This window comes from Bacillus sp. Bvel1 (genome assembly GCF_014872755.1).
Classification (GTDB): domain Bacteria; phylum Bacillota; class Bacilli; order Bacillales; family Bacillaceae; genus Bacillus; species Bacillus velezensis.
In genome coordinates this window covers 914,931-972,601 of the sequence record NZ_JAAOBZ010000006.1, presented here as the reverse complement: position 1 = coordinate 972,601, position 57,671 = coordinate 914,931, and the positions used below count along the sequence as shown (strand labels likewise).

Annotated in this window: 41 protein-coding genes and 2 pseudogenes (2 of these 43 cut by a window edge); 12 read left to right on the top strand and 31 right to left on the bottom strand. The window is 45.3% G+C overall.

Going from position 1 to position 57,671, the window contains the following annotated elements; genetic code table 11:
• The 4 genes and pseudogenes from HAP68_RS08565 to HAP68_RS08550 all read right to left on the bottom strand — a co-directional run.
• Positions 1-228: pseudogene (locus HAP68_RS08565) on the bottom strand (GNAT family N-acetyltransferase) (it extends 535 nt beyond the left edge of the window).
• A gap of 35 nt (positions 229-263) precedes the next feature.
• Positions 264-677, bottom strand: a complete 414-nt coding sequence (locus HAP68_RS08560; protein WP_024085343.1) for a UPF0715 family protein — start codon at positions 675-677, stop codon at positions 264-266.
• Between the two features lie 51 nt (positions 678-728).
• Complete coding sequence (locus HAP68_RS08555) at positions 729-1,367, bottom strand: HIRAN domain-containing protein (protein WP_015388191.1); 639 nt, start codon at positions 1,365-1,367, stop codon at positions 729-731.
• Positions 1,368-1,399: 32 nt separating this feature from the next.
• Complete coding sequence (locus HAP68_RS08550; protein ID WP_015388192.1) at positions 1,400-1,864, bottom strand: hypothetical protein; 465 nt, start codon at positions 1,862-1,864, stop codon at positions 1,400-1,402.
• Positions 1,865-2,466: 602 nt separating this feature from the next.
• Here HAP68_RS08550 and adhP point away from each other — a divergent pair.
• A complete protein-coding gene (gene adhP, locus HAP68_RS08545) occupies positions 2,467-3,483 on the top strand; it encodes an alcohol dehydrogenase AdhP (RefSeq protein WP_024085341.1) in 1,017 nt (338 codons plus the stop codon).
• A 244-nt stretch (positions 3,484-3,727) separates the two neighbouring features.
• Here adhP and HAP68_RS08540 read toward each other — a convergent pair whose 3' ends face one another.
• A complete protein-coding gene (locus tag HAP68_RS08540) occupies positions 3,728-3,913 on the bottom strand; it encodes a hypothetical protein (RefSeq protein ID WP_003154035.1) in 186 nt (61 codons plus the stop codon).
• A 358-nt stretch (positions 3,914-4,271) separates the two neighbouring features.
• On the opposite strand from HAP68_RS08540, the gene HAP68_RS08535 reads away from it, so the two are divergent.
• Together HAP68_RS08535 and HAP68_RS08530 are read left to right on the top strand one after the other, a co-directional pair.
• Positions 4,272-4,694 (top strand): hypothetical protein, encoded by a 423-nt coding sequence (locus HAP68_RS08535; protein WP_003154036.1) that lies wholly within the window; start codon positions 4,272-4,274, stop codon positions 4,692-4,694.
• A 502-nt stretch (positions 4,695-5,196) separates the two neighbouring features.
• Positions 5,197-5,295 carry a YjcZ family sporulation protein gene (locus HAP68_RS08530; RefSeq protein ID WP_003154037.1) on the top strand — a complete coding sequence of 33 codons (99 nt, stop codon included), beginning with the start codon at positions 5,197-5,199 and terminating at the stop codon, positions 5,293-5,295.
• 518 nt (positions 5,296-5,813) lie between these two features.
• On the opposite strand, the gene ppsA is transcribed toward HAP68_RS08530, so the two are convergent.
• From ppsA to xylA, 3 genes are all read right to left on the bottom strand, one after another.
• A complete protein-coding gene (gene ppsA, locus HAP68_RS08525; protein ID WP_024085339.1) occupies positions 5,814-8,411 on the bottom strand; it encodes a phosphoenolpyruvate synthase in 2,598 nt (865 codons plus the stop codon).
• Positions 8,412-9,003: 592 nt separating this feature from the next.
• On the bottom strand, positions 9,004-10,503 hold the full coding sequence (xylB, locus tag HAP68_RS08520; RefSeq protein WP_024085338.1) for a xylulokinase: 1,500 nt from the start codon (positions 10,501-10,503) through the stop codon (positions 9,004-9,006).
• 134 nt (positions 10,504-10,637) lie between these two features.
• Positions 10,638-11,975 (bottom strand): xylose isomerase, encoded by a 1,338-nt coding sequence (gene xylA / locus HAP68_RS08515; RefSeq protein WP_024085337.1) that lies wholly within the window; start codon positions 11,973-11,975, stop codon positions 10,638-10,640.
• A gap of 262 nt (positions 11,976-12,237) precedes the next feature.
• On the opposite strand from xylA, the gene xylR reads away from it, so the two are divergent.
• The gene (gene xylR / locus HAP68_RS08510) at positions 12,238-13,392 is read left to right on the top strand and encodes a transcriptional repressor XylR (protein WP_024085336.1); all 1,155 of its coding nucleotides are present in this window, start codon (positions 12,238-12,240) and stop codon (positions 13,390-13,392) included.
• A 162-nt stretch (positions 13,393-13,554) separates the two neighbouring features.
• Here the strand turns inward: xylR and xynB are convergent, their stop codons facing one another.
• Positions 13,555-15,156: a xylan 1,4-beta-xylosidase gene (xynB, locus tag HAP68_RS08505; protein WP_024085335.1), complete on the bottom strand. Its 1,602-nt coding sequence runs from the start codon at positions 15,154-15,156 to the stop codon at positions 13,555-13,557.
• 41 nt (positions 15,157-15,197) lie between these two features.
• The gene (locus tag HAP68_RS08500) at positions 15,198-16,589 is read right to left on the bottom strand and encodes an MFS transporter (RefSeq protein WP_003154046.1); all 1,392 of its coding nucleotides are present in this window, start codon (positions 16,587-16,589) and stop codon (positions 15,198-15,200) included.
• Between the two features lie 543 nt (positions 16,590-17,132).
• Between HAP68_RS08500 and HAP68_RS08495 the strand changes: the two genes are divergently transcribed.
• Positions 17,133-18,227, top strand: coding sequence for an L-dopachrome tautomerase-related protein (locus tag HAP68_RS08495; protein WP_024085334.1), 1,095 nt, complete (start codon positions 17,133-17,135; stop codon positions 18,225-18,227).
• A gap of 216 nt (positions 18,228-18,443) precedes the next feature.
• Here HAP68_RS08495 and glnA read toward each other — a convergent pair whose 3' ends face one another.
• The 5 genes from glnA to spoVK all read right to left on the bottom strand — a co-directional run bounded on the left by glnA (position 18,444) and on the right by spoVK (position 23,992).
• Entirely contained in the window at positions 18,444-19,778 is a 1,335-nt protein-coding gene (gene glnA / locus HAP68_RS08490) for a type I glutamate--ammonia ligase (protein WP_003154048.1), read from the bottom strand.
• A gap of 57 nt (positions 19,779-19,835) precedes the next feature.
• Entirely contained in the window at positions 19,836-20,240 is a 405-nt protein-coding gene (locus tag HAP68_RS08485; protein WP_007410366.1) for a MerR family transcriptional regulator, read from the bottom strand.
• A gap of 109 nt (positions 20,241-20,349) precedes the next feature.
• The gene (locus HAP68_RS08480) at positions 20,350-21,615 is read right to left on the bottom strand and encodes a methionine gamma-lyase family protein (RefSeq protein ID WP_024085333.1); all 1,266 of its coding nucleotides are present in this window, start codon (positions 21,613-21,615) and stop codon (positions 20,350-20,352) included.
• Positions 21,616-21,631: 16 nt separating this feature from the next.
• The gene (gene hflX, locus HAP68_RS08475; protein WP_003154051.1) at positions 21,632-22,894 is read right to left on the bottom strand and encodes a GTPase HflX; all 1,263 of its coding nucleotides are present in this window, start codon (positions 22,892-22,894) and stop codon (positions 21,632-21,634) included.
• A 129-nt stretch (positions 22,895-23,023) separates the two neighbouring features.
• Entirely contained in the window at positions 23,024-23,992 is a 969-nt protein-coding gene (gene spoVK, locus HAP68_RS08470) for a stage V sporulation protein K (protein ID WP_015417523.1), read from the bottom strand.
• Between the two features lie 306 nt (positions 23,993-24,298).
• On the opposite strand from spoVK, the gene HAP68_RS08465 reads away from it, so the two are divergent.
• The gene (locus tag HAP68_RS08465) at positions 24,299-25,057 is read left to right on the top strand and encodes an N-acetylmuramoyl-L-alanine amidase (protein WP_015388201.1); all 759 of its coding nucleotides are present in this window, start codon (positions 24,299-24,301) and stop codon (positions 25,055-25,057) included.
• A gap of 50 nt (positions 25,058-25,107) precedes the next feature.
• Here HAP68_RS08465 and HAP68_RS08460 read toward each other — a convergent pair.
• The 9 genes and pseudogenes from HAP68_RS08460 to HAP68_RS08420 all read right to left on the bottom strand — a co-directional run bounded on the left by HAP68_RS08460 (position 25,108) and on the right by HAP68_RS08420 (position 31,876).
• A pseudogene (locus HAP68_RS08460) lies at positions 25,108-25,728 on the bottom strand (hypothetical protein).
• 48 nt (positions 25,729-25,776) lie between these two features.
• Positions 25,777-26,766: a class 1b ribonucleoside-diphosphate reductase subunit beta gene (gene nrdF, locus HAP68_RS08455; RefSeq protein ID WP_024085331.1), complete on the bottom strand. Its 990-nt coding sequence runs from the start codon at positions 26,764-26,766 to the stop codon at positions 25,777-25,779.
• A 17-nt stretch (positions 26,767-26,783) separates the two neighbouring features.
• Positions 26,784-28,886, bottom strand: coding sequence for a class 1b ribonucleoside-diphosphate reductase subunit alpha (gene nrdE / locus HAP68_RS08450; protein WP_003154060.1), 2,103 nt, complete (start codon positions 28,884-28,886; stop codon positions 26,784-26,786).
• Positions 28,846-29,238 carry a class Ib ribonucleoside-diphosphate reductase assembly flavoprotein NrdI gene (gene nrdI, locus HAP68_RS08445; RefSeq protein ID WP_014305044.1) on the bottom strand — a complete coding sequence of 131 codons (393 nt, stop codon included), beginning with the start codon at positions 29,236-29,238 and terminating at the stop codon, positions 28,846-28,848. The genes nrdE and nrdI overlap by 41 nt, the downstream gene beginning before the upstream one ends.
• Positions 29,239-29,497: 259 nt before the next feature.
• The gene (locus HAP68_RS08440; RefSeq protein ID WP_003154062.1) at positions 29,498-29,713 is read right to left on the bottom strand and encodes a hypothetical protein; all 216 of its coding nucleotides are present in this window, start codon (positions 29,711-29,713) and stop codon (positions 29,498-29,500) included.
• Between the two features lie 82 nt (positions 29,714-29,795).
• Positions 29,796-30,071, bottom strand: a complete 276-nt coding sequence (locus HAP68_RS08435; protein WP_024085330.1) for a YmzC family protein — start codon at positions 30,069-30,071, stop codon at positions 29,796-29,798.
• A gap of 96 nt (positions 30,072-30,167) precedes the next feature.
• A complete protein-coding gene (gene hfq / locus HAP68_RS08430; protein ID WP_003154064.1) occupies positions 30,168-30,389 on the bottom strand; it encodes an RNA chaperone Hfq in 222 nt (73 codons plus the stop codon).
• 39 nt (positions 30,390-30,428) lie between these two features.
• Positions 30,429-31,373 carry a tRNA (adenosine(37)-N6)-dimethylallyltransferase MiaA gene (gene miaA / locus HAP68_RS08425; protein ID WP_024085329.1) on the bottom strand — a complete coding sequence of 315 codons (945 nt, stop codon included), beginning with the start codon at positions 31,371-31,373 and terminating at the stop codon, positions 30,429-30,431.
• Positions 31,374-31,471: 98 nt separating this feature from the next.
• Positions 31,472-31,876, bottom strand: a complete 405-nt coding sequence (locus HAP68_RS08420; RefSeq protein WP_003154067.1) for a YmaF family protein — start codon at positions 31,874-31,876, stop codon at positions 31,472-31,474.
• A 101-nt stretch (positions 31,877-31,977) separates the two neighbouring features.
• Between HAP68_RS08420 and HAP68_RS08415 the strand changes: the two genes are divergently transcribed.
• The 3 genes from HAP68_RS08415 (at position 31,978) to erbB (ending at position 33,094) form a co-directional block, all read left to right on the top strand.
• The gene (locus tag HAP68_RS08415; RefSeq protein WP_003154069.1) at positions 31,978-32,271 is read left to right on the top strand and encodes a hypothetical protein; all 294 of its coding nucleotides are present in this window, start codon (positions 31,978-31,980) and stop codon (positions 32,269-32,271) included.
• 138 nt (positions 32,272-32,409) lie between these two features.
• Entirely contained in the window at positions 32,410-32,724 is a 315-nt protein-coding gene (gene erbA / locus HAP68_RS08410; RefSeq protein ID WP_003154071.1) for an SMR family multidrug efflux transporter EbrA, read from the top strand.
• A gap of 16 nt (positions 32,725-32,740) precedes the next feature.
• Complete coding sequence (erbB, locus tag HAP68_RS08405) at positions 32,741-33,094, top strand: SMR family multidrug efflux transporter EbrB (protein ID WP_003154073.1); 354 nt, start codon at positions 32,741-32,743, stop codon at positions 33,092-33,094.
• Between the two features lie 13 nt (positions 33,095-33,107).
• Here erbB and HAP68_RS08400 read toward each other — a convergent pair whose 3' ends face one another.
• The 3 genes from HAP68_RS08400 to HAP68_RS08390 form a co-directional block, all read right to left on the bottom strand.
• Positions 33,108-33,560 (bottom strand): OsmC family protein, encoded by a 453-nt coding sequence (locus tag HAP68_RS08400; protein WP_014305039.1) that lies wholly within the window; start codon positions 33,558-33,560, stop codon positions 33,108-33,110.
• 60 nt (positions 33,561-33,620) lie between these two features.
• Positions 33,621-34,328: a poly-gamma-glutamate hydrolase family protein gene (locus HAP68_RS08395; protein WP_184123313.1), complete on the bottom strand. Its 708-nt coding sequence runs from the start codon at positions 34,326-34,328 to the stop codon at positions 33,621-33,623.
• 255 nt (positions 34,329-34,583) lie between these two features.
• Entirely contained in the window at positions 34,584-34,817 is a 234-nt protein-coding gene (locus HAP68_RS08390) for a hypothetical protein (RefSeq protein WP_024085328.1), read from the bottom strand.
• Positions 34,818-34,996: 179 nt separating this feature from the next.
• Here HAP68_RS08390 and HAP68_RS08385 point away from each other — a divergent pair, with 179 nt between their 5' ends.
• Both HAP68_RS08385 and ymzB read left to right on the top strand, forming a co-directional pair.
• Positions 34,997-36,325: a S8 family peptidase gene (locus HAP68_RS08385; protein WP_024085327.1), complete on the top strand. Its 1,329-nt coding sequence runs from the start codon at positions 34,997-34,999 to the stop codon at positions 36,323-36,325.
• 192 nt (positions 36,326-36,517) lie between these two features.
• Entirely contained in the window at positions 36,518-36,880 is a 363-nt protein-coding gene (gene ymzB / locus HAP68_RS08380) for a protein YmzB (RefSeq protein ID WP_024085326.1), read from the top strand.
• A gap of 33 nt (positions 36,881-36,913) precedes the next feature.
• Here the strand turns inward: ymzB and HAP68_RS08375 are convergent, their stop codons facing one another.
• Positions 36,914-37,669, bottom strand: coding sequence for a YoaK family protein (locus HAP68_RS08375; protein ID WP_003154084.1), 756 nt, complete (start codon positions 37,667-37,669; stop codon positions 36,914-36,916).
• Positions 37,670-37,728: 59 nt separating this feature from the next.
• Complete coding sequence (locus HAP68_RS08370; protein WP_003154085.1) at positions 37,729-38,163, bottom strand: NucA/NucB deoxyribonuclease domain-containing protein; 435 nt, start codon at positions 38,161-38,163, stop codon at positions 37,729-37,731.
• 288 nt (positions 38,164-38,451) lie between these two features.
• On the opposite strand from HAP68_RS08370, the gene HAP68_RS08365 reads away from it, so the two are divergent.
• Positions 38,452-39,663, top strand: a complete 1,212-nt coding sequence (locus tag HAP68_RS08365) for a cytochrome P450 family protein (RefSeq protein ID WP_024085325.1) — start codon at positions 38,452-38,454, stop codon at positions 39,661-39,663.
• 134 nt (positions 39,664-39,797) lie between these two features.
• Here HAP68_RS08365 and HAP68_RS08360 read toward each other — a convergent pair whose 3' ends face one another.
• Together HAP68_RS08360 and HAP68_RS08355 are read right to left on the bottom strand one after the other, a co-directional pair.
• A complete protein-coding gene (locus tag HAP68_RS08360; RefSeq protein ID WP_024085324.1) occupies positions 39,798-47,255 on the bottom strand; it encodes a beta-ketoacyl synthase N-terminal-like domain-containing protein in 7,458 nt (2,485 codons plus the stop codon).
• 13 nt (positions 47,256-47,268) lie between these two features.
• Positions 47,269-57,671 carry the 3' portion of a non-ribosomal peptide synthetase gene (locus tag HAP68_RS08355; protein ID WP_024085323.1) on the bottom strand. Its footprint extends 5,899 nt past the window's final position, so only the last 10,403 of its 16,302 coding nucleotides appear in the window; the start codon falls outside the window, past its right edge — the gene reads right to left on this strand; the stop codon is at positions 47,269-47,271.

Here is a 57,671-nt window from a genome sequence, read left to right as displayed (position 1 = left end):
AAACATAAAATGAGGTGCGCTTACCGGGACCCACGCTTCTTCTGCAGGTAAATATTCAATAAAAACTTTGGCCCGTTCGTTTAGGCGGTAGAACACCAAGCCATCACTCATCCGATCTTTGAGCCAGCTCTTCTTTTCATTTACCGCATCCTCATATTGTTTCGTACCTAACGCACAGCAAATATGATTGTCATCAATATTGTCCCTGGTCAACTCAATGTATTCCATTTTTCCTCACCCGCTTTCTTTTGGAAACATCAGCTTTACTTCCGATGAACATTGTAATTTCTCAGAAATATAGAGTCCCAGTACCAATATATGAACGCAGCAGCAATGCTCATTATGTAATAAATGAAACTTCTGAAAACCGTGAAATCAATTGACGGATTACCTATGTGCCAGAACAAGAACACAGCTAAAAAAGCGACTGCGGTATAAATGAAAAGATGAACCAAACTAAACTTTTTAGGCTTCTTTCTTAGCCATAGTTGCACAGGAACAGCAAACAAAAAGTAAGTAATGAATGCGTAAAAAGCAATGATAACTACAGTAACCAATGCAATTGGCACAAAACCCGAGTATACAAACATATATAGCCCGAAAATCAAACCATACGACAAACTTGAAAAAGCCAATGTGTAGGTATAGCTCTTTAATCTTGTTGAATTCAGCTTCAAGTCACCGCCCCGTTCATTTACTTCGCACTTACAATATCGTAGTTTTATTGTCTATTTGTCTGTTTTAATCACTATTTGACATTCAATTTTATAATCTGTTTCTCCTGTTTCAATCTTTGTATCATCGCGGTTAACTTTATATTTCCCTCCATACAAACTTGCTGATATCGGGTGCCTTATACCACTCTTTAACTGATCGTAAATGTATTTCTTGCCTTCTTGAAAATTCTTTCGAGGAACATGTCCTACTTTGCAATCATTTACATAGACAGCTATAGCTTCCGGATCGTACTTGTTGTTCTCTTCTAACCGCAATTCACAATTTGAGAAAAGGGAATTATGATAAATAAATATCGGCTCATCAAAAGTTGATTCTAGAATCTCTTTATTTGTCATACCATCATATTTTTCATCGAAGAAAAAGCTGTCTTCATCCTCAGTCTTGATGGCTTTCTTAATATCTTTTTGATAGTGTGATGTTCCTGCAACCTTAAAGTCTATATACTCGAAAAATGCAGACTTTTCTTCATATTTCCTTGAGAAGCCTGTCTCTTGAATCAAGATTGGGAAATTTTCTTTTTTCGATACCATCTCTGTTTCGTTATTAACGCCAACAGTGTTCATATTATTATTTTTATTCTCATTTTGTTCATTTTTAACTTTGTTCTTGAAAAAGTTGAGTATACCCAAATGTACCCCTCCATTTGAAATAAAAGATTGGTTTAATCAAAAAACTCATCATCAATAAAATCATTTTCTCTTGCAAGTTTATTCGAATCCTTTTTAAAAAACCTTTGCTTCAATTTTTCTTTAACTGTTAATTTTTTGTTTTTGTCCTGGCATATATGACATATATAATCTCCGTTGTTTGATAAATGAATAAGTAATTTATCGACACCTGACCTTTTGCAGATACACATCCTGTGCTGACCATCACTAAACGAAATATGACCGCAAGCATTTACGCTTGCATATATTCCTGAATGTTTTTTATGCATGTCCGGTTTTATGTAGTGCGCAGCCAATCTTCTGCATTTTAATGCATATTCATGCTCTTCGCCTTCTAAAGCATTAAATTCCTTATCAGTTAAATCTAAGGAGCACTTTCCTGTTCTAACTTTATAACAGTCATGTTTACTTAGCCTAAAATAAAAAGAATGTTTCGTAGGATTTATTAACTGATCCAACCTGATCCCCTTCTCTTTAAAAGAATGATTTTATGCAACTCCTTAAAATTTGTATTTCGTTACTTTTATTGTAACTTTAGTATACTATGATTACTTTTAATTATCAGTATACCCATAAAAAAGGTCAAGGAAATACCTTGACTGTGTATCGCTCACCAATCTGCATCCGGCTCATCGTGTTCAAATCCGTGAAATCCACACATCTCCGCAGCCGGCTCCTTTTGTGACCAATAAGTAATGATTTCTGTTTGCATCACCATTCACCTTATCAGCCGCGCTCAAGTTCAAATGATCACCCGTGAAATTCTTTTCACTAAGGGTAAAATCATATCCTGCCGGTGTAATTCTCTGCAGTGCAAGTCAAATATCTATAGAAAGATTATGACCACAAATTCAAAGCATTCTGTGCATTTGGAGATGACAAACCCCCATTTAAACACCCTTCGGATGACAAATCATCCAGAATCCTCCCTGCATAGCTCCCTCAATTTTTGTAGAGACACTTGTCCGCAAAAAATGTAAGGGTTTTCAAAAGAAGAGCCGTGTGCTAAATTGTAAGATAAGTAAAAATTTTCTGCGAATATTTGAAAGGGGTGTATGATTTGAAAGCTGTAGTAGCAACAAAAGACAAAAGTATAGCGATCGTACAAAAAGAATTACGTCCTTTGCGGCATGGTGAAGCCAAAGTTAAGATGGAATACTGCGGTGTATGTCATACTGACTTGCATGTTAAAAATGCTGATTTCGGGGATGTTACCGGCGTCACTTTAGGTCATGAGGGAATAGGCATTGTGACTGAGATTGGTGAAGGCGTAACAAGCCTGAAAAAGGGCGACCGCGTCTCTATTGCCTGGATGTTTGAAAGCTGCGGCCGCTGCGAATATTGCTTAACAGGCCGTGAAACCTTGTGCCGTGATGTAAAAAATGCCGGCTATACAGTTGACGGCGCAATGGCTGAAGAAGCAATCGTAGCGGTCGATTATGCAATAAAGGTGCCGGAAAATTTGGATCCTGCAGCAGCAAGCAGCATTACTTGTGCAGGTGTAACAACTTATAAAGCGGTTAAAGTCAGTGAAATTAAACCAGGTCAATGGATCGGTGTATTTGGAGTCGGCGGTTTAGGCAACTTGGCTGTTCAATATGCAAAAAACGTCTTTAACGCTAAAGTGATTGCTTTCGACATTAGCGATGAAAAATTGAATTTTGCTAAGAGCTTAGGCGCTGATGCGGTTGTAAACAGTTTAAACGAAGACCCCGTCGCTAAGGCAAAAGAAGTGACTAACGATTCAGGGCTTGATGCTGCGGTCATCACGGCTGTCTCTAAAACCCCTTTCAATCAAGCGATTGATGTTGTAAAAGCAGGAGCCCGTGTAGTCGCTGTCGGTTTACCGGTGGACAAAATGGATTTGGATATTCCCCGTCTCGTGTTAGATGGAATTCAGGTAGTAGGTTCATTAGTAGGTACCAGAGAAGACCTGAAGGAAGCTTTTCAATTTGCTGCGGACGGCAAAGTTGTACCTAAAGTGACAAAACGCCCGATCGAAGATGTGAATGATATTTTTGAAGAGTTGGAGCAAGGTAAAGTGACCGGCCGCATGGTTATCGATTTTACTTCCTAATCATTAAGGCTGCCGGGAATGATACGGCAGCCTTTGATCTCTATTCTTGCTCAGCGCCCCACCCAGACTGAATAAGACTTTGTCATTTAGTTCAGAAAAGAAACTTTACAGACCATTCGGCGGTTATTCATTTTGCAAGTACTCTCTGAACTAACCCTGATACCAATATAATGCAAGGTCATTCATTGCCGAAGCGTAGCTGTTATGAGGAAACCCCCCAGAGGTTCCTCATAACACTAAAAACCTACTCACTGCACTTTTTACAGCAGACCTTATCAGAGTGTTTGCTTAACACTTTGTCCATTCTCCCCACAGGCATCTTCTTCTCACTCGGAAGTGTAAGATAAGCTGTTATCTCATCCCCTGATTTTAATGTTTTTCCGCAGATAGAGCATTTTAACTCAGTATTAAAGAAATTTTTTAATCCCATTCAGAAGCCTCCTTATTTACCTTTATAAAGTAATACGTTAATGCTTTATAAAAGTTTCAGGTTAAAGAAATACTCCTTGCTTGGGAATTTACTTTCTTTCAGTTGTTACGTACCCGCACAGGGTTAACAATCGTCTTGTTCTTTAACTCACAGTGAGAAGATCGCCTTGTAAAACATTAGCGTAAAATCATCTTCATGCTTTGACCAGTTTACTGCAGTGCATGGATTGTTAATTTGTGACATTTATTTGTCCTCTTTAAATTTTTCTTCTTCTCTCAACTTGAAAAAGAAGGAATTATTTTATAAATATTGTAAATTTATAACTGTATCACATTCACTATTAAGAGGAGGAATACGAATGAAAAAGAAAATTATTGCCGGCGCTCTTGCTTTTGGGTTAATTCCGCTAATGGGGGCTGCAGATGTTTCTGCAAAATCTTTGCCGAATCAAGATAAAGTCATGAAACCTGCCGGTTGGTCATGTGACGCTCCGTATATTGCGTGTCAGCCTTTTTCTGGCGGTACCGGTAAGATTTCATTCAACTATCAAGGCAGCTCTCCAGGAAAAATCAGAGTTTTTGTAGCGAATGACGGCAGCAAATCTTTCAAATTCACCATTAATTATCCTAATGGAAATACACTCTTATCCTCTACGACATTAAATGCGGGGAAAACGTTCATTCAAGAATTCAGCGTTAACCAAAAAGGAGAATACATCCTGAAATATGATAGCGGCACCGGTGATAGTGTCGATGGTTTCTTTAGATCTGTTGAGATCTAAATTCCGTTAGGAAAGTCGGCAGTTTTGCCGACTTTCTTTTCCAAGCATTCTGCAGAAATAAAAGTAAAGTGTCGAATAAACATATGACCTTTTTGAAACGGAAACTTTATCTGCACCACAAACCCGCAAGCAGCCTCCTTGTATCGTACCTTCTGTCCCTTTGTGATTTGTTTTGATTTGTCGTATACTGCGCTTGCCCGGGAAATGATGAATATTTTCGTTAACTATAATTTCCCTGTACCTCTTCGTATGTGGCTCTGCATGATGAAGTAACTTCATGGCTCACCACTTTCATACACAGTTTTATTGCATGTTGAGCCATATCCCTCCTCTTTAAACAGCAACCCGTCCCATCCATTTCTCTCTTTCCATTATTTCATATTCTTAGAAGCTCTTCATTTTAGACTTAATATCCATTTTTTCTTATTTAGACTTAAATCTATGTCGAAATTTATCGTCCGGCATATTATGTACTATCCTAACAACAGGAGGTGGCAATAATATGGGGAACTACGGTGGAAATTACGGTGGAAGTTCTTTCGTATTGATCGTTGTGCTGTTCATTTTGTTAATCATTGTAGGTGCTGCATTCCTTTTCTAGCACATTGACGATTTATATTCGTCTCCCAAACATTGCATCCCTTAGTTCGGACAGACGCCATAAGAAGTTTTATGGCGTCTTTACTTTTTAAAAAAATCTATCTAAGATAAACATTTTTTATTTTCACTCTGGTAAGCGGGAGAGTTTTCTCCCCTGCCTGCGCCAATATTGCCGCTATGAAGAATAAGGCGAACAATTCAATTCAGAATAAAGACTTGTTCATGAACAAAACCCCTAAATAGTTGTTAAAAAACTAAGGCGTTTTTAATTCATCAGGATTACAGAGGTTGTGAACTTAAAAAGGATATTACTCACCTTTATAAAATTGTCATCGTTAGATTTAGCCACTGAATCTTTTTTGTAAGGGTTCGCCCACAAAATGCGGTGTTCTCACATTAAATCATTTTCACATAAAAAAACCGGATTCCTCTTCTAAAAGGTTCCGGCTTTTCTTTTTGTTCGGTATTTGTCAGTTAAAATGCGGGAAATATCTGGTGACGTGCTGCACACACCCGCTATTATAATATTTCAATAGAGCCTTCTGTTCCATGAACGCGGATTCGCTGCCCATCTTTTATCAATAGGGTTGCATTTTCAACTCCAACAACTGCAGGTAAGCCGTATTCACGCGCGATAACCGCTCCATGGGTCATCAGTCCGCCAACTTCAGTGACCAGGCCTTTTATGGACACAAACAATGGTGTCCAGCTGGGATCAGTATAGGGGGTAACTAATATATCCCCATCTTCCAAATCGGCATCTTCCATGTTTAAAATAACCCGTGCCCTGCCCTCTATGACTCCCGAGGAAACGGGCAGCCCGGCAATCGCTCCGGCCGGGAGATTTTCTCGTTTGTACTCGCCTGTAACGATTTCACCGTCAGACGTGATAACACGCGGCGGAGATAGTTTTTCATATACTTTGTACTCGCCTTTTCGTGTGCTGATGATTTGGTAATCCAATTCATTTGTGCGTACGACTTCCTGAAGTTCTTCAAAAGTGAGATAGTATATGTCTTCTTTTTCATGAATAACCCCCGCTTTTGCGAGTTGTTCGGCTTCTTTCAGTAAAGCCTGCTTATAAACGAAGTAGCGGCTGATCATGCCGTATTTTGGATATTCTCTGAATCCGCTGAAGTTCCGGATGATTTGGATCATTCGTTTAGTTTCTCTGGCTTTTTGTTCACCATCCGGTAATTGCTTCAATCGGTCTAATAACTCTTGTTCTTTCTTCAACGCCTCCTGCCGCCCTTGCTCAAATTTCCGCTGGCTGGCATTTGGCTCAAAGTTTTTGAGATTATTAAGAATCATAGGGACAAGTGCAATTGGTTTTTCGCTCCATCGAGTTCTTGTGATATCAATTTCTCCGGCACATCGCATTCCGTACTTGTTGAGATAAGCATAGATAGCGTCATGGGTTTCCCGCCCGCCTTCAAACTTCACCAGCCCATCCAAAAAGTGATCATCTTTTACATTCTCTAAATAGGCAATTACTTCTGGATAAGGACGGATCACATCGGCGACGTCCAATAGCGCAAGCCCCATTTCTGAAGTAATATTATGGGGTACAGATTGAGAAAGCGTATCTGCTGCGTTTTTTTCACCTAACCACTCGTTCATTTTTTCGTTAATCCATGATGAAGCATCCATTGCAGTTCGAATCAGCACCGAACTTTTTGGATTAAATAAAATATTCTTTAATTCCTGGATATCTTCCAAAATAAAACGAAATAAATCAGATCCTGATTTCGTCTGGATGTTTTGTTTTAACTCTTCTATCGATGCCTGACTGCTCTTAATCAAATCAGAAACAATTGCAGGATCGTTTTCAGCTTGATCCGGCATATCTGCATTGCCTTTGCCGGGAATCGGCGCCGTTTTATCAGGTATCGGCTTAATGAAATCATCTCGCTCTATTATGGTCATAAGTGCGTCTTTTAAGAGCGGATCGTGCTGCCCCATACCTTTTAAGAAAACTTCTCTGACATTAGGGGATGCCAGTTGATGTGTGACATCGACAAATAGCCTTCCGCCGGCTTTACGCATGGGTGCAGCAGTCGTCAACAGAAAAAAAGACAATCCAAGGGGTTTTATGGGATCCGTCATCATTTGCTGATGACCGACAGAGATATAGACGTGATTTTCTTGATCGTTCGCTTCAGGAACGGGGTATAACGTTGTGATCGGACGACTTTGGACAATATAAAAAGTATCGCGGTCCAAACACCATTCGATATCTTGCGGCTGGCCGAAATGAGCTTCGATCTGTCTCCCGATACGTGCCAGCTGTAAAATTTGTTCATCAGTCAGTGTTTGAATCTTTTGCTGATCAAGATCGATCTCCCGTGTTTCCGTTCCGCCTTCTCTTCGTTCATAGACAGCCTTTTTTTTGGTTTCTATTCTCTTATCGACGATTTTCCCGTCCTGTACTTTATAACAATCGGCAGATACTAAGCCGGAGACCAGTGCTTCACCAAGTCCAAAACCGGCATCGATGGACAGCAGCTTTCGGTTTCCGGTCATCGGATCAGCGGTAAATAAAATCCCCGAAGCCTGAGGGAACACCATCCTTTGGATGATAACAGATAAATAAACTTGGCTGTGATCAAACCCATTTTGCATACGGTAAATGACCGCGCGATCCGTAAATAGGGACGCCCAACATTTACTGATATGCTGCAAGATCGCATCGACGCCGGTAATATTTAAATAGGTGTCTTGTTGACCGGCAAAAGAGGCATGCGGTAAATCCTCAGCTGTCGCACTAGAACGTACGGCATAGGCATGTTCTTCGCCGAACCGGGAGAGATGGCAAGCGACTGCTTTGACTACATCTGAAGGAATTTCTGCTTCCATAATGGTTTGCCGGATTTTTTTGCTGACTTCACCAATTTGATCCCGATTCTCCGCTTTCAGCATGGTCAGTTGATCCAACAGCGCTTGTAACGTTTCGTTTTGTTCAATGGCTTTTTGATATCCGGCGGTTGTGACACAAAATCCTTCCGGTACTTGTATTCCTTGAATTTTTGATAATTCCCCTAAATGTAACCCTTTTCCTCCAACGAGCAAAGGCTGTGTTTTTTCAATTTCGTGAATGCCGAGAACCAAAGAACTCATTCTATATCTCCCCTTCAAAAAAATTTGACAAGAGCTTTTCAGCATGATATAATCATAATATAAGATGGATAACTATGACTTTTCACACAGAAAGCGCGCGTGTTCTGATTATATCACCGTGTCTGTTTTTGTGCAATATAAAAAGAACCTGGCCAATTTGGCGAGGTTCTTTCTTCATTTTCTAAGGAACTCCTGAAGTTGAGTGATACCTGTGAATCCATTGCAGAAAGGCTATCCCCACGGATTCAAGAAACAGGAAAATCTCAATAATAAAAAACATCCCCCACGCAATGTGAGGGGATGTGTTGTGTGTATACTTCTCATTTCATCGTCATATGAGTTTAGACTGATGCAGTCACAACTTACAAGAATGCTTATCTGTTTCCTTCAATAGTTAACACATTTGAAGTTATATTAGCGCTGCCGCTGCTTTGATATCCCTAAACTGTAATCGCTTAATGTTTTGCACGGGAGAAAGAATTGCATTCCATGATTTATTAATGCCGGCTTTCTCATTTGTTAACAGATTTATAAAACCAAGGCCATTGATAATGAGTGGCCGTTTATTGTTCTTCCTTTGACCTCCTGAAAATTAGGTTTGTCTAAAGCTCTTTAAAGCTGTATTGAGATCTTTTGTGTGAACGTAAATGTTTTTATACAACTCGAATAGTGTTTTATATTTTTGAACATTTTGTTCTTTTGGATAAAATGCAGCTGCTTCATGAATGAACTGCTCTGCACATTCTTCAAGAGAGTCAAACCACCCGCTTCCGAAGGCAGCTAACATCGCAGCCCCCATGGCGGGACCTTGTTCATTCTCTAACTTAACCACCCTCGTATTGAAAATATCAGCCTGCATTTGAAGCCACGTTTCATTTTTAGCTCCCCCGCCAATAGAGACAACCGTATCAACTGATTTTCCCGCTTCGTGGAATAGCTCAATTGATTCATATAAAGAGAATGTGATGCCTTCCATTATCGCCCTCAAAAAGTGCTCTCTTTTATGGGCTCCGTCTATTCCGATCAAGCTTCCCCGAATAGATGAATCAGCATGCGGCGTTCTTTCACCGACCAAGTAAGGAGTGTACAGCAGTCCATTTGCTCCTATCGGAACAGATTCCACCCCCCGCAATAATTGTTCAAACGATTCGTTCGGCGCAAACGTTCTTTTAAACCAGTCCAAGCTGTACCCTGCAGCGAGCGTGACCCCCATCGTATAAAAAGAATCCTTTTTTCCATGATTAAAAAAGTGCACTTTCCCTTTAAAATCTCTTTCTTTGTCTTCTTCACAGGAAAGTATGACTCCTGACGTCCCAATGCTGCATAACGTTTTTCCGGAAGAAAGAATACCGGCTCCGACAGCACCGCAAGCATTATCTGCTCCCCCGGCGTACACTTTTGTTTTTTCGAGCAGCCCTGTCTTCGCTGCAACGCTCGGAAGCAGCGATCCTACACAGTCATGGGATTCCACAAGCGGAGGACAAATTTCTGCTGAAATACCAAATTGATTGCAAATCTCATCGCTCCACTCTTTGCGGGTCATATGTAAAAGTAACGTTCCCGCCGCATCGGAGTATTCGGTGTGAATGGCGCCAGTCATGCGGAATCTCACATAGTCTTTCGGAAGCAGAAAAACAGCGGTTTTGTTAAAAAGTTCAGGCTCATGTTCCTTCACCCATAACATTTTAGGTAATGTAAACCCTTCAAGGACACGATTTTTTGTGATATCAAGCAGATGATTGCCAAATGTCTCGGTTATCCTGCTGCATTGAGGCGTCGTTCTGGTATCATTCCAAAGAATCGCATGACGCAGCACCCGCCGATCTTGGTCAAGCAGTACTAATCCATGCATTTGTCCTGAATAGCTAATCCCGTCAATATCCCCGGCTTGAACGTTGGATATCGAAATCAATTCAGCCAACGCTTCAATTGTTTGCTGCACCCAGTCTTCAGGATTTTGCTCACTATATCCCGCCTTCTCTTGGATGAGCGGGTAACTTTTGGACGTTTCTGCACAAACCTTGCCGTTTTGATTGACTAAAATGGTTTTAACAGCACTCGTTCCAAGGTCTATTCCAATGACATACTTCATTTTTTCACTCCTTCCTCTCTAGATAGATTTCCGTTGAAATGACCCGCCATAACAGTAACTTCATGACGGGCAATTCCGGGAACTTGGCTGCCTGCATCTTTTATGCGGGATCTGGAGCTTCTTTTTTCATTTGGTTATACCTGTAAAATGTATTGGTTTAATATCGCTTTTAGCCGTTCCTGTCTCCCTGATTCGTTTTTAATTGGCTGATTGTTCAGCGCATATTGCTCAAGTGTCTTAAAATCAGCTCTTCCTTCTGCAATTTCAAGACCAATCCCTTCAGTAAAGCTGCGGTAACGGTGTTGAATCACATCTTCAAACACACGATCTTCGATTAATTTGTGGGCGGCTTTCAACCCTCTTGCAAATGTATCCATCCCTGCAACATGGGCATATAGTAAATCATCAGGCTCAAAAGAAGATCTCCTGACCTTTGCGTCAAAGTTTAATCCCCCGCTTCCAAGACCGCCATTTTGCAGGATTTCGTACATTGCTAATGTCGCAGAATATAAATCTGTCGGAAATTCATCTGTGTCCCATCCTAAAAGCGGATCACCCTGATTCGCGTCAACAGAGCCGAGAAGGCCATGCACTCTCGCCATGCGTAATTCATGTTCGAATGTATGCCCGGCTAATGTGGCATGATTGGCTTCGAGATTTAATTTAAAATGATTGTCTAAGCCGTATTGCTTTAAAAAGGCAATGGTTGTTGCTGCGTCCGTATCATATTGATGGGTGGTCGGCTCTTTTGGTTTTGGTTCAATCAAAAACTGCCCTGTATACCCGATTTCCTTCGCATAATCCACTGCCATATGCATAAATCTGGCCATATTATCAAGCTCAAATTTTAAATCGGTATTTAACAAAGTTTCGTACCCTTCACGTCCGCCCCAAAATACATAGTTCTCGGCGCCAAGCTCTTTTGCTGTTTCTAATCCTTTTTTTACTTGGGCTGCGGCATACGCAAATACATCTGCATTACAAGAAGTCGCCGCACCATGCACAAAACGGGGATTCGTGAACATATTTGCAGTATTCCATAATAGCTTAACGCCGCTGGTTCTCATGTAGTCTTTTATCATGTCCACGATTATATCCAGATTTTGATTTGTCTCTTTTAACGTACTTCCTTCCGGTGCGATATCCCGGTCATGGAAAGCAAAAAATGGCGCATCCAGTTTTTCAAACAGCTCAAACGCTGCTTCTACCCTCGCTCTCGCCAGATCCATGCCTTTATAGTGATCCCACGGTCTCTGCATCGTAGCTGCGCCAAACATGTCTGTGCCGTCAGCGGTAAATGTATGCCAATAGGCAATAGAAAATCGCAGATGCTCTTTCATCGTTTTTCCGCCAATTACTTCTTGAGAATTATAGTATTTAAATGCTAAAGGATTCGTGGATTCTTTCCCTTCGTAAATCACTTTGTTTACGCTTTCAAAATAGTTGACTGAACCGGAATGAGAGTGAGCCATGTGTGATTTCCCCCTTAAAAATAAATTCTAAACTTGATGATTCGAATACAGATGATTTTATGTCATGTTATATATTAGTTTGTTGCCTAAACAAACTAACTTATTTTCATCTTATATAACCTCATCAGTATTTTCAATATTTTTTTTAGTTTTTTACGAACACATTAGATATAATAAAGGTTGGATTCGCTATGTAGCGTTTCGCACGATAAACACAGAACGTTCAACTTAATTTAAAGATTATACAAACGGAGTGGATGAAGTGGATATCGCTGATCAAGCCTTTGTCAAAAAAGTTAACCAAAAGTTATTACTAAACGAAATACTTAAGAATGCTCCTATTTCAAGAGCAAAATTATCTGAAATGACCGGATTAAATAAATCGACTGTTTCATCACAGGTAAACACATTAATGAAAGAAAATCTTGTATTTGAAATCGGTCAGGGACAATCAAGCGGCGGCAGAAGACCTGTCATGCTTGTTTTTAATAGAAAAGCAGGATACTCCGTAGGAATAGATGTAGGTGTGGATTATATTAACGGCATTTTAACCGACCTTGAAGGGACAATTGTTCTTGATCAACACCACCATTTGGAATGCAGCTCTTCTGAAATAACGAAAGATATTTTAATTGAGATGATTCTTCACTTTATTGCAAATATGCCGCAATCTCCGTACGGGCTTATTGGTATAGGCATATGCGTTCCCGGGTTAATTGATAAAAATCAAAAAATTGTTTTCGCTCCGAACTCCAACTGGAGAGATATTGACTTAAAATCTTTCATCCAAGAGAAGTTCAATGTGCCTGTTTTTATTGAAAATGAGGCAAATGCCGGCGCATATGGAGAAAAAGTATTCGGCGCTGCAAAAAATCACGATAACATGATTTATGCAAGTATCGGTACAGGGATAGGAATCGGCGTTATTATAAACAATGATTTATACAGAGGGGTTGGCGGATTCTCTGGAGAAATGGGACATATGACAATAGACTTTAATGGTCCGAAATGCAGTTGCGGAAACCGAGGCTGCTGGGAATTGTATGCTTCCGAAAAGGCTTTATTAACATCTCTTCAGACGATAGAGAAAAAAGTGTCCACTCAAGATATCATAGACCTCGCCCATCTGAATGATATTGAAACTTTACATGCGTTACAGAATTTTGGATTCTATTTAGGGATAGGCCTGACCAATATTTTAAATACATTCAATCCGCAAGCCATCATTTTAAGAAACAGCATCATCGAATCGCATCCTATGGTTTTACATTCAATTAAAAGCGAAGTATCGTCCAGGGTTTATTCCCACCTAGACAATAGCTATGAATTATTACCATCTATCCTAGGAAAAAACGCACCGGCATTGGGAATGTCCTCTATTGTGATTGATCATTTTCTCGACATGGTTCATAACTGAAATGTACAAACTTCTATGTTTTACGCTCATCTTTAAAGATGGGTTTTTTGTTTTGTTATTTTCATCCTGAATGGGAGCATTTCTGACGTGTTTTTCCACACGGGCATTTTCTAATATGAAAAAGGAGTTCCAAAATAGAAAGCTCCTTTTTCATGCGGACATTCATTTTTCTTTATAACGAAAATATCTGAAGTCGGCCGGAATATGATTTCCGCTCGTATCTTGGCATTGCATCCCTACAAAAGCTCCTGTAAAGAATCCCCCGCCGCGGATGTAATCATCTGATAATTTTTTCGATTCCAATGCAATATCGATTTTGTACCAATCTTCTTTGTTAAATGAATAGAAATAATAATATTTTTCGTTTTCAATATTCACTTTTAAATAGACGTACTTGACTTCACGAGGAATCACAATTTTATTTTTTAACGGTTGTGAAAAAGAAAAGTTATCACATATCGTTAATTCAAGAATACGGCCAAGTTCTTCATCATGCGTGACTTGAAGAGCCGTCCAGTTCTCTGTATTGTAATAGTTCACCAAACCAGCGGCTTGCTGAAAATTTTCCGGATAAAACGCAACAGCCGTTTCCGCTTCAAAATGGAGACTTTGCCAGCGTCTGGCTACAAATGCCTGAGTAAATGTCGAAGTTAAGGATTCATGGCCGTATAATCGTAAATGATTTGGCACTTGAGTTAATGAACCTAATTTCTCCGTAAAAGGGATTCTTAACGTTTGAAAATTAATATTTAATGTTGCATCCTCAAATTCATCAACTTCCGGATACGTGTCTTCAAATATGGTTTCAGGTATAGAAGGCGCATCCACCTCCAAGCTCCCTTCTTTTCCGCCTTCTACATAAGGCCAGCCATCTTTCCAATAGAGCTTTTGAATAGCTGTTTCTCTGCCCAAAGGACAATATCCTCTCTGCTGAAAAATTGAATCATCGTCCGGATGAATGGGACGTCCCGTTAAATGGGCTAAATACCACTCACCTGTATGTGTTTGTACAATGGATGCATGCCCGCATTTTTGCAATGGGTTTCCCGGATCATGCCATGACGTTAAGATTGGATTATCGGGATGAACTTCATATGGACCCTCGATATTTGCAGAACGGGCAATTGTAGCAGCGTGTTCGAACCGCGTTCCTCCTTCTGCGGTTAATAAATAATAATAGTTCCCGATGTGATAAAGGTGCGGCGCTTCCGTCAGCTTTCTTTCAGTTCCTTTAAATATCACTTTCGGTTTACCGATCAGTTTTTGCTCCTTATCAGAATATTCCTGCATGACAATGCCTCCAAAGGAGTGCCGATCAATACGCTGATCCCATAACATATTTAATAAATATTTTTTTCCATCCGTATCATGGAACAAAGAAGCATCAAATCCCGAGCTGTTTAATGTGATCGGCTCCCCCCAATCACCATCAATCGTGTCACAAGTCACTAAATAATTGTGGCAATCTTTCCAAGCGCCATCTACGACCTTAACATCCGTATAGATCAGCCAAAACTTTCCGTCGCTGTAACTTAAACATGGCGCCCAGACTCCGCCTGAATTAGGATTTCCTTTCATGTCTAATTGCGAAACTCTCTGTAATGGATGTGCAACTAAGTGCCAATTGACTAAATCTTTTGAATGGTGTATCTGGACTCCCGGAAACCACTCAAATGTAGATACAGCGATATAATAATCCTCTCCCACCCTGCAAATACTCGGATCGGGGTTGAATCCTTTAAGTACTGGATTGATAATCTTCATGCAGAACGCCTCCTCAGCTATTTTCTGTTGACTATCATGTTTTAAGCTTTGAAATCGTCAATATGATCCAAATAAACTTTGTCTCTATTCTCTAATTCTCGAACCATGTTTTTATATTTTTTCTCATCTAAGTTATAGAAATTAATATCAATCATGGCCAGAACCAGTAAGAACACGGGAATAATGGTTGCTGTAATTAAAATTCCCGTCAATGCCTCCGGCGTTTGCGCCTGATTTGCCACATATCCAAACTGATCTAGAACCAAACCCGGTACAACCCCTCCCAAGGCCATGCCGAATTTAAAGAAAAATCCGATAATAGCGTATATGAGACCGCCCATTCTTTTCCCGGTCTTATACTCTCCATATTCGATTGTTTCAGGAATAAGCGCCCACATATATCCCCCGGCAGTGAGACTTCCTGCAGCGGCCAGCAATCGAAAGGAAAGTATCAGGAATACATTACTTGGCGGAACAAACAGTAAAGCTAAGAGGCCGATCATATTCAGTAATAATGCATAGTTTAGTAATTTCTTCTTCCCTAATAATTGATGAAGCTTTGGAATAAACGGTAAAATGACCAAAGCAGGCAAACTTCCCAACAAACCGTACCACTTCACTAAATCCGCTCTTTCTAAATTATACGTTACGTAATAGATGCCAACCGAATTACTGATTGAATTCACTCCAAAAATAATAATAAAGAAAATACTTAATACAACTAGAGGCCGATTAACACGAAATTGCTCAAATATATCCGATAATTTAATTTTTTCTTCAGATTTTTGAAGCGTGACACGCTCTTTTGTGCTTTTAAAACAAAAGATTAAAAGGCACCCGCCTATAACTCCCATAATACCCATGGTTAGCTGCCAGCCAAGAGATTCGCTGCCGGAAGTATCGCTTAAATAAGCAGCCAGCAAGGGAACAAAAAATGCAACGACAAGTCCCCCAAGATTCGCAAATAACATACGGACAGACGTTATACTAACAACTTCTTGATTATTTCGGGTCATTGCAGAGGTTAACGCGCCATATGGCACGTTTATCATGGTGTATGTAAGCGATAAACCGACATAGGTGATATAGGCATATATTAATTTCCCCATATCCGAAAAATCCGGGGTTGTAAAACAGAGTATTGCCAGTATGACAAATGGAAAAGCTCCGAATAAAAGATACGGTCTGAAGCGTCCAAACCTGCTATTTGTTCTGTCTACTATCGTTCCAATAAAAGGATCAGCGAGAGCGTCGATGATTCTAACCACTAAAAACATCGTACCGGCTGTTGCTGCCGGTAAACCAAATATATCTGTATAGAAGAACAAAAGATAAGTAGACACTGTTGCATAAATTAAATTACATGCAAAATCTCCAGACGCATATCCAACTTTTTCAACCATGCTGATCTTCTTTACATTTTCACTGAGCATGATTTCCTCCCCTTTTCGATCCTTTACATAAGGAACATGATGAATGGTATAACATTTCTTCAATTTTATCGGCCAGTGAGGTCTTTATAAAAGCGCTTTCAAAAAAATGATAGCGGTTTACTTTCACAGAGCATTTTCATCATAGTGAACAGGATAAAAGCTTGGCTTTCGTTTTATATATACCTCCAATTAAATTGAGCCTCTTATCCCCCTCCCATTTAAGATTTTACATGATGGACAATTAAAGCGGTTTATTAGTTTGTTGATCGAACAAACTAACTTGGTTTCATATTATAAAATCTTTTCTGCTTTTTCAACTCTTTTTTCAGAAAATTTAAAACCGATCAAAGGACATACCATGTTGTAATTGCCGGCTCCTTCGACAGACGTTAAGTAAAAACCCTATGTGTCACCTGACTGATTTATTAAATGATAAGCACTTCCATCATCTTTTGTTTAGAAAAACTTATTAAGAAACATGCACTTGAAAAAATGCGAATCATATATAAGTGATATCCCGTTTAATTGGTTGAGGAGGATATGATGAAACCTATGCTGCCTTTTGAAAAATATTTTGGTGATTTAGAACTGGTTTATGCATTTTATGGAGCTATGCCTACCGGTGTTACTGTCTCAGAAACCGGACGTATATTCATTTGTTTTCCGAAATGGGGAGACGATGTTAAATTTACGGTAGCGGAAATAATTGGGGATAAATTGCAGCCTTATCCTGATTTACAAACCAATTTGGTTAACTTTGAGAATATCAAAATGACTTTCATCAGTGTCCAAAGTGTAGTTGCTGATGGAAGAGGAACGCTTTGGATACTAGATACAGCGGCGCCCAATTTTTCTGAACCAATTAAAGGCGGGGCAAAATTAGTCGCTGTTGATTTAAAAACCAATACAATCAGAAGAGTGTATACCTTTACAGAAGATGTTGTCCTTCCAACAACCTACCTGAATGATGTCCGATTTGATTTTCGTGTCGGAACTGCAGGTTATGCCTATATAACGGATTCTTCTTCCAAAGGACCAGGAGCTATTATCGTCGTTAATTTAGAAACCGGAAACGCATTTAGACGGTTAAATGGAGCAAATCCAACTTCACCGGATTCCTCTTTTATACCAAAAGTAGAAGGTAAAATTTTGATGAATCGTAACAAGGATGGTTCAACTTCCCCATTTAGGCTGGCATCCGACGGTATTGCGATCTCTCCCGACGGAAAGGTATTATTTTTTTGTCCCCTGACCAGCCGCCATTTGTTCTCTATCTCAACAGAAGCCCTGAGAGATAGAAATATATCGGACATGGATTTACTTTATCATGCGGCGTATTGGGGAGAAAAAGGCGCGTCTGATGGAATGATTACAGATGCAAAAGGAGCCGTTTATGCCGGAGATTACGAGAACAATAGTATTCGAAAGATGCTGCCGAATGGCACAATGGAAACCATCGCACATGATCCGAGAATTTTATGGCCGGATACTTTTTCGATTGGTCCGGATGGATACTTATACGTCATCGTGAACCAATTACATCGGCAGGCTAGATTTCATTATGGAGAAGACTTACGACAGAAACCTTATAGTTTACTTCGTATCAAAATTGATGAATTTCCTGCTCCTGCTTTTTGAAAATAAAAATGGCCGGTTCAATTTTAGAGCATAATTGGCTTCATTTAGCCTTCATCCTAAACCGAATAAGGGATTACAATAAATACGTGTCCTCAATTATGGAGTTAGATTCATAACTTCATTTTTTTTGGTCAAGGACCAAAATATCGACCTCTTAACCTTTTGACCAAAACTTAAAAAATCCCCTGACACCAATAGTGCCAAGGGATTGAGAGATTAATACTGAGACATGTATTGTTCGCGCTCCCACGGATGAACCTGTGTGCGGAACATATCCCATTCGATTTCTTTTGCTTCAATGAAGTGTTCGAACAGGTGCTCGCCGAGCGCTGCAACCATGACTTCGTTTGATTTGAATTCGTCGAGAGCTTCCGCCAGTGTCGCCGGAAGATCTACGATGCCGTTTTCCATGCGCTCTTCTTTGCTCATGACGTAGATGTTGCGGTCAATCGGAGCCGGTGCTTCAAGTTTGTTTTTGATTCCGTCAAGGCCTGCTGCAAGCAATACGCTTAACGCCAAGTACGGGTTTGCCGCCGGGTCTACGCTGCGGACTTCAACACGCGTGCTGATGCCGCGGGAAGCCGGGATACGGATCAGCGGGCTTCTGTTTTGCGCGCTCCATGCCACGTAGCAAGGTGCTTCATAGCCCGGAACAAGGCGTTTGTAAGAGTTCACTGTCGGGTTTGTGACAGCCGTAAAGCTTGTCGCGTGTTTTACGATACCGGCAATGAAATGTTTTGCTGTTTCACTCAGCTGAAGATCAGCGTCTTTATCAAAGAATGCGTTAACGTTATCTTTAAAGAGTGATAGGTTGCAGTGCATACCGGAACCGTTTACGCCGAACAGCGGTTTTGGCATGAATGTCGCATGCAGACCGTGTTTGCGGGCGATCGTTTTGACAACCAGTTTGAAAGTTTGGATGTCGTCACAAGAACGGATGGCACCGGCATATTTAAAATCGATTTCGTGCTGACCCGGAGCAACTTCATGGTGAGATGCTTCGATTTCAAAGCCCATTTCTTCAAGCTCAAGCACGATATCGCGGCGGCAGTTTTCTCCCAAGTCAGTCGGAGCCAGATCGAAGTATCCGCCTTTATCGTTCAATTCAAGCGTCGGTTCGCCTTTTTCATCTAATTTAAACAGGAAGAATTCAGGCTCAGGTCCAAGATTGAAATCGCTGAAACCGAGTTCTTTCATTTCTTTCAGAATCCGTTTGAGGTTGTTACGCGGGTCACCTTCGAACGGCGTGCCGTCCGGATTGTAAATGTCACAGATGAAGCGTGCTACTTTACCTTTTTCAGCCGTCCATGGGAAGATTACAAATGTGTTCAGATCAGGATATAAGTACATATCAGACTCTTCGATACGGACGAAACCTTCGATGGAAGAACCGTCGAACATGCATTTATTATCAAGTGCTTTTTCAAGCTGGCTCACAGGAATTTCCACGTTTTTAATCGTTCCGAGAATGTCTGTGAATTGAAGGCGGATATACTTTACGTTTTCCTCGTTTACTAATTTTACGATGTCTTCTCTTGTGTACTTTGCCATTTCGTAAAACTCCTCCTCTAAAAGGTAAATGTATATAGCAAAACAGTTGCTAACGGATTAATGAAAGAATCGGGACATGTCACCTTGGCGGAAAGTATTTCCCCGCTGGAAACGGCCTGCCTGCATCAGTTCGTTTTTCAGAAGCTTTCTGAGTTCGTCATCAGACAGATTGTGCTTCATCGGTTTGGCGGTTTTTTCGGATTTTTCTTCCGGTTCGGCAGATGCCTTATCCAGAATTTGTTTGATCCCCGCCATATTGACGCCTTGTTCAATCAGATTTTTGATTTCTAACAGTTTATCTACATCATGGAATGAAAATAATCGTCTATTTCCTTCGCTTCTCGCTGGAAATATCAATCCATTTTCCTCATAATATCGAATTTGCCGGGCAGAAAGTTCTGTTAACTGCATGACAATCCCAATTGGAAATAAAGGCATTGAGCGGCGAATGTTATCACTCATCTCAATTTCCTCCTTTTCTTATCTTAGTCTCATTATAGGTGATGTTATATTTTGTGTCAACACAATGTAAGGAATCTTAACATCAAATTCTTTGAAAATTGCAAACGCCCTAAATCAGCTCTTTTTCCATTAAAGCATTTACGGCGCTGCAAATCGCATTTTTCACGTGCGCGTAGGTTAGTCCTCCTTGGACATACGCGACATAAGGCGGTCTGATAGGTCCATCTGCTGATAATTCAATGCTTGCTCCCTGTACGAAAGTGCCCGCTGCCATAATGACATCGTCTTCATATCCCGGCATATAGCTCGGATAAGGCTTCACATGCGCATTAATCGGTGATGCATATTGTATCGCCTGGCAAAAAGCGATCATCTTATCAGGGTCCTGAAACTCAACTGATTGAATCAGATCCGTTCTCGGCGCATTCCATGCAGGGTTTGACGTAAAGCCGAGCTTTTCAAGAAAACGGGCGGTAAATACCGCTCCCTTCAAGCTTTGCGCCACTACATGCGGAGCGAGAAAGAAACCTTGATACATTTCCTGCAGTGAATAAAGCGAAGCACCGGCCTCACTTCCGATTCCCGGGGAGGTCATCCGGTAAGAGCAGGCCTCAATCCACTTGGCTTTCCCTACAAGATAGCCGCCCGTTTTAGCAAGGCCGCCGCCCGGGTTTTTAATCAGGGAGCCGGCCATAAGATCCGCTCCGACGTGGCAGGGTTCCCGCTCTTCTGCAAATTCTCCGTAGCAATTGTCCACAAAAACAATGACATCCTCTTTGATTTCCTTTACGAAACGAATCATCTCTTCAATTTCATTTATTCTGAAAGACGGACGATTCGCATATCCTTTTGAACGCTGGATGCCGATCACTTTTGTATTCGGCCGGATTGCAGCCCGGACTGCTTCAAAGTCCACTCTGCCTTCTGATGTTAAATCGACTGCATTGTATCCGATTTGAAATTCCTTAAGCGAGCCTGAATACTCCCCGCCTCTTACTCCGACGATTTCCTCGAGTGTATCGTAAGGCTTGCCTGTGATATAAAGCAATTCGTCCCCGGGTCTCAGCACGCCGAAGAGCGCGATTGAAATCGCATGCGTACCGGAAATGATTTGCGGCCGCACAAGTCCCTCCTCTCCTCCGAACACATCAGCATAGATCTTCTCCAGTGTATCCCGTCCGATATCATCATAACCGTATCCGGTTGAAGGCGTAAAATGCGTATCGCTTACTTTATGTTTTCTGTAGCTTTGCAGGACTCTCCATTCATTCCGTTCACTGATTTCTTCTATTCTTTTATGAACGGCGGAGATTTCCGCTTCTGTTTCTTCGGCGGTTTTTTGTAAAAGAGCGCCGTGGGTCAGTGTGTCAAACATGTTGTGTATACCTTCCTTACATGAATTTCTTCAATTCTCCGAGTATGCTTTGTTCTTCCTGTACATAACCTGAGACTTCGTAGCGTTCATTTTCTTCATTAAAATAAAGGCTGTCGATCATGGTCTCTGATTTGATGCGTGACATCAATTTGCCTTCGGCGGCAGGCACATGAACTTCATACGGCATCATCAGCTCTCGGCGCAAATAAGCTTCGATTTCCGCTTTTAGTTTTGCTTCATCCCCGGCGATTCTGGCGCTGATCATGATGTGGCCTTCTCCCGCTGTCGGGATGAAGTCAGGAAGTGTCTCGTCACGTTTGTTATAAGCGGTCAGCACCGGAATATCATCTGCCTCAAGCTCTTTTAACAGACCGAGGACAGTCTGTTCATGCCCGGCATAATCTTCATTGGATGAATCAATGACATGAATGATCAAGTCTGCTTCCTTCACTTCCTCAAGCGTTGAACGGAAAGCGGCAATCAGCGTCGTCGGCAGATCCTGAATGAAACCGACCGTATCAGACAAAAGGACGCTGTAGCCGCTTGGGAGCGCCATCTTTCTCGTCATCGGATCAAGTGTTGCAAACAGCAGATCTTCTTCATAGCTGTCTGAGCTTGTTAATTGATTGAACCACGTTGATTTTCCTGCATTGGTATAACCGACGAGTGCAGCCTGAAGCACGCCGTTCTTTTTACGTCTCTCCCGATAACGGCTTCTGTGGCGGATAACCGTTGACAGCTGCACGTTAATTTCGTGTATGCGGTTTCTAATGTGGCGCCGGTCTGTTTCAAGCTTTGTCTCACCGGGCCCTCTCGTCCCGATTCCGCCGCCTTGTCTTGAGAGATTGATTCCTTGTCCGCTCAGACGCGGCAGCGCGTATTGAAGCTGGGCCAATTCGATCTGAAGCTTTCCTTCTCTCGTCTTCGCCCTTTTTGCGAATATATCCAAAATAAGCTGCGTGCGGTCGATGATCTTCGCTTCAATTGCAGTGGCGAGTGATTTAAGCTGGCTCGGTGACAGTTCATCATTAAAAATAACCAGATCCGCTTCAAGCTCTTCACACAGCGCCTTCAGCTCGTCTACTTTCCCCTTGCCTATGTATGTAGCGGCATCCGCTCTGTTCCGTTTTTGCGTAATCCGGGTCAGCACCGTTCCGTCAGCCGTTTTTGTCAATGAAGCAAGCTCTTCCATGGAATGTTCAAAGTGCTCATCTGTCATGTGCGGAAGCTGGCAGCCGACCAAAATGACCGTTTCTTTTTTTCCTTCCTGTTCGTTCAAATGGATGTTCCTTTCTGTGTCGTATTGGGCAGTAGTACTATCATACCAAACCCGCAGGGCGTATACCACACATCCGGCGGGTTTTAAAGAGAGAAATAAAAAAGAGACCCCTCAAACCGGCTGAGAGGTCTATTCGTGAGCTGCCGCCTCATCTTTTATAAGTAAATCCTGGCTCTTGATCGTCATTAAATCGTTTTTCAAGTATTGGTCTCCCATTAAAAGTCTCATGGCCTGAGCGCGGATCGATTTTTCAATCACGTTTCTGACAAAGCGCCCGTTGCTGAATTTAATGGGGCTTGTCGTGCTTTTCACTGTCATTAAGTAATCTTTTAACTTCCACTCGGCTTCCTGGCTTAATTGATACTCCCGCTCTGCTATCATGCGCTTTGCGATGTCCATCAGCTGAGTGACAGAGTAATCCGGAAAATCGATGCTGATAGGGAAACGCGATTGCAGACCGGGATTTAATGACAGGAAATGTGTCATTTCTCTTGAGTACCCTGCCAGGATCAGAATGAATTCATGCTGTTTGTCTTCCATATGTTTGACAAGCGTATCAATCGCCTCTTTACCGAAATCCTTTTCTCCGCCTCTTGCAAGTGAGTATGCTTCATCAATGAATAAAATGCCCCCAAGCGATTTTTTAATCAGATCTCTCGTTTTTTGCGCCGTGTGTCCGATGTATTCACCGACGAGATCGGCACGTTCCGCTTCGATCAGATGTCCTTTGGAAAGAACGTTCATCTCGAAGAAAAGCTTGCCGATCAGTCTCGCGACGGTGGTTTTCCCGGTGCCGGGGTTCCCTTTGAACATCATATGAAGAGCTTGTTTTCCGACTTTCAACCCTTGTTCGGCCCGTTTTTGGTTGACGAATATCCATGCGTAAATTTCTTTAATGTTGCGTTTCATTTCTTCCATACCCACTAATGTGTTCATTTCTTTTTCAATTTCTTTCAGAATGCTGTGCTTGGCTTCATTTTTTTGCAGGGCGGCCTGATATTCCGCCTCAGCTTCTGCATTTGTCAGCACTTGCTTTTGGCCATTAAGAATGATGTTAATTTGTCCGTTATTTTTATAGGTTACAGCGCGCTCCAACATGCTCACCTCTCTGTTCTCTCTTTATCTTACTCATGATGAAGCGGTTCTGTGACATCCGCCTATCATCATGAGGCCCGTTTTCCTCTTTATCTGTCACTTTTTCCGTTCTCTTCGGGAATGATGTTGAATCCTGCGCTTTCCCGAGAAATATTTTTCATTTCTTATTGTATTCAGCAAAAACGGGAGGACAAACCATTTATTTTTATTTTCCGGGAAATGTTGGGTGTATTTCTCATTTTTTTCATGAATGACAGCCGTACAAGCACCTTTTGAATATCATCATATGCTGTAATGAGGTGATGGAGAATGGTTAAAATTTTTATAGACCCCGGGCATGGTGGAACTGATTCAGGTGCAACCGGAAACGGACTTCAGGAAAAAGCGGTCACGCTGGAGATCGCGCTGGCTTTGCGCACGATTCTGACGAATGAGTATGAAGGAGTTTCTGTCACGATGAGCAGGACAAGCGATAAGACGGTCAGCCTGACGGAAAGAACGGATGCCGCCAACAGCTGGGGCGCAGATTATTTTTTATCCATTCATATTAACTCAGGAGGCGGAACCGGATTCGAAAGCTATATTTACCCCGGTGTCGGAGCGCCGACCTCGACTTACCAATCAGCCGTCCACACGCAAGTAATTCAAGCATCGGGTTTTAATGACCGCGGAAAAAAAACAGCCAACTTCCATGTGCTGCGGGAGACAAGTATGCCGGCGATTTTGACGGAGAATGGTTTTGTTGATACGTCAGCTGATGCAAACAAACTGAAAACAGCCAGTTTTATTGAAAGCCTTGCAAGAGGACATGCCAAGGGCTTGGAGCAAGCTTTCGGTCTAAAAAAAAAGGCTGACTTATATAAAGTGCAAATCGGCGCATTCAAAGTGAAAGCAAATGCTGATGCGCTTGCCGCCGATGCGGTGTCTAAAGGTTTTGACGCGATTGTGCTTCCAAAAGGCGGCTTATTCAAAGTGCAGATCGGCGCATTCTCTTCCAGAGATTATGCTGAAGCGTTGGCAGCGCGGGCCGAAAAAGCCGGATTTGATGCCTTCATTGTGCAAGACTAAATGGAAAAAACCCCTGCTCTCCCTTTTTTGGGACGAACGGGGGTTTTTTGTTATTGAAGTATATCGGCGACAAACCGAGACCAAGCTTCAAGACGCTGATACACATTTTCCTCTTTCAGTTCGCTCAGTTTCATCCAGCGCCCGGCGATTTGATCTTTTTCTTTCACTTCGACTTATGCTGCAGGCGCTAACTGGAGCGCAGAAAGGATGCCGATATGCACCTTCCCTACATCGTTTTCATCATCATTGATCAGGCCGAGTGTGACAATATTTTGTTTGTCCTCCTCGCGAATGTACAGTTCTTCCGCCAGCTCCCGGTCGGTGTTCTGTTTCAGCACTTCCGAAAATGAAGCCGCCCCTTCCATAGGGTTCATGTGTCCGCCGAAGCCGAGAGAAAGCTTATTATGGAGGCGCGATTCCCCTCCGCCCGCGAGCCGTTCATACACAAATACCTCATCATCGCGGCGGATGACGACATACGGAATCGGCTGTTTAAATCGCGGGTCCTCTTCCGCGTCGCCTCTTCTGATTTCAAAAAAATGCGCCTCAATTTGAGCCATAATTTTTATGATACGTTCATCCTCGCTGTTGACTCCCTGAAATGTCAGCATTTCGTTTTGAAAGACGTCACTCCGCGGTGCAGCCAAGATGATTTCATCCATTTTATTCATGCCCGTTCCTCCTGTCTTACCTCTCCACTCAAGCCAAAAGAGCAGATATTATATCTGCTCTTCATCTTGGCCAAAATAAAAATCTTCGTCCTTAATCGGTTCTACCGTCGCCTTTTTGTAGCCGTTCCCTTTCATGGAGAAGAAATCATGTGATTTTGTTTTGGTGTTTAATCCGTTTAATACAATCGGATTAATATCTTCTTCTTCAAAGTAAGGATCGAACCCTAAGTTCATCAAAGCTTTATTGGCGTTATAGCGGATGAATTTCTTTACGTCATGAGACAGCCCGACTTGGTCGTAGAGATCCTCTGTATATTCAAGCTCATTGTGATAAAGCTCTTCTAAAAGCTCAACCGCAAATTCGCGAAGTTCCGCTTTTTTCGCTTCTGTTTGTTTATTGTATATTTCCTGGGCCAGCAGTCCGACATATACACCGTGGATCGCTTCATCACGAAGAATCAGGTTGATGATCTCACCGCTTTGCATCAGTTTTCCCTGTCCGTAGAAATATAACGGATAATAGAAACCGCTGTAGAAAAGGAAGCTTTCCAGATAGACAGAAGCAACCATCGCTTTGAACAGTGAAATTTCATCATCTTTTTGAATGGCTTTGTAAAGCCCGACAATCATTTGCGCTTTTTTCTGCAGATATTTATTCTGCTTTACCCATTCAAATACTTCGTTGATCGTTTCAGTCGGAGCAAGCGTCATAAAAATATTTGAATATGATTTTGCGTGCACCGCGTTTTCCATCATCGCCATGAAATTAAGAACCGCTTTTCGCTGATGGCCTTCAACGTGCTCGGCCACAATCGGCATGCCTGTGTTCCCCTGCTCTGTATCAAGCAGTGTCAGGCCGGCGAGCACCTTCATGTACGTATCCTGCTCATTTTTACCCAAATACTTCCAAGTAAGAAGATCGCCGTTTAATGCGATCTCTTCCGGAAGCCAAAACTGCTTTACGTTTTGGTTGTAGAACATTTGGGTGAAATCATCTTCATGCTTTGACCAGTTTGCTGCGTCATAAATTTTTGTCACTGTTAACTCTCCTTTAATCAAACGACACAAGAAAGACAGCTGTCCTGCCCGGTATCTTTCGTTCTTGCATAGTAAATGGTTTTGATGCCTCTATGGTGGGCATACAGATCAATACGGTTCAGATCACGAGTTGTCATCGTATCTTTCAAAAACAGGGTAAAGCTGATTCCCTGATCGATATGCTGCTGGATTGTCGCGATCATATCCACCACTTTGAACATGTCCATATCATAAGCTTCTTTGTAGAAGAACCAGTTATTAGACGCTAACCCCGGCATCGGGTAATACGTTTTTGAATTTCCGTATGTTCTTTCTTCGATCCGTTCCATGATCGGCATAACGGACGCCGTGCTGGATTGGACGTAGGAAATGGAGCCTGTCGGCGCGATGCACAGTCTGTAACTGTGGTACATGCCGTTTTCGGCGACAAACGCCTTCAGCTCTTTCCAGTCTTCAATTGTCGGGATGTGCATGCCTTCAAAGAGCGCAGCGATTTTTTCGTATGCCGGTGAGAACTCTTTTTCGATGTATTTATTGAAATATTCTCCCGTTGCATAAGTGGAGCCTTCGTAATGCTCAAACGTTTCGCCTTTTTCTTTCGCAAGCTCAGCTGAACGCTGGATGGAATAAAAGTTCACCATCATAAAGAACGTATTCGCAAAATCTCTTGCTTCCGGGCTTTCATAAGCGATGCCGTTTTGGGCCAGGTAGCCGTGAAGGTTCATGGCGCCTAAACCGATCGACTTCATCGCTTTGTTCGCGCGTCTGACTGCCGGCGCGTTGCGGATATCCGTCGTCTCAGATACATGAGTCAGGGAATCCGTCGCGAGTTTCACCGTGCGCTCAATCGATTTATGTTTCATGACATTCAAAATATTTAATGAACCAAGGTTGCAGGAAATGTCCAGGCCGATTTCGTCTTCCTCGTCATAATCTGTGTAAGCCGAAACCTGTGACGCCTGAAGCACTTCAGAGCAAAGGTTCGAGAATTTCACTTTTGATACGTGGTTATTCGCATGCTCTTTGTTTACGTTGTCCTGGAACATAATGTACGGATAACCTGACTCAGAACGGAGAACGGCAAGCTTTTCAAGCAATTTGCGCGCATTCACTTTTTCTTTTTTGACACGCGGGTTGTCGACAAGCTCCTCATACATCGCCGTCATGTCCATCTCATCCATATGCTGGCCGTATTCTTTATAAATCGTGTGCGGATAGAATACATAAGCCGCTTTGTCCTCACGTGCAAGCTCAACGAACTTATCCGGAATGACGACACCGATAGAAAGCGTTTTGACGCGCACATCTTCATCCGCAGAAATCTTTTTCGTATCAAGAAAGTCATTGATATCGCGGTGGAAAATGTTTAAGTACGCCGCGCCAGAGCCTTGTCTTTGGCCCATTTGGTCAGCGTAACGGAACGCGTTATCAAGAAGCTTCATGACGCCTACAACACCTTTTGTGGCGTTTTCAACATCTTTAATCGCTTCACCTTTCGCGCGGAGCTTGGACAGGTTAAGAGAAACACCGCCGCCCAGTTTAGAAAGCTGCATGGAAATATCGATCGCCCGTGAAATATCGTTTAAGGAATCATTGACTTCGAGCAAGAAACAGCTCACCAGTTCTCCGCGGCGTTTTCTGCCGGCATTCAAAAATGTCGGTGTGCTCGGCTGATATTCCTGATTGATCATCAGATTCACATATTCTTTTGCTTTCTCAGTGTCGCCGTTTGCGAAGAACAGCGCAACAATTGAGATCCGGTCCTCATAACGCTCGAGGATTTTTTTCTTGTCATTCGTTTTCAAAGCATAGTCATTATAGAATTTAAACGCACTCATGAAGGAAGGAAAACGAAACTTCTTAGCGTAAGCTGTCTTAAACACTTCTTTAATGTCTTCAAAAGAATAAAGGCTTAAGAATTCCTCTTCGTAGTATTGGTTTTCAATCAAATAATCCAGCTTCTCTTTTAAATCGTGAAAGAAAACTGTGTTTTGATTGATATAGTCTACAAAATAGCTATGTACAGCCTCTTTATCTTTATCAAACTGGAATTTTCCATCTTGTTGGATCATGATTTCGTTATTTAACTGGATCCATTTTGGCACTTGATTTTGTGACAACTCTTTCTACCTCCTGAGTAAACAATTCAACGTCTTTAGATGTGCCGCTGAGTTCAAATTTGTGCAAGATCGGCACCTGATATTGTCTAGAGATGGTATCGGCGCTTTTTGCAAAGTTATCGCCCCATACTTTGTTGCCGCTCGCAGCGACTCCTAATAAGAGATGGGCGTATTTTTCGAGAAATGATTGTGTTGATGCCGGTACCTGACCGAAGTTTGTCGTGTAGGTGACCAAAACAAACGGAGTGTCCACGTGGTCCATTTCGTCCACCTTGCGGATCAGCTGAAAGTCTGTTTTATTCACAAAACGCTGAACATTCCCTGTCTTTGAATCAAATATGATTTGAACCATCCTTATCACGACCTATCAAAAATAATGAATCTCTTAACACTATATATAGTATACTAACCTCTCAGAAAAACACAACATATTGAGATCGATTTATAAAAAATTCATATTTTTGAAAGAGCGGACTTTGGCTCCGGCCCGATTAACGCCCAAAAAAGAGAGCAGAACGAGAATCATCTCTCATCCTACTCAAGGTGTCATGTGTAAGCCGATGTCTATCATAACATGAAAAAAAACTGCTTAGTAGTCTAGACTTTTATTCTTATTTTTTGTAAGAATCACATTTTTTTTCGCTTTCAACGGTTTCTTCAATCTCTACATCAGCACCGATTTCTTTCAGTACGGCTTTCAGAGCGCTTGTGATGGAAGCCTCCCTGATCAGTTCTTTGCCGTCAACGATGATGCTGGTTCCATATTCATAGCAGGAATCATCTTCACAAGTTTCTTCCCAATGGTTGATTATCACCTTGTGTTTCAATCGTCTCACCCTCTGCATGATCAATGTCAGTACTTAGTGTAGCTTGTGCGGCCCGCTTTGTAAATTCGAACGCTTGTGAAATTTATTCAAGCTCATCCAGCGCCGTTTCTTTTTTCAGTTCGATTTTATTCGTTTTTTCATCATAGCGGTATATTTTTAAGTAACCGCCCTCGACAATGCCGAAACGATTATGTTCCAGCTGCACCATGCCTTCTGTCTGCGATTCGGCATCCGCCAAGCCGCCGTCATCATCCGTCACCACCGTCTCGTGATTGCTGCAAGCTCCAAACAGCAAAAAAACAGCGATCCAAACGAGCGTAATCCTGATTCTTCTCAGTTCATTTTCACTTTCGAACACGATTTTCCGAACCCCCTTTTATCTTTCCGATGTACGGCCTGCAATATACAGACGCGCATAGAAAAAGACCATTGTTCATGGTCTTTGTCAAAAAGTCTATTCAAGCTCAAGCTGGACGTTTTTTTGCGGGGCGAACGTGGAGATGGCATGTTTATAAATAAGCTGCTGCTTCCCCTCCGTTTCGAGCAAAACGGTAAAGTTGTCAAAGCCTTTTACCTGGCCGCGAAGCTGAAAGCCGTTGAGTAAAAACACCGTGACGAACGTATTGTCTTTTCGGATTTGATTCAAAAACTGATCTTGGATATTAATCGGTTTCATGTTTCGTCCTCCTTGGTTCTCAATACAATACTGTTTCGATTAAATTTCCAGTTTTCCTGCTATGCACTCGAAAATTTCCTTTTTTTTCTGCTCAATATCAACAGGCGGCGTCATATCTGTCCATGAAACGGGCATTTTATTGCGAAACCAGGTCAGCTGGCGTTTCGCATATCGCCTTGAATTTTGTTTTAATTGCTCCACGGCTTGAGGAAGCGGCACTTTTCCATCAAGATATTCATACAGCTCTTTATAGCCGATTGCCTGAATCGATTGGCTGTCCCGGATATTCATATCATACAGCCCCTTTACTTCGTCAAGAAGGCCGGTTTCCAGCATCAGGTCAACGCGCTCGTTAATCCGGCCGTACAGTACTTCTCTGTCCATTGTAAGACCGATAAGAACCGCATTGTAAAGCAGCTCCCGTTTTTGGGTTTTAAGATGCTCTGACATTGTTTTTCCCGATACATGCAGGATTTCGAGCGCGCGGATGACTCTTCGCGTATTGTTTTGATGAATGGCTGCCGCCGCTTCCGGGTCGGCTGCCGCAAGCTTGGCATGAAGCGCTTCCGCCCCTTCTTCAGCCGCCAGTTTCTCCATTCGCTCCCGGAATACAGGGTCGCCGGAGTTGTCCGTGAACGTATAGTCATACAGCACGGACTGAATGTACAGACCCGTCCCCCCGACAATCATCGGCAGCTTTCCTCTACCGGCAATCTCGGTGATTTTTCCCCTCACCATTTTCTGATAATCCGCCGTTGAAAAAGTGTCGGACGGCTCCAAAATATCAATCAGGTGATGCGGCACGCCTTCTGTCTCTTCTTCGGTGACTTTGGCCGTTCCGATGTCCATCCCTTTATATACCTGCATGGAATCTCCGCTGATGATTTCCGCATTCAGCATTTTCGCGAGTCCGATGCTTAGTTTTGTTTTTCCGACTGCCGTCGGTCCGACGAGTATGACGACAGGCTGTTTTTTATTTTTCAATATGTATCACTCTCTTTTATAAATCTCCCCCTAATTATAGCATTCATTTCTTCAGGCACCTATCCATTTTGCCCTTTTTCCTGAGCGCTAAACGTCCGCTACCACCCGATCGGCTCGTTTCCGACAACCTCTCTCGTTTTTCCTTTGAGCGTATGGCGGTGCGTTTTCCGTCCTTCCTCCCGCGGATCGTAAACGACGCCGCCATGCTGGATCCGAATCGGCTCATTGTAGGCGGCAAAGGTGGTCTCTGAAAGCTCATGGTAATGTGTTCCGTCAACCCTCGGGATGGCAGGGCCTGAAATGCCGTAATACCTATGAAAATGGCCGTTTTCAAACGAGGTGATGCCCGTATAGAAATGTGTATGCTCATCTGTATTGCTGCCGTTCTCCGGCTGCGAAAAGCCTTCGATCATATGGTAGTGCCCCTGCACTACATCCGTAACAGCCCGGTATGCGTGTGTGTGCGGAGGTTTTTTTGACCAATCGGACTGATACAGGCCCACAAAAGCTCACTCCTTTATTTTTTTGATAAATGCCCAATCAAAAATTGGTGGGCTGAATACTCTGTTATCATCTCAAATTTATTCTTGGAGGTACCTAAATTATGAATGAAGAATACACATATGCAGCAGATAGTGATATGAGACCGTTTGGACGGCCCGGATTTGGGTTTGGACGGCCGGGCTTCGGCTTCGGGCGGCCCGGATTCGGCTTCGGCTTCGGGCGGCCGGGTTTTGGATTTGGCCGGCCTTGGTTTGGTTATGGATTCGGACGGCCGTTTGGTTTTTACGGCGGACCGTTCTTCGGAGGGCTTGTCGGGGGGCTTGTCGGAAGCGCTTTATTCAATCCGTACCTGTACGGAGGTTACGGCTACCCTTACTATCCGTATTACTACTAAGACAATCAAAAAGGGCTCCTTTCAGGGGCCTTTTTATATAGGCCTAATGTCTTGACTTGGCGGGCAAAGTTCGGATATTATTTTATTTTACTGCCTTAAACAAAAGGCATAAGGATTATGATGAGAGGGGGATTTGATATGATTCTGGGTTATATCTTCCTCACAATTGCTATTTTATCAGAGTCAATCGGCGCGGCCATGCTGAAGGTCTCCCGCGGATTTACGCGGTTTTTGCCGAGCGCGCTTGTAGTGGCAGGCTATTCATTGGCCTTTTATATGCTTTCACTGACACTGAATCTCATTCCGCTCAGCTTATCCTATGCAACATGGAGCGGAGCGGGAACGGTGCTCGCATCCATTATCGGAGCGAAATGGTTTCATGAAAAACTGGACAAGCAGGCCGTCATCGGACTTGTATTCTTATTGGCCGGTGTCATTCTGATGAATTGGTAGAAAGGAGAAGCATGATATGAAAGGATTACTCTGCCTGGCATTAGCCATTGTATCAGAAGTGTTCGGAAGCACGATGCTGAAGCTGTCGGACGGTTTTACGCACTTATGGCCCGCTCTCGGCGTCATTGCCGGAATCGGAGCCTCTTTTATGTTTTTGAGCTTCTCTTTGAAAAGCCTTGATTTATCCGCCGCATACGCGACATGGTCAGGTGTCGGCACGGCTTTAACGGCAATTGTCGGCTTTTTTGTTTTTAAGGAAGCCATGACAGCCAAAATGATGATCGGGCTTATTTTTGTCATCACGGGCGTCATCCTGCTGAACCGTTCCAAGTCTCAAAAAGCTAAAAAAAATCAAACGGCCCGGAGCTGACCGTTTGAACTCGTCAAGCTCGGGCAGCTTTTACTTCAACCTCAAGCTCCATCTCCACGTTTCCTTGGACCGCTCGTGAAATCATACATGAGGACTCCGCTTTTTGCGCCAACTTCCTGGCGAGCGTAAAGTCCGTTTCGGCTGCATCCGGCTTTAATAATATAAACGGGCGGTGAATGATTTTCTGGTACGTGAACACACCGTTCGTGACGTCTACAATTCCTTCAGATTCCATATGTAGATCTTCTTTATCCAGGCCGCTTCTTTCCATCATCGCCGCAAGCGTTATAATATAACAGGTCGCGGCCGCTCCAAGCAGCATTTCATCAGGATTTGTGCCTTCTCCGGGTCCGTCCATTTCCTTAGGAATGGACACAGCGGTTTCCAGCCGGCCGCTTTTAATATCGCCGACGTCATTGCGATTTCCGGGCCAATTTGCTTTTAAATAAAAGTGATGTTTTGCCAAGGGACAAACCTCCTTTTTTTTCAGTTTACTCACCTTTCACTGGTTTGTCTTTTTTTAAGCTCACGAATACTCTTGATTGATCACTCTTTTTATCGTACGGACAAACCGGTAAAATTCCTCCGTTTTTGTGAATTCCCTTTCGCGGTAATCAAAATTATCAAAAAACGCCTCCCGCTGTTCTCTGCTGATCTCAAGCTGTATACTCAGCCCGGTTTGCGCCTGGTTATTGATATTTTCGGTGTCAACCCCGGCCAGACCGGTTTTTGAGGTTGCCAATTCTGCAGGAAATCCGTTTCGTTTGAGAGCTCTCACCAATTTTTTCGCCCGCTTCCGATCGCTTCCTCCGACAAGAGTATTTTTCTCGTCGCCTTTATAACCGTGAACTGCGATAACATAATGGTGCTGCTTAATGCTTTCGACTGCTGAAGGCTCATCGAACTTGGTGCTCGTAATATGAAGAGTCTGGTTATCATGCGCTTTTAATCCCTCAAACAGGTAGATTGAATAATCATCCCTGAAAGAGCGGACGATCTCGCTCACCCCGCCCTCAATTCTCCCTCCGTGCGGGGACATGATCAATACGGGGCTCCCCTTTCTCTTATTGTACGATATATGATAATCATCGGGGTCTTCATGTTCAGCCAGATCTTTAAAATCTGTGTATGTATCAGAAGAATTCGAGGGATCAGGGTCTGACGCATAATGAGCACATCTTATTAGTAAGACCATTGCTACGATAATGATGACATTAAGTAAAATTCTTTTCATCAGCTCTCCTTCTTTGCTCCTTTCTGAAAAATGAAATATTCATTATATGGATTTTTGTCAATAGGTCTTATCTTAACATTCTATTAACATTATCATCAGTGAAAAACTTCCCGGTTTCGAAAAATCAATGGATTGTCACGGTTCAAGCGCTCAAATGCCGGGCATCAGTGAAAAAAGGTTGAGAGAGGGCAAAAAAAAAGGGAGGAACGCCCGAATTTTCAGGGGCGGGAGATTCACGGCCGGAAACGGACGGCATCAAGAATACGCTTTTAGAAATGAATATCCGCCTCCCGAAGCAAATGCGCAGGACAGAATGGAGCCCGTCAAAAAAGTTCTCATCTGCCTTTTTGTACAGCAAAATGCCATTACAGCCCGCTCATCCCCTTTTTTTATCATAATGGTCCGTTTTGAAACGGAGCCGTCTTTTTTCATATATATAATATCAATCGGAAGCTGTTTTTCCAAGGAATGTCTCAATATGATGTTCATGTATATACTACCTTCCGCCGGCTTCATTACAAAACGAACAAACGTTCCGTTTCAACTCGATTTCTTCTCCTGAAAAAGCCGCAAGTAACCAGCGCTCCTGAAGGACAAACAAACTGACCGAACTTACGGCCTGTTCATATGGTATAGAGAGAATCGCCAGAATGGGAGGAAAAGTATATATGTTTGGTTACTCAATGGTACAAATGGTGCGGTCAAATGCTCATAAGCTGGACTGGCCGCTCAGAGAAAACGTATTACAGTTATATAAACCTTTCAAATGGACACCTTGCTTTTTACACAATTTTTTCGAAAAAAAGGTGAAAAACAGAAAGAAAATGTCAGTCATCATTGAATTTGAAGAGGGCTGCCATGAATCCGGTTTTCACAGCACAGGACAGGTCTTATCAAAAGAAAAACGCTGCACCATAAAAAAGCAGTTTCAAACAATCAATTGCTGCAGCGCCGAAGTCACGCCGTCCGCCCTTCACATGCTTCTTTCGCAATGCCGGGATATCCGTAAAATCTATTTAAACCGTGAAGTAAAAGCTCTCCTTGATACAGCAGCTGAATCGTCTCATGCAAAAGAAGTGACCCGTAACGGCACCGTATTAACAGGAAAAGGCGTAACCGTCGCCGTTATTGATACCGGAATCTATCAGCATCCCGATTTAGAAGGCAGGATTATCGGATTTGCGGACTTTGTCAACCAAAAGACAGAACCGTATGATGACAACGGACACGGCACCCATTGCGCCGGTGATATCGCAAGCAGCGGCGCTTCATCTTCGGGTAAATATCAGGGGCCGGCGCCGGAAGCCGATCTGATCGGAGTCAAGGTTTTAAACAAATCAGGATCAGGAACCTTGGCTGATATCATTGAAGGTGTGGAATGGTGCATACAATATAATAAAGAACACACAAAGAATCCGATCAGAATCATCAGCATGTCGCTGGGCGGAGATGCGCTCAAATATGATAAAGAAACGGACGACCCGCTCGTCAAGGCCGTTGAAGAGGCATGGAATGAAGGAATCGTCGTCTGCGTCGCCGCGGGCAACTCCGGTCCGGAAGCTCAAACGATTTCAAGCCCCGGTGTCAGCGAGAAAGTCATCACGGTAGGCGCCTATGATGACAATGATACGGCCAGCAATGAGGACGATACGGTCGCTTCTTTCTCAAGCCGCGGCCCGACGGTGTACGGAAAAGAGAAGCCTGACATTCTTGCGCCCGGGGTCGATATCGTATCTCTACGTTCTCCGCGTTCATATCTTGACAAATTACAGAAATCAAACCGAGTAGGCTCCTTGTATTTCAGTCTGTCGGGCACGTCCATGGCCACTCCGATCTGTGCGGGCATCGCTGCCTTAATCCTTCAGCAAAACCCGCAGCTTTCGCCTGACGAAGTGAAAACATTGATCAGACAAAGTCCGGATCAATGGACAAATGAAGATCCGAACATTTACGGAGCGGGCGCAGTGAACGCTGAAAACGCTGTGCCGAAAGAGTAACCTTTTTATCATGAGAACGGGGTCGTCTGCACCGGCAGATGACTCCGTTTTTCAGGTGAATAGATGAAACATTTATAATGAAGGAACTCGGAACAGTTCAGAACCGGCTGTCAGAAAAAAAGATCAATGCAAGGCAGTGTATTTCTAAAAAAATAGGGAATAAGTATGGTGTAGATAAAAGGAGGAATCACAATGGCACTTACAAACACCGAATTGTCTGAATGGCTGCAAAAACAGATCGGACAAACGCTTGATATCAGAAAAGGAGAGCTGACAGACAGCCGAAACGAGATTTCTGATATGGATCAGATCATGCTTCACCTTGATGACGTTCTCGTCCGCCGGACAAACCATCCCGATGACTATGTAGCGGATGAAGAACTCGTTTTAAAAGGGCACGGCACAACCTATACGGAGGAAGGAAATGTCCCGCTTCCCCAAGATGCGTATGAAATCCCTCTGCTCGGCGCCATTACCATCCAACAGGAGCAAGACGGATTAAAGGTACATACAGATCGGGCCGTGTATACAATCGGGACCCGGAAAGAGCAATAAAAAGAAAAAACGCCGCTGATTCAGGGCGTTTTTTTATTGGTTTTTTTCTTCAGAATATCCGTGGAACATCGTGAATGCGCAAAGCATAATGCCTAAAATAATGATAATCGGGAGCCAGATCACGGCAAACTTATAATCCGGTTCGGCAAAAGCGCCTATGACCGCTCCAAAGCAATACAGAACCAAGGCAAGCGCGCGCAATACAGCATCTCTCGTAAACTGCTTCCGCTTGTCCGCTTTGTAAAACCTTGCGGTGAGATCTTCAAAAAAATTAGCGAGCGTTCCCGTTAATACGGTCGTGGAAATCCCCGCTACACCAAGTTTTCTCGCGGCTGTCGTCTGCATTCCCATTGCGAAGCTGAGCAGCATAATCAGCACATAAACAGAAATGGCGTCTGCAAAAAAGCAGGAGAACAAAGCAAACAGCAGCAAAACAGCTCCTTCAATAGCTAAAGCGGCAGTTACCGCAGGGGGCCAGAATGATTTCTTTTTATTGCCCACAAGCAGGGCCGCGGCAATAACGCCGGCAATAAATCCGATTAACGAGGTTAACGATTTGAGTACAGCAAGGTGCCATGAGTTGCCGATCGCCAGGCCGAACAGAACGATATTCCCCGTCATATTGGCGGTAAAGATATGTCCCAGGCTTAAATAACCGATCACATCCACAATTCCCGCTGTTAAACAAAGAAGTAAAAGTGCAATATTTCGGTATGTAGTCACTGTCAATGTGATCCAATCCTTTCTCATGCTGATTCCAACATATAAGTTTACTCTTTGCCATTTCATATGTCCAGCCGGCGTGCCGCTTTTTCAAAGCATAAAAAAACTCCGGCGAACCGGAGAAGTTACTGAACGATAAATAATACTCTCGTGCCGTCGGAATAGCCGCTCATTTGATTTCCAACCCATGAACCGGCCCCGCGGTTATCCGATGGGGTTACATATCTGATATCAGCCCCCGCCCCGCCTTCTGTGCAGACTGCCATGGGCCATTCATCGCGGTCAAACCCGGGCTTTGTCGGAATTCCTTTCAATGATTCTTTCCTTCTGTTCTCCGCTCCGCCCCGATCAATTGTACAAATCTCAGAATGACCTGCCGAAATGGCGTCTTTTATATGATTTCCCGTCTCCGGATATTTTGACAGCGGGAAATACAGCACCTGATCGTATCGGGATGCAGCATGAGCAGCACTGTCCGAATGGATGCCGGCGCCCGTAAGGCCGAACTGAAGAGAGATCACCAAAAGCAGACTTGCCGCCCATTTCATAAACGCATTCATTCACATCCTCCTTAAGAAGTTGATATGAAGCGTAAATATGTATATTAGCCGGATTTAACACACATGATGAAATGGCAAAAAAAGTTTGCTGTTTTGTTGATAATCAACGAAAATGGCGGCTTTACGATTTGTCTATTGAACCGGCTTCTGTTTCCTTATATATTTTAGACATACTTATGAGCCGTTGTGATCAGTGTCTTCGGCAGATAAAAGGAGGAATGCCGTCCGGTCGGCAGGCACCGGCTGTTGGTTATGTCTTTTCAAAAACATGAAGGCGGGGAAATCCAGATGGAAAAAACAATGTTTCACCCACACTCACCCGAGTTTCACGAAGACCCTTTTGCGGTTTTAAGCAGATTCAGAGAGCAGGACCCCATACATAAATTCGAACTGCAGCGTTTCGGAGGCACCTTTCCGGCATGGCTCATCACGCGTTATGATGATTGTATGGCGTTTTTAAAAGACGGCAGAATTACGAGAGATGTAAAACGGGTTATGCCGAAGGAGCTGATCGCGAAGCTGAATGTCAGCGAAGATATCGATTTTGTCTCAGAGCATATGCTGGCAAAAGACCCTCCGGATCATTCACGTCTTCGATCTTTGGTGCATCAGGGGTTCACTCCCCGGATGATTGAGCAGCTTCGCACCGGGATAGAGCAGATCACAGAAGAGCTGCTGAATGAAATGGAAACAAAAGCAGACCCTGATATCATGAGAGATTTCGCGGCACCGCTTCCGTTTATCGTCATTTCCGAGCTGCTCGGAATTCCGAAAGAGGACCGCGCCAAATTTCAAGTATGGACAAACGCGATGGTCGACACGTCAGAGAGCGGACAAGATGCGACCAACCAGGCTCTCAAAGAATTTAAACAATATATGAAAACACTGATCGAAGAAAAAAGAAAACATCCCGCTGAAGATCTGACAAGCAAGCTTATTTACGCTGAAGAGGACGGCCAAAAGCTGAGTGAATCAGAGCTGTATTCCATGCTGTTTTTGTTAGTCGTTGCCGGGCTTGAAACAACGGTTAACCTTCTCGGCTCCGGCACCCTGGCGCTTCTTCTGCACAAAGACCAGATGGAGAAGATAAAGCGGCAGCCCGAAAATATCCAGACGGCGGTCGAAGAGCTTTTGCGTTACACCTCTCCCGTCATCATGATGGCGAATCGATGGGCGATTGAAGATTTCACCTATAAAGATGTTTCTATTAAAAAAGGCGATATGATATTTATCGGCATCGGTTCAGCCAATCGGGACCCGGAATATTTCGATGATCCTGATACATTAAATATAGCGAGAACACCGAACCGTCATATCTCTTTTGGATTCGGCATTCATTTTTGTCTCGGGGCTCCGCTCGCCCGGATGGAAGCATCCATTGCCTTTACTTCTCTTTTAAAACGGTTCCCGAATATAGAGCTGAAAGGCGCGCCCGAGGATGTAACATGGAGAAAAAATGTGTTTTTGAGAGGGCTTGAAACATTGCCTGTCAGATTTTAATATCGCCCCCTGTTTATCGGGGGTTTTTTTAATGTCTTATAAACAGGAAATCAATATAACAGTGAATATTTAGTACATAGTGTATTTAGTTCTATTTGTAAAAAAAGCGGCCGGATTGCTCCGGCCGTTCTCTATTACCGTTTTACCAACTCATTTGTTTCGTCCAGCTTTTTTTTGAAAGATTTAAGGAAATTTGCGCTTATCGTTCCTTTGTTTGCGTACAGTTTTTCGCAGAATGCCTTAATGGCGTTTTGCGGCTTTGGTTCCGACAGCATTGTGACATGATTGGAAGAGTGGACGTCCAGCAGGTGAAAGTGTTTCATCTGGTGTTCCCATTCTTTCCAATACGCATCATGGTCTAACGGAATTTGTTCTTCCTCTGCTGTCAGATAACGTTCAAAATCTCCGAGAAACAAACCGCTTTTATTACGGAAGTAGTAACATTGCAGCGCTTCCGGATGAGGCAGCGGCTTCATGTCATACTCTTCCATTCCGTAAGCGAGCTGCGTCTTCATCATTTGCTCCAGCTGCATCCGGATCGCTTCTTCGGATTTTGGCAGACCGCGCTTTTTGGCAAGGCCGATCAATTCTTTCAATACTTCTTCTTCCTCAGCCTGGACGGTAATGTCTTCTCTGCTGATTAATGCCTCTTCAAGGTTTTCAGGCTTAAGATATGCCGTAAGCATCGTATTGATCGTTTGCAGCATGACTGACTTAACAGATGGTTTTCTCTCTTTCCATTTTTCACTGTACGGGGTGTCGATCATGACGGCGCTTTTTACTGTATGACCTTCCTCCTGCAAGAGGCGCGCGGTTTCATAAGCAAGCATCCCGCCCAAGGAATATCCGCCGAGGTCATAAGGGCCTTTCGGCTGTACCGCTTGGATGATTCTCATATAAGAAGCGGCCGTCTCTTCGATTCCTTGCAGCGGCTCTTTCCCTGTCAAACCTCTTGCCTGGATGCCGTAAAAAGGACGCTGACTCTTTTTGGCGAATGGCTGGTATGCTTCAACGCCTCCTGTTCCGCCGTGAAACCAAAAAACAGGACGGCCTTTTTCTCTTTCATTCAGCTTGACGAGTTCGGGAAAATTCCGGCCCGCCTCATGCGGCTGGTTCGTTTTTAACAGCATGCCGATCTCCTGAAGAGTGCTGCATTTCTGAAGAGCTTCCAGACTGATGCGGCTGTCTCCGTCCTCAAGTTTTTTCAGCAGCTGAATAGAGGAGATTGAATCAAAGCCGTATTCAGTCAGCGGCTTATTTTGATCAATTTCCGCTGCCTTCATCCCCAAAATGTCAGCCACAATGTCAGCTGCGCTCTCGCGGCGGAGCTGAGGGTCCTGGGAAACCGGCGCAAGGATGATGTCTTCTGGCTGACCGCCATTCCAATACTTGTGGTGTTCAAAAGGATATGTCGGAAGCGGCACTCTTTGAACAGATTTGCCTTGGTGGAGTCTGTCCCACGGTATATCCGCTCCTTTCACCCAGCAAAATGCAAGCTTTTCCAGATTGTTTTCAGCCAACAGCGTCTCCGTGACGACTGTACCGAGAGTCCCTTCCAGTAAAACGCCGATATCTCCTGATCCAGTCTGCTGACTGCCTGTAAAGAAGCTTTTCATTCCATTGCTTTCTTCGGAAAATGCTCTGTACTCTTTCAGTTTTTCCAGCAATTCATCTTGATTGCGGGCAACGAGTGCCAAGCGGCAGTTCATCGCCTCACGGCCGGTCTGAAGCGTATAAGCAATATCCCGCAGTGACGGAGTATCTCCAGTTTGCACAAAATCAGCCAGCTGACCTGCGGCCGCCTTAAGACGCCCTTCGCTCTTAGCAGAAAGCACGATAAGCTGCGGGTCATGCGCAGATTCTTTGTCTTTATGGCTCGGACTGTACTGTTCCAAGACGACATGCGCATTCATGCCGCCGAAGCCATAGCTGTTAATTGCGGCCCGGCGCGGGATCGGTCTGCCCGTATGGTCGGTGAGCTGTGACCATTCCTGATTGTCTTCGGTGAAACGGAAGCGGCTTTTCTGAATAACCATTTGCTCATTTGCAGCTGTAAATCCGGGAATACCCGGGATGGTATGATGCTTCATGGCCATCGCTACTTTTATAAGGGCGGCCAGTCCGGAAGCGAGTTCGCCGTGCCCGATGCAAGGTTTCACGGTGCTGATATAACAAGGCGCGCTTTCCTCTTGATTTGCAGACTCGCCGTAACCCGCTTTGATTGCATTAAACTCCAGCGCATCTGCCATTTCGGAGGCAATGCCGTGCGCTTCAATATAAGTGACGGTTTGCGGATCAACATCGGTGTCTTCGTACGCTTTTTTCATCGCGGCCTTCATTCCCGCCGGATTCGGTGCGTGAAGCGACATGCCTTTACCGCCGTGAGACACTCCTGTTCCTTTAATGACCATGTGAATATGATCGCCGTCTTCAATTGCCGCCTCAAGCGGTTTGATGATAATAACGCCCGCCCCTTCGCTTCTGACAAAGCCATCGGCATCTTTTTGGAACGATTTCGCCCGGCCGTTTTTGCTTAAATATCCCATCGAGTCAAAACCGATAAAACCTTTCGGCGATTGCAGAATATTGGCGGCGCCCACGACAGCCTGCTCACATTCGTTATGACGGATTGATTGAACCGCCCTGTGCAATGCCACCAGCGTTGACGTGCAGGCAGCCTCGTAATATTCACTCGGTCCATGTAAATTCAAGGCATATGATATCCTGTTCGGAATGATGGACGGAATGGCTGTTCCATTGTTCGGATCGCTGTTGCCCGCGGCAACGAAAACGCCTGTCGGTCTGCTTGATAATGCCTTATTTGTCAGGCCCGCATCCTCCATTGCCTTCCATGTATGCATCAAAAGCAGAAACTGCTCCGGCCCCATTTGTGATGCCTCTTTAGGAGAAATTCCGAAAAAGAGCGGGTCAAATTCGCCGACACCGTCAATAAAACCGCCCCATCTGAGACTCGTGTCATTCTCATCGCCGGCGTAACGGCGCCAGTCCCAGCGGTCCGCCGGAATTTCGGTAATACAGTGATCCCCGTTTACGATGTGCCCCCAAAAAGACTGGATATCCGGGGATTGCGGAAACTGAGCTGACATACCGATAATCGCGATTCCTTGCTTGACATCGGCGTTTTCACAAGGCGTATGCTGTTTCTTCGGTAAAGTGCGCTCTTCTGTTTCCGTGACCCCGGCCTCTTCTGAATGCCTATGATCGGCAAGCAATTGAGAAAACTTGCTCTCATATGCTGACACGAAGTGGCGGGTCAGCTCCTCCGCCGTCGGATACTCGAAAAACAATGTTGGATTCACATCGATGTCCGCCTCTTGGCCGATCTCTTTTGTCAGCCCGATCAGACTCGCTGAATCAAGTCCCAATTCCATGATATTCGCATTAGAACGAAGAGATGACGCGGGTTCATCCATCATCTTGGCGAGCTTGCCAAGGATGTAGCTGCGGATATCATCTGTCAGACTGCCGGCAGAAATCGGTGCTCCCGCATTCTTAACAGCCGTTCGGGCCGGCTGATTCATCTGTTCGGTTTTCGGGCGGAACCGTTTCAGGGCATAGCCTTCAAAACGCATCACCACTTCCGATCGGCTGCTGATGACATCTGCGTTAATCAGAATCATTTCCCCCGTTTGTTTAGCCAGCTTGATGTGCAGCCAGCAATCGGTAAGATTTTCCGGGCTGCTGAAGGTGACGGAATTAATGCCGAACGGCAGATAGCTTTCCGCCTCTGTTTGGTCCAATAAAGAAAGCGAGGCCAAGTAAGCACTGTTGGCGATTAATGGATTTATGGCATAATGATGCGCTTGTTGTGCATCGCTATTGTTCAGGTTCACTTTCGCTAAAACGGCATCAGTGCCTTTGTACAGGCGGGTGATCGTTTTAAATTCTTCTCCCCACACGACGGTTCCCGTTCCGTCTCCGTATAACTCATCTATCCGGCCCACTTCCCGGTAAGAGCGCTGAATGGCCGCCAGATCTGCGTGCTGCTTTTGAAACGGATACGGGCTGCACTCGGCATACGCCGCTATGCTCCAATCAGGAGACGTGCGGCTGCGGTGCATTATGCTCAGCTCAAATCCATCCCCGTTTTGTTTCGATTCTGTTTTCAGCTCGATGCGATCGCCTTTTTTTACGATAATGGGGCTGACGTAATTCAGTTTTTTAATATGTCCTCCTTCCGCTTCAGGAAAAAGGTCACAAAAATGATCGACTGCCAGACTGTTATATGTAGCGCCGACGAGTACCGGTTCTCCGCTGAATTGATGCCCTTTCACGTATGGGTCGTCATCACTGTACACCGCCTGAACGCCGGCAGCGTTTTCTGATTCACCGAAATGAAAAGAAGTCCCGTGGTCAAAAGCGTAGGCCGGCAGATGAACGGCGTGCTCTTGCTGCAACTGATCAAACGTGATATTCTCTCCTTTTTCCCATTGCCGCGCACGCCGGCCGATATCAGAATCGGAGAAATTGAGATTCCGCTGATCCATGCGGTAAGCGGCCAGTTTTTCCAGCAGTTCCTGAACGGAAGCAGCCGTAAATGCCGCCCGATACTCCGGATGATGCGTTCTTTTTTGCAGCGCAGATGCGATGGCGGCCGGATGAAGAGATGGCGTCTTTTCTAAAAAGGCCGCAAGTCTCTCAAGATAGGCTTCAAAACTCCATTTTGTTTTCGCTGACACAGGGAAAATATATTCCTCATCGCCATGACGGGCCTGATCGGAATTCGGGCTGATATATTCTTCTACGATGAGATTTGCATATGCCCCGCCTGCCCCGAAGGAATTGATCATGCTTCTCCGCGGTACGATGTCTCCCGTCTCGGCATCCTTCAGACGCTCCCAATACTCGGTTTTCTCCTGCAGGTAAAAGGCCGTTTGTTCAAGCGCGATATTCGGATTTTGCGGTTTTGCGTTAATGGTCGGAACTAATGTTTCCCGCTCCATTTGCAGCAGCACTTTCGCGAGCTGGGACATCCCGGAGGCCGCCTCTAAATGGCCGAGATTTGACTTGACGGATCCAAGCGCGCAAAATCGTTTTTTATCGGTATATTGCGAGAACGCGTTCGTAAGGGCAATGACCTCAATCGGATCTCCCAATACAGAGCCGTTTGCCGCTGATTCAACATAACTGATTGTTTCCGGATTGATTCCGGCTTTGTCAATGGAAGCCGCCATGAGCTTCGCCTGCTGTTTCGGATCCGGAGCCGTGTACATCTGCCTTCCGCCGCTATGACACAACGCGCTGCTTTTAATGACCCCGTAAATATGGTCTTTGTCGGCAACCGCTTTGGAGAGCGGCTTCAAGAGCACCGCACCGACTCCTTCTCCCGGCATCAGACCCGTGCCGGTTCCGAAGCTTTTGCTTTCACTTCCCTGTTCAAGCAAATTCGCCCGTTCGAGCGCATCATATTTAGACGGTTCAAGCGTGAGATTGACCCCTCCGGCAATCGCCATGGAACAGCTGTTAAGCTTCAGGCTTTCACAGGCGAGATGAATGGCGCTCAGTGAGCTGGAGCATGCGGTCGTAACGCCCATGCTCGGACCCGTTAAATTGAAAAAGTGGGAAATGCGGTTGGCGATATGCCAATCCCCTCCGTTAGAGCTGAGCGCAGCTTTTTCCAATGACGGGATATTCCAGAAATATTGATTGTACATACTGCCCATAAATACACCGATTCCGCTGTCTGATTCCTGCCATTCGTTTACTCTTTCTAACGAGTAGCCGCCGTTTTCAAATGTTTCCCATACGGTTTCAAGGCTTAGACGGAGCTCAGGTGTCATCTCCATCACATGGTCTTCCCGGATGTCAAACAAGTGATGGTCAAAAGCGTCAATATGCTGCAGAAATCCGCCGTACCGTGTTTTGCGTTCTTCTTTTCGTGTTTCTTTTGCCATCGTTTTCAGAAGACCGGACTTCCATCTGTTTTCCGGAGCTTCCGTAATACAGCTGTCTCCGGCTTTTAAATGCTCCCACAGCTCATCGAGGGTTTCAGACTCGGGATAGCGGCCGCTGATGCCGATAATGGCAATGTCGTCACGATCTGAGCGATTATCGGTGACGGTTTCTGTTTCCGGCTTTGGCGCTTTTGGCTCTTTTTGTTCAGTGATAAATCGCCGCGTTTCCGTGACAAGCGGCACCGGTTCATTCATTGCAGGTTCCGGATGCTCCGTTTCAGGAGGCGCTTGATCGGCTCCGAATGCCTGTTGCAGCTTATCCGGGTAAGTTTCCAGCAAATACTCGGCAAGTTCTTTCGTATTCGTGTGTTCAAATAAGACCGTTTTCGGCAGCTCGCCCGTCAATGTTTCCAGTTCACGGATAAAATTCACCTGCAAAATGGAGTCGATGCCGTATTTTTCAAAGCTGGTTTCCGGCTGAATGCGCTCGGGAGCAAGCTTTATGGACTTGGCTAACGTTTCTTTTATGAATTGCACCGTCCGGTCTGTGACTGAGAAAGACGGTTCTATGAAATCAGCCGGCTCTTTGGAAGCCGCAATTTCTTCAACCGCCGGCGCGTCCGGCTGCTTTTGCCTGATGACGCCGTCGCTTTCTGCCGCCACGATCTGCTGGCCGAGGTGATGTGACGATTCCGCCATAAATGTAACGTACCGATATCCCTCGCTTTCCAGTGCAGACTGCCACGCTTCAGGATACAGCCCAGGGCATCCGGGAATACGCAGTTTGGCGTCTTCATACAGCCACCAGCCTTCCAAAAGACCGAATGTCAGATGAGAATAAACCGAATGGCTGCTGATCTCATTTAATAGCAAAATCCCATTCTTTTTAAGCACCGCTTTGGCATTGCGAAGTGTCCGCCGAATATTTTTTGTCGCGTGAAGCACATTTGCCGCAATTACCGCGTCATATGCACCCGCCTCTATACCCTGCAAAGCCGGGGGCTCTTCCACATTAAACCGCTTATAAGTCAAATACGGATTGTCGGGACCGTATTCTTTTTCAGCATGCATGAAAAAGGCCTTTGACAGATCGGTGTAGCAATATTCTTTCACATGATGTTTGACCTCTTTTAATCTTTTGAAAACGGCCGCGCTCGTCCCGCCCGTCCCCGCTCCGATCTCTAATATCCGGATTTCCGCGTTCGGGTCTTCTTTCAGGCGTTCTTCAATGAAAGCCGTCAATGTGTCAGCGAGCACCTCATTAAAGTAGTCTGCCGTTTCATTGTTTTTATAGATTCCTTCAACCAATTCCATTGAGGAATCAGGAAACAGAACATCAGTGGCAGAAACTCTGCCGGATAAAATATCCGGCAAAGCTCTGAGAGCGGTCTCCACTAAGGTGATCATCGCCCGTTTGCTGCTGTCCTTGAGTAAAGGAGCTTTCTTTTCATCCCATTCTTGCCACAGAACGTCCGCACGCTCTATCGGACCCGTTAACACATACGTACTGCCAGACTGTTTCAAAAAGCCGTTTTGCACCAAGATGGAGATGCTTTCTTCCAGCCACCTGCCGTAAAACCCCTGCATAACAGGCTGCGTTTCGTTTTCCGTAAAAAATCCGACAGATTTCAGCTGGCCTGCCAATAGTTTGTAAAGAAGATCTTCAGTGTTTTGCAAAGCCGTCCCCTCCTTAACTCAATTGTTGTACATGTCTTGTTACTTTAGGCTGATAGCTTCGCAGTTTTTGCATCGCCGAGCCGTGATGTTCAGGGTATACTTCTATCATTTCTTCCGGTTTTTCCTCCGGCTCTTCCGCCTGTTTCATCATGACGAACTGATTCAATGGGCCGCCGAGCAATCGTTCAAGCGCCGCCATTGCTTCCGGCGCTTCAATTGATCCGACTCCAGCCTGTTTCATCCGTTCTTGATATTCGGCAGATGATACGATTCCGACACTGCCCCAGTAGCTCCAATTCATCACTGCCGCCGAATACGGCCGAACTTGAGCCAAATGAGCGGCAAAGGCATCTTTGAAACTGCACCCGGCAGCATAATTGCTTTGTCCAGCCGCTCGCGCAAATGATTGAACAGATGAGAAGAACAAAGCAAAGTCCAGCGGCTCATTTTGGAACACGCGGGCCATATTCACGCTGACATTGACTTTTGCAGCGAGCACGCTTCTCAAACGGCTTTCCGGCATATTCGCCAGGCTCTGATCCTCTAAAACAATTGCGGAATGGATGATTCCGTTAATTTGCGGGTGCGTGCGTTTGATCGTTTCATACGCCCGTGTGAGCTCATCCGGGTTTGCCGCGTCAGCTTCAATATAAATCGGCGCCGGCCCGAATTGGCTGAGTCTGTCGATTTTTTCCTGGATGGCGCTGTTATGTTTTCGTCTGCCGATCCAAACGACTCGCGCCTGATACGTTTTCACGGCATATTCGCTCCATGCCTCGCCGATGCCCCCCGCGCCGCCGATGACGACATAAACGCCGCCTTTTTGGTAAGCGGGCCGGCTTGACACCGGCTGCTGTACAGGGATGAGGCGCTGTTTGTACCAGTGATTGTTGCGGTACGCCCATGTATTGCCTTGCTCATCAAACGGCGCTGAGAACAGCTCCGCCTTTGAAACATCTTCCGGACATCCGGCATCAATCAGCCGTGTTTGCCAGTTCGGATACTCTTTTGCGAGCGAACCGATCAAACCGTGAATGCCTGCATGAGCCGGATCAATGATGTCCGCCGGCTGTACGGACTGTGTTTTTATTGTGACTGCAGTCAAGCTGATTCGCTTGCTTCCGTATCCTAAAGCAAGCATCGCCTTAATCACTCTGTACATCTGGATGACGCCCGCATCTTGAGCTTTCACCATGTCACCATCGCTGTGAAAAGGAGCGATCCATACGATATGCCCGAAAGACCCTCTTGCTTTCAGTTCAGCCGCAACAGCCTCTATTTCATCCTCCGGGTTGATATGAAGCCGTTTCGCAGAAGGATGATGCAATTGAAAAGCCTCGCTTTCCTCATCTCCTGCGATAAAGACAACCTCTTCCGTCTTATATGCCGGGCTTTGGTCACAGAATTCCGCAAGATCCCATACCGGAGCCAGAAGGTTTGCTCCATTTAATGATGTTTCCGGCGCCGGTCCTTCCATCATTCTGGAAGAAATCCCTTTAATCCTGACACAGACGCGGCCTGTCTCATCGCATAAGTCAATGTCCAGCCGCTGTATTTTTTCATCCGTTCCCCGGGAGCTGACATACGCCCACATGCTTGTCGTGCACGGGCTGAAAATGTCCAGTTCCTCAAGGGCGAACGGCAGTGACAGCTGGTTATCATCTGCATGCAGCTTCAGTCCGATTGTCGCTTGCAAAGCTGAATCAAGCATACACGGGTGAAGAACGTATTGATCTGCCGTTTCTTCGAGGAAGGAAGGCAGACGGAGCTCAGCTAATGCTTGATTGCTTCCGATATGAATGTGCTGAATTCCTTGTTGTCCGGGACCGTAGTCAATGCCGATTTTGCTGAATAAGCCGTAACACTGTTCAGAAGTCAGCATACTGAGGCCGCATTGAGCTTTCAGTGCGCCTATATCACGGTGCGGAGCCTCCCCGGCGCCGAGAATGCCGGCAGCCCCCTGACAGTGTATCTGCCTGCCGCTTGCTTCTGTTTGTGAATCCGTGTAAATGTCATACACGATTTCACCGTTTTCCCTCGGGTTCAGGCTGATTTGCGCTTCAATCGGGCGGTTTCCCGCTTCGATCGGCCGAACCCAAACGATGTTTTTCAGACGGATGACAGACGGAACTTCCTTTTGCCCTTTGACTGCCTGAGCAACCGCCGCCCTGGCCATTTCCAAGTAGGCGACGCCCGGCATGACCGGCTTGCCTTTAATAAGATGGTCGGTGAAAATCGTCTCTTGTCCCGTAAATTCGGATCGGTACCGCTGCTCTGTTAAATCCGATACATTCTCGTGAAGCAGCGGGTGCAGCACCCGCGCCGTCGGCACAGCTTGCGGTTTTTCTGCTTTCGGCCGGTTGTCCGTGATCCAGTACCGCTCTTTCGCAAACGGGTAAGCAGGAAGACTCATCCGTTGGGGCTTGATATCAGAATATAAGCCGTCCCATTTGATATCCGCGCCCTGCACCCATAATTCCGCAAGCTTGTCATTCTCCCGGCGGCTTATCAGCTCTTCAATATCCGCTTCGCCGTTTGCGCCTGCCATAATGGATTTCAGCGGGGTTTTACCCGCTTTTCCTTTATAAATGCCCGATATGTCATAACGTCCTTTCGCACAGCTCTTTAGCTTGTCCCGCAGTTCTGCGGCCGAGGAAGCGATAATGGCCGCTCTTTCTTCCATCGCATCACGCCCCTGCTGAAGCGTGTAAGCAACATCGGCAAGATCCGCATCCGTAAAAGAAGCTTGCGCCAGCTGCTGCGCCTGTTCCTGCAGACGTTCTTCTTCTTTGGCCGACAGCACAAAGATTTGAGGTTGTGTGAAAACAGCTGTTTTTCTTTCTTCCTTCGGAATATATTCTTCAATGACGACATGGGCGTTTACGCCGCCGATGCCGAAAGAACTGATTCCCGCACGGCGCGGCAGATGATTGCCGTTTTCGTCTTTCAATGCCGTCCATTCTCTTTTTTCCTGTACGATGTAAAACGGACTGTCTTTCAGTTTGATATACGGGTTGATGACCTCGCTGTGGAGGCTTTTTGCAAGTGTTTTATGCTTCATCTGCATCAGCACTTTGATCACACCCGCGACACCGGCTGCCAGTGACAGGTGGCCGATATTGGTTTTGGCCGATCCCAAACCGCAGTGACTCGCGTAAACGGCGGGATCACCTGTTTTTTCGTACAGCTTTTGAAAGGCGGATTTCAGGCCGTTGATTTCAACCGGATCGCCAAGCTCCGTTCCGGTTCCGTGCGCTTCTATATAAGTGACGGTTCTCGGATCAATGCCTGCTTTGTCATAAGCCGTTCTGACGACTTCCGCCTGGGCTTTCGGATTCGGTGTCGTCAAGGAGTTCGCGCGTCCGCCGTGGTTGACCGCGCTGCCTTTAATGACGCCGTAAATATGATCGCCCGCTTTTTCCGCTTCTGACAGCTTTTTCAAAAACAGAATTCCGGCACCTTCACTGACGGCAAATCCGTCCGCCCTGTCGGAGAACGTTTTGCATTTCCCTTCTTTGCTCAGCGCACCCGCTTTGTCATAAGCGATGTGGCCTTGCGGTGTGACGACGGTATTCACGCCGCCGGCGATCGCCATCTCGCAGTTCCCGTTTTCAATGGCGCATACGGCGTGATGAATCGCGACCAGCGAGCTGGAACAAGCCGTGTCGATCGGTTCACTCGGCCCGTGCAGATTGAGCATATAGCTGACGCGGTTCGGCCCTGCTGACGGACTCATATTTGCGGCTGACGCACCGCCGATATCCAGGTCGGAAAACAGTGAGCCGTACCCGGTATTCCCCGTGCCGATATACAGGCCGGTTTTCGTGCCGGAAAGGCTTTTAGCGGAATATCCCGCATCTTCTATCGCCTTCCACGCATACATCATTAACAAGCGCTGCTGGGGATCCATCTGTTCGGCTTCCAGCGGTGAAATTCCGAAGAACAGCGGATCAAATTCCGCAACTCCGTCAATAAATCCGCCCCACTTTACATTTGTTTTGTTGGCTTCATTAAGCGGGTCACCGTAATACTCCCGCCAGTCCCAGCGATCCGCCGGCACCTCTGTTATACAATCTTTTCCCTCTTCTAAATTGCGCCAATACTCATCAATATTTGCGGCCTTCGGAAACACTCCGCTCATGCCGACAATGGCGATCGGTTCCGGTTTATGTTCAGCCGCAGTCTGAACAGGCTGTACGGCTGTTTTTGCAAATCGTTTGTTCCCTGCCAGTCTGATGCCGCCATCATCTGTTACACCGCTTTTCTTTTCTTCTTTCGGCTGTGTGCTGCCGGCAAATTGCGTTTGATAGTCTTCTGCTAAATGATGCGCCAAGGCTTGAATCGTCGCATATTCAAAAAATACGGTCGGTGTCAGATCAAGCTGATAAGTGTCATTCAGCTTGTTGGCGAATTCCGTCAGCGTAATGGAATCAAATCCGTATTGATTGAACTCCAATTCGATATCGATTTCTTCAATGTTTATTTTCAGAAGCCCGGAAACTTCTTTTGCCAGCAATTCCTGAAGTTTGGCCGTCAGGTCTTTCGGCGCAGGTGTTTCTTCCGTTTTCTTAACCGGTGCAAAAGCGGCTGCGGGAGTCTTTTGAAGCAGTTTTTCCCGCATTACGGCGCGGTTTCCTTGCATAACGAGCACGCTTGTTTTCCCCGTGCTCCATGCTTTGTAAAGAGCTTCTATTCCGGTTTCAGTGCGCATCGGCGTTACACCGGTTCTTTTTTCGGTGAGCTTCGCCATTTCTTCATTGACTTGCATTCCGCCGTCTTTCCAAAGCGGCCAATTGATTGACAATGTGTGACCGTGGCGGTACATTGCCGTAACCAGCGCGTTGCGGTATGCCGCATAGCTGTCCATAAATGCGTTTGCCGCCGCATAATCCGCCTGTCCCGCATTCCCGGTGACACCGGAAATGGATGAGAAAACGATGAAAAAGTCCAGCGCTAAATGCTCGGTTGCTTCATCAAGGTTGACAAATCCGTCCGTTTTAGGAGCCAATACACTGTAAAACTCTTCGGTTGTTTTCTTTACGATATATTGATCTTTCATCACACCCGCGCTATGAATGATGCCGTGAAGGCCGCCATATTCCGTTTCAATTGTTTTGACCAGGTCTGCCGCAGTTAGAGCGTTTGTTACGTCAGCCTGTTTGTATTCCGCTTTTGCTCCGAGTGATTCAAGCGATTGCAGCTGCATCCGCTGATTCTCGCTTAATGCGGAACGGCCTGTCAAAACCAGTGTCGGCTTTTTGACTTTCCGGGCAATTTCTTTCGCGAAAATAAAGCCGAGGCCCCCGGCTCCTCCGGTAATGAGATAAATCCCTCCGTCGTTCCACGGAATGCGTATTTTGCCGCCGGACACGGCCGTTTCTTTGACATCTGCGGTGTATCGGATGCCGTTTTCATATTTGATATGGCTGTCATCAGCCCTTGTTTTATTTTCTCTGATGATGTCTGTGATTCTGCCGTTTTCCGCCGGTTCTATTTCAATCAGCTGGGTTTTCAGTTTTTTATGTTCCAGGCCGGCTGTTTTTAACAGAGCTGAAATCCCTGAGAGCAGCTGATGCTTATCTGTTTTAGAAAGAACCGTCTGGATAAGGACGTCTCCTTCCGTCTCTTCCTTCAGCAGTTTTTGCAGCGTCTCCAATATCCGTCCTGTATAATCACGGAAGCGCGCCGCCGCTTTCCCGTGCGGGGAGGTCATTTCAATACATTCAGCTCCCGCGGCTTCAACCGCTTGTTTTAGTCCGGCGTCTGTGTCACAAAGCATTACGATATGCCGGGCAAAAACCGGTTCCGTTTGAGCAGCAGTTTCATCGCTTCGGGTCCATACCGGCTCAAGCATGAGCGTTTCCGGAGCTTTTTCTTTTTTCTCAGGTTCTTTTTCAGCCGTTCTGAATGACAAACCTTTCAGCCTTACGCACACCTTGCCGTTTTCATCACAAATATCAAGATCGCGTTTTTCAATCTGGCCGGCTTTGTGGTCTTCAGAAAGTCTGGCATATACCCACATCTCGGCAGCGCATGCGCTGAATACTTCGAGCTCCTGAACCGCAAACGGAAGCATCAGTTGTTCATCATTTGTTCCGGTTAATATGCTTGATGCCTGCAATGCAGAGTCCATTAAGCCCGGATGCATGACATACTCCTGTACCGTGTCCGCACAAGCCGCGTCAAGAGACAGTCTGCCCAATACGAAATCATCACCTGTATAAATCGCTTTGACTCCCCGGAAAGCCGGGCCGTAATCAAAACCGATTTTGCGGTACATATCGTACATTTCATCTGCAGAAAACGGTGTCTCGGCGGATTGTGATCTCAGTTTTTGGAGATCAATGACCGGAGCCTTTGCGTCAGGGCGGACTGATACTGCCCCTTGGCTGTAAACGGACGGCTGATCTGTTTCCCGGCCGCAGTAAATGTCGAATTGAACGTTATTTGCCGTTTCGGGAATGAGACGGATGTTGACATGAACCGGCTCGTCTTCAATGGTAATCGGCCGCACCCAAACCGTATTCTTAAGCTTGACGCTTCCTTGTCCGGCCGGAACTTCAGATGCCTGTTCCATTGCTGCGCGCGCCATTTCAAGATGTGCCACACCCGGTAAAATCGGCACGCCTTTTACAACATGATCCGCAAGGTAAAATTCTTCTCCTGTATAGATTGAGCTGAACCGCTGTTCTGCAAGGTTTGAAGTATTTCTGTGCAGAAGCGGATGAAGCGCGTCTTGTTTTCCGGAAGATACAGTGCTTGTTTTTTTGTGTTTTCCGGTGTGTTTCGCCGCCCAATAGCGGTCTTTTGCAAAAGGATACGACGGCAGGCTCATGCGTTTAGGCGGCCGGTCTCCATACAGCTTCGCCCAATCGACGTTCAGCCCTTTGACCCATAATTCAAGCAGCTTCGCGTATTTGCCTCGTGCCATCCATTTTTCAACGGCTTCTTGAATTTCTTCATCTTCCGTCAGCATTTGCAGCGTGCCTTTGTCTATTCTTCCTCTGTACAAATCCGCATGCTTATCTCCAGTGATAAACTGTGACAGTTTTTCCTGCAGTTCTTCTGCGGATCCGGCAATAACCGCCAGGCGTTCTTCCATGGCGTCCCTTCCGATTTGGAGAGTATATGCCATAGAAACGAGGCTGGAATGATCGTACCGTTTTTCAGTAAGCGCACGTTTCAGCTGTTTTGCCTGCTCTTTCAGGCGTTTTTCATTTTTGGCGGACAGAACGAAAAGACATGGGTCGATATGAGAATCATCTGCTTCCTCTCTGTCTTCTGGAATGTATTCTTCGATGACGACGTGGGCATTTACACCTCCGATGCCGAATGAGCTGATGCCCGCGCGGCGCGGCTGTTCGTTTCCGCGTTCGTCCGTCTGCGTCTTCCATTCCATCGTCTCCCGCACCAGATAAAACGGGCTGTCTTCAAGCTGAATGTACGGATTTACCGTCTCACAGTGGAGACTTTTGACTAATGTGCGATGCTTCATCTGCAGCAAAATTTTAATAATGCCCGCTGCTCCCGCGGCAAGGGATAAATGGCCGATATTCGTTTTGACCGACCCTAAGCCGCAATAGCCGGCTGCTTTCTCTTTTCCGTCTGCAAACGAGCTGAACGCTTGTTTCAGGCCGTTAATTTCAACGGGATCTCCCAATTCTGTTCCGGTGCCGTGCGCTTCGATATAAGAGACTGTTTTCGGATCAATGCCCGCTTTTTTATATGCGGCTTTAATAACTTCCGCCTGTTGTTTCGGGTTAGGCGTTGTTAAAGATGCCGCACGGCCGCCGTGATTCACCGCGCTTCCTTTAATGACGCCGTAAATATGGTCCCCATCCGTCTCAGCGGCTTTCAGCTTTTTAAGGAAAAAGAGTCCGGCTCCTTCACCATGGGCAAAACCGTCAGCCTGATCGGAGAACGTTTTGCATCTTCCTTCTTTACTCAGCGCGCCCGCTTTGTCAAAGCTGATATACACATCCGGAAGAACAATCGTATTGATTCCTCCCGCCAAAGCCATGTCGCACGTCCCTTCTTCAATTGAAGAAACGGCATGGTGTATGGCAACGAGCGAGCTTGAGCAGGCGGTATCAATCGGCTCGCTCGGCCCGTGCAGATTGAGCGTATAGCTGACACGGTTCGGTCCGACAGACGGACTTGTATTCGCCGCGGATGACCCTTCAATCGCCGCATCGGCATTGGCTAAAAGAGAACCGTAGCCGGTGTTTCCGGTCCCGATAAACACACCTGTCTTTGTGCCTGAGAGACTCTTTGACGCATATCCGGCATCTTCAATCGCTTTCCACGCATACGTCAGCAAGAGGCGCTGCTGAGGGTCCATTTGCTCCGCTTCCCGCGGTGAAATCCCGAAAAACAACGGATCAAATTCAGCAATTCCGTCAATAAACCCGCCTTGGTTGACGTTTGTTTTATTGGCTTCTTTTGCGGGATCCCCGTAATAGTCCCGCCAGTCCCAGCGGTCTTTCGGAATCTCGGTCATGCAGTCTTTGCCTTCTTTCAGGTTCTGCCAGAAAGCTTCAATGTCTTCTGCCATCGGGAAAATCCCGCTGATGCCTACGATTGCGATCGGTTCCGGCCCTTGGTCCCGCTGCACTGTCTGCGGAAGTGTTTCAGGCAGAGTGCGGCGTCGCTTAACGGCCGGGCGCGTAATTTGAGTCTCTTTTACCGGTCTTGCCGATTGAACCGTTTTTGTATTTACCGCAAACCGTCCGGCAAATTCCTCTTCGTATTCACTGATTAAATGAACGGCAAATTCATGGATTGTCGGATGATCAAAGAAAATCGTCGGCGTTAACGTAAGCCGGTACGTTTTGTTTAACTGGTTCGTAAACTCAGTCATCGAGATAGAATCCAGCCCGTATTTTGTCATTTCTTCATGAGGATCAATTTTGTCAATGTTTACTTTTAACAGCGAGGCCGTCTGCTGTTTTAACAGATGCTTCACTTTTTCAAGCAGGCTGTCAGCATCAATGTCATGACGTACGCCGGTCTCTGCTTCCGGATGATCATTCTCTTTGCGGAACCGTTTTGCTTTCATGTGTTTCACATCTCCTTCAAAAACCGTCATCCGGGCTGCCTCACTCATCAAGCCTTGATATAAAGCCTTGATGCCGGCATCTGTGCTGAGCGGTGCGATTCCCGCCTGCTGCATCAGCATATCTTCCGTCTGCTTTCCTGCCTGCATTCCGCCTTCTTTCCATAACGGCCAGCTGACAGAAAGCGTCTTTCCGTATCTTTGTCCTGCGGCTTGTAAAGAACGGCGGTACTCGGCATACATCTCCGTAAAGACATTTGCAGACGCATAATCAGCCTGGCCGACGCTTCCAAGCACACCTGATAAGGATGAGAAGACAATAAAGACATCTAATTTCTCATGTTGTGACGCTTCATCAAGATACACAAGGCCCTTCACTTTCGGAGCGAGAACGTGTTGGAATTCCTCTGCCGTCTTCTTCACCATGTAGTTGTCTTTTATAATGCCGGCACTGTGAACAATCCCGTCCAGCTTGCCGTGCCGTTTACGGATATTGCGGATCAATCGGTATACATCTGCTTCGTCCGTGACATCGGTCTGCTCGTAGAAAACAGAAGCGCCGGCAGCACGTACTGTTTCCAGCATGTCTTTCTGCTTTTCTCCGAGAGCGGACCGGCCGGTTAGTATGATGACGGCGTCTTTTGTACGGTTTGCGATCTCTTTTGCAAAAATCAGACCTAAACCTCCGGCACCTCCTGTAATGAGATAAACGCCTTCGTCTTTCCACGGAATGTCCGGCTCCGTTTGAGAAATATCCATCTCTTCCCAATCAGCGGCAAAGCGCTTGCCGTTTTCATATTTCACATGGACGCTTTCGGCATGCATACGGTTTTCCGCCGCTTTTTCCGCGATGCCTTCAGCACTTTCTTTCTCCTCGGCTTCGATCATTTGACAGATCAGCTTGGAATGTTCAAGACATGCGGTTTTGAAGAGGCCGGTAATGCCTGAGAACACCTGCTGTAAGCCTGCTGACCGCGTAACAGCCTGAAAAAGAACGCGGCCCTTCGGCTTGCTTTTCATTATGGTTTTGATATGGCCAAACAGCTGACCCGCATAAGAATGATACCGCTCTGCAATAGATGCGGGACGATCGTCCAGGATAATGACGCGTGCATGTTCAAGCTTTGCTTCGACAGCTTGTTTTACGGCTTCATCGTACTCACAAAGGAAAATGATATGCTCTTCATACGAAGGCGCGTGATCGGCCGGTGCCGGCTGCTCTTTCCAGACCGGTTCAGCGAACAATGTGTCCGTACGGCTGACCGAAACGCCGGCACCCGCGTTTTCTTCCATGATCCGCGTTGAGAAACCTCTCATCCGCACACAAAGCCCGCCGTTACTGTCATATAAATCAATATCGG

Coding starts and splice junctions, on each gene's coding strand:
- erbA (WP_003154071.1), top strand. CDS start 32,410: ATGATTCTGGGTTATATCTTCCTCACAATTGCTATTTTATCAGAGTCA.
- HAP68_RS08485 (WP_007410366.1), bottom strand. CDS start 20,240: ATGAGTGATAACATTCGCCGCTCAATGCCTTTATTTCCAATTGGGATT.
- HAP68_RS08415 (WP_003154069.1), top strand. CDS start 31,978: ATGAATGAAGAATACACATATGCAGCAGATAGTGATATGAGACCGTTT.
- ymzB (WP_024085326.1), top strand. CDS start 36,518: ATGGCACTTACAAACACCGAATTGTCTGAATGGCTGCAAAAACAGATC.
- erbB (WP_003154073.1), top strand. CDS start 32,741: ATGAAAGGATTACTCTGCCTGGCATTAGCCATTGTATCAGAAGTGTTC.
- hfq (WP_003154064.1), bottom strand. CDS start 30,389: ATGAAACCGATTAATATCCAAGATCAGTTTTTGAATCAAATCCGAAAA.
- HAP68_RS08370 (WP_003154085.1), bottom strand. CDS start 38,163: ATGAATGCGTTTATGAAATGGGCGGCAAGTCTGCTTTTGGTGATCTCT.
- HAP68_RS08495 (WP_024085334.1), top strand. CDS start 17,133: ATGAAACCTATGCTGCCTTTTGAAAAATATTTTGGTGATTTAGAACTG.
- HAP68_RS08365 (WP_024085325.1), top strand. CDS start 38,452: ATGGAAAAAACAATGTTTCACCCACACTCACCCGAGTTTCACGAAGAC.
- HAP68_RS08385 (WP_024085327.1), top strand. CDS start 34,997: ATGTTTGGTTACTCAATGGTACAAATGGTGCGGTCAAATGCTCATAAG.
- HAP68_RS08390 (WP_024085328.1), bottom strand. CDS start 34,817: ATGAACATCATATTGAGACATTCCTTGGAAAAACAGCTTCCGATTGAT.
- ppsA (WP_024085339.1), bottom strand. CDS start 8,411: ATGAGTTCTTTGGTTCTCGGCATTCACGAAATTGAAAAAACACAGCCT.
- spoVK (WP_015417523.1), bottom strand. CDS start 23,992: ATGTTGGAGCGCGCTGTAACCTATAAAAATAACGGACAAATTAACATC.
- nrdI (WP_014305044.1), bottom strand. CDS start 29,238: ATGGTTCAAATCATATTTGATTCAAAGACAGGGAATGTTCAGCGTTTT.
- HAP68_RS08465 (WP_015388201.1), top strand. CDS start 24,299: ATGGTTAAAATTTTTATAGACCCCGGGCATGGTGGAACTGATTCAGGT.
- xynB (WP_024085335.1), bottom strand. CDS start 15,156: ATGAAGATTATCAATCCAGTACTTAAAGGATTCAACCCCGATCCGAGT.
- xylB (WP_024085338.1), bottom strand. CDS start 10,503: ATGAAGTATGTCATTGGAATAGACCTTGGAACGAGTGCTGTTAAAACC.
- HAP68_RS08375 (WP_003154084.1), bottom strand. CDS start 37,669: ATGAAATGGCAAAGAGTAAACTTATATGTTGGAATCAGCATGAGAAAG.
- xylA (WP_024085337.1), bottom strand. CDS start 11,975: ATGGCTCACTCTCATTCCGGTTCAGTCAACTATTTTGAAAGCGTAAAC.
- HAP68_RS08535 (WP_003154036.1), top strand. CDS start 4,272: ATGAAAAAGAAAATTATTGCCGGCGCTCTTGCTTTTGGGTTAATTCCG.
- HAP68_RS08480 (WP_024085333.1), bottom strand. CDS start 21,615: ATGTTTGACACACTGACCCACGGCGCTCTTTTACAAAAAACCGCCGAA.
- HAP68_RS08540 (WP_003154035.1), bottom strand. CDS start 3,913: ATGGGATTAAAAAATTTCTTTAATACTGAGTTAAAATGCTCTATCTGC.
- HAP68_RS08395 (WP_184123313.1), bottom strand. CDS start 34,328: ATGAAAAGAATTTTACTTAATGTCATCATTATCGTAGCAATGGTCTTA.
- HAP68_RS08500 (WP_003154046.1), bottom strand. CDS start 16,589: ATGCTCAGTGAAAATGTAAAGAAGATCAGCATGGTTGAAAAAGTTGGA.
- glnA (WP_003154048.1), bottom strand. CDS start 19,778: ATGGCAAAGTACACAAGAGAAGACATCGTAAAATTAGTAAACGAGGAA.
- HAP68_RS08530 (WP_003154037.1), top strand. CDS start 5,197: ATGGGGAACTACGGTGGAAATTACGGTGGAAGTTCTTTCGTATTGATC.